General features: G+C 65.7%; 44 protein-coding genes (1 of these 44 running past the window's edge). 13 read left to right on the top strand and 31 right to left on the bottom strand.

What is annotated here, in order from left to right:
* Window positions 1-1,021, bottom strand: the 5' portion of a protein-coding gene (ffh, locus tag J2X01_RS16220) for a signal recognition particle protein (protein WP_310059635.1). It extends 566 nt beyond the left edge of the window; the window shows 1,021 of its 1,587 coding nt (coding positions 1-1,021); its start codon is at window positions 1,019-1,021; its stop codon lies beyond the left edge, outside the window.
* Between the two features lie 170 nt (window positions 1,022-1,191).
* Here ffh and J2X01_RS16215 point away from each other — a divergent pair, with 170 nt between their 5' ends.
* Window positions 1,192-2,562, top strand: a complete 1,371-nt coding sequence (locus J2X01_RS16215; protein WP_374724985.1) for a glucose-6-phosphate dehydrogenase — start codon at window positions 1,192-1,194, stop codon at window positions 2,560-2,562.
* 98 nt (window positions 2,563-2,660) lie between these two features.
* Here J2X01_RS16215 and J2X01_RS16210 read toward each other — a convergent pair whose 3' ends face one another.
* Together J2X01_RS16210 and J2X01_RS16205 are read right to left on the bottom strand one after the other, a co-directional pair.
* Window positions 2,661-2,999, bottom strand: a complete 339-nt coding sequence (locus J2X01_RS16210; protein WP_264354265.1) for a P-II family nitrogen regulator — start codon at window positions 2,997-2,999, stop codon at window positions 2,661-2,663.
* Window positions 2,996-4,360, bottom strand: a complete 1,365-nt coding sequence (locus J2X01_RS16205) for an ammonium transporter (RefSeq protein ID WP_310059630.1) — start codon at window positions 4,358-4,360, stop codon at window positions 2,996-2,998. The genes J2X01_RS16210 and J2X01_RS16205 overlap by 4 nt, the downstream gene beginning before the upstream one ends.
* Window positions 4,361-4,604: 244 nt before the next feature.
* Between J2X01_RS16205 and J2X01_RS16200 the strand changes: the two genes are divergently transcribed.
* Both J2X01_RS16200 and J2X01_RS16195 read left to right on the top strand, forming a co-directional pair.
* Window positions 4,605-5,852 carry an MFS transporter gene (locus tag J2X01_RS16200; protein WP_374724984.1) on the top strand — a complete coding sequence of 416 codons (1,248 nt, stop codon included), beginning with the start codon at window positions 4,605-4,607 and terminating at the stop codon, window positions 5,850-5,852.
* 98 nt (window positions 5,853-5,950) lie between these two features.
* Window positions 5,951-7,639 (top strand): hypothetical protein, encoded by a 1,689-nt coding sequence (locus J2X01_RS16195; protein ID WP_310059628.1) that lies wholly within the window; start codon window positions 5,951-5,953, stop codon window positions 7,637-7,639.
* A 95-nt stretch (window positions 7,640-7,734) separates the two neighbouring features.
* On the opposite strand, the gene ftsY is transcribed toward J2X01_RS16195, so the two are convergent.
* The gene (gene ftsY / locus J2X01_RS16190; RefSeq protein WP_310059626.1) at window positions 7,735-8,949 is read right to left on the bottom strand and encodes a signal recognition particle-docking protein FtsY; all 1,215 of its coding nucleotides are present in this window, start codon (window positions 8,947-8,949) and stop codon (window positions 7,735-7,737) included.
* Window positions 8,950-9,011: 62 nt separating this feature from the next.
* On the bottom strand, window positions 9,012-12,602 hold the full coding sequence (smc, locus tag J2X01_RS16185) for a chromosome segregation protein SMC (RefSeq protein ID WP_310059623.1): 3,591 nt from the start codon (window positions 12,600-12,602) through the stop codon (window positions 9,012-9,014).
* A 301-nt stretch (window positions 12,603-12,903) separates the two neighbouring features.
* On the opposite strand from smc, the gene J2X01_RS16180 reads away from it, so the two are divergent.
* Window positions 12,904-17,658, top strand: coding sequence for a DUF4082 domain-containing protein (locus J2X01_RS16180; protein ID WP_310059621.1), 4,755 nt, complete (start codon window positions 12,904-12,906; stop codon window positions 17,656-17,658).
* 241 nt (window positions 17,659-17,899) lie between these two features.
* On the opposite strand, the gene J2X01_RS16175 is transcribed toward J2X01_RS16180, so the two are convergent.
* From J2X01_RS16175 to coaD, 8 genes are all read right to left on the bottom strand, one after another.
* Window positions 17,900-18,928 (bottom strand): TolB family protein, encoded by a 1,029-nt coding sequence (locus J2X01_RS16175; protein ID WP_310059619.1) that lies wholly within the window; start codon window positions 18,926-18,928, stop codon window positions 17,900-17,902.
* Entirely contained in the window at window positions 18,925-20,217 is a 1,293-nt protein-coding gene (locus J2X01_RS16170) for an MFS transporter (RefSeq protein WP_310059617.1), read from the bottom strand. The genes J2X01_RS16175 and J2X01_RS16170 overlap by 4 nt, the downstream gene beginning before the upstream one ends.
* A 4-nt stretch (window positions 20,218-20,221) precedes the next feature.
* The gene (locus tag J2X01_RS16165) at window positions 20,222-20,914 is read right to left on the bottom strand and encodes a hypothetical protein (RefSeq protein ID WP_310059615.1); all 693 of its coding nucleotides are present in this window, start codon (window positions 20,912-20,914) and stop codon (window positions 20,222-20,224) included.
* A gap of 132 nt (window positions 20,915-21,046) precedes the next feature.
* Window positions 21,047-22,030 carry a bifunctional DNA-formamidopyrimidine glycosylase/DNA-(apurinic or apyrimidinic site) lyase gene (gene mutM, locus J2X01_RS16160; RefSeq protein ID WP_310059613.1) on the bottom strand — a complete coding sequence of 328 codons (984 nt, stop codon included), beginning with the start codon at window positions 22,028-22,030 and terminating at the stop codon, window positions 21,047-21,049.
* A gap of 9 nt (window positions 22,031-22,039) precedes the next feature.
* Complete coding sequence (gene rnc / locus J2X01_RS16155) at window positions 22,040-22,798, bottom strand: ribonuclease III (protein ID WP_310059611.1); 759 nt, start codon at window positions 22,796-22,798, stop codon at window positions 22,040-22,042.
* 21 nt (window positions 22,799-22,819) lie between these two features.
* Window positions 22,820-23,023, bottom strand: a complete 204-nt coding sequence (gene rpmF, locus J2X01_RS16150; protein WP_009356569.1) for a 50S ribosomal protein L32 — start codon at window positions 23,021-23,023, stop codon at window positions 22,820-22,822.
* Between the two features lie 36 nt (window positions 23,024-23,059).
* On the bottom strand, window positions 23,060-23,584 hold the full coding sequence (locus tag J2X01_RS16145; RefSeq protein WP_310059609.1) for a YceD family protein: 525 nt from the start codon (window positions 23,582-23,584) through the stop codon (window positions 23,060-23,062).
* Between the two features lie 174 nt (window positions 23,585-23,758).
* Window positions 23,759-24,259 carry a pantetheine-phosphate adenylyltransferase gene (coaD, locus tag J2X01_RS16140; protein ID WP_310059607.1) on the bottom strand — a complete coding sequence of 167 codons (501 nt, stop codon included), beginning with the start codon at window positions 24,257-24,259 and terminating at the stop codon, window positions 23,759-23,761.
* Window positions 24,260-24,307: 48 nt separating this feature from the next.
* Between coaD and J2X01_RS16135 the strand changes: the two genes are divergently transcribed.
* Genes J2X01_RS16135 through J2X01_RS16125 form a run of 3 tightly spaced genes read left to right on the top strand, consistent with a single transcriptional unit; the run spans window position 24,308 to window position 27,152 of the window.
* A complete protein-coding gene (locus tag J2X01_RS16135; RefSeq protein WP_310059605.1) occupies window positions 24,308-25,165 on the top strand; it encodes an SDR family NAD(P)-dependent oxidoreductase in 858 nt (285 codons plus the stop codon).
* A complete protein-coding gene (locus J2X01_RS16130) occupies window positions 25,162-26,370 on the top strand; it encodes an aminotransferase class I/II-fold pyridoxal phosphate-dependent enzyme (protein ID WP_310059602.1) in 1,209 nt (402 codons plus the stop codon). Before J2X01_RS16135 ends, J2X01_RS16130 begins: the two co-directional genes overlap by 4 nt.
* Entirely contained in the window at window positions 26,370-27,152 is a 783-nt protein-coding gene (locus tag J2X01_RS16125; protein ID WP_310059600.1) for a spermidine synthase, read from the top strand. The genes J2X01_RS16130 and J2X01_RS16125 overlap by 1 nt, the downstream gene beginning before the upstream one ends.
* Here the strand turns inward: J2X01_RS16125 and rsmD are convergent.
* The 4 genes from rsmD to thiL are packed head-to-tail and all read right to left on the bottom strand — an operon-like array spanning window position 27,149 to window position 32,139.
* Window positions 27,149-27,778, bottom strand: a complete 630-nt coding sequence (rsmD, locus tag J2X01_RS16120; protein WP_310059598.1) for a 16S rRNA (guanine(966)-N(2))-methyltransferase RsmD — start codon at window positions 27,776-27,778, stop codon at window positions 27,149-27,151. The two genes, J2X01_RS16125 and rsmD, sit on opposite strands and share 4 nt — an antisense overlap.
* 30 nt (window positions 27,779-27,808) lie before the next feature.
* A complete protein-coding gene (locus J2X01_RS16115; RefSeq protein ID WP_310059595.1) occupies window positions 27,809-30,055 on the bottom strand; it encodes an ATP-dependent DNA helicase RecG in 2,247 nt (748 codons plus the stop codon).
* Window positions 30,045-31,106, bottom strand: a complete 1,062-nt coding sequence (locus J2X01_RS16110; protein ID WP_310059716.1) for a DAK2 domain-containing protein — start codon at window positions 31,104-31,106, stop codon at window positions 30,045-30,047. The genes J2X01_RS16115 and J2X01_RS16110 overlap by 11 nt, the downstream gene beginning before the upstream one ends.
* Window positions 31,107-31,128: 22 nt before the next feature.
* Complete coding sequence (gene thiL / locus J2X01_RS16105; RefSeq protein WP_310059713.1) at window positions 31,129-32,139, bottom strand: thiamine-phosphate kinase; 1,011 nt, start codon at window positions 32,137-32,139, stop codon at window positions 31,129-31,131.
* Window positions 32,140-32,368: 229 nt separating this feature from the next.
* Here thiL and J2X01_RS16100 point away from each other — a divergent pair, with 229 nt between their 5' ends.
* The 4 genes from J2X01_RS16100 to J2X01_RS16085 all read left to right on the top strand — a co-directional run bounded on the left by J2X01_RS16100 (window position 32,369) and on the right by J2X01_RS16085 (window position 35,437).
* Window positions 32,369-32,965 (top strand): YdcF family protein, encoded by a 597-nt coding sequence (locus J2X01_RS16100; RefSeq protein ID WP_310059592.1) that lies wholly within the window; start codon window positions 32,369-32,371, stop codon window positions 32,963-32,965.
* Window positions 32,966-33,033: 68 nt separating this feature from the next.
* Window positions 33,034-33,315 (top strand): hypothetical protein, encoded by a 282-nt coding sequence (locus tag J2X01_RS16095; RefSeq protein WP_310059589.1) that lies wholly within the window; start codon window positions 33,034-33,036, stop codon window positions 33,313-33,315.
* A 57-nt stretch (window positions 33,316-33,372) separates the two neighbouring features.
* Window positions 33,373-34,563 (top strand): non-hydrolyzing UDP-N-acetylglucosamine 2-epimerase, encoded by a 1,191-nt coding sequence (gene wecB / locus J2X01_RS16090; protein WP_310059586.1) that lies wholly within the window; start codon window positions 33,373-33,375, stop codon window positions 34,561-34,563.
* Window positions 34,564-34,735: 172 nt separating this feature from the next.
* On the top strand, window positions 34,736-35,437 hold the full coding sequence (locus J2X01_RS16085; RefSeq protein ID WP_310059583.1) for a phosphocholine cytidylyltransferase family protein: 702 nt from the start codon (window positions 34,736-34,738) through the stop codon (window positions 35,435-35,437).
* 136 nt (window positions 35,438-35,573) lie between these two features.
* Here the strand turns inward: J2X01_RS16085 and J2X01_RS16080 are convergent, their stop codons facing one another.
* The 10 genes from J2X01_RS16080 to J2X01_RS16035 form a co-directional block, all read right to left on the bottom strand.
* Window positions 35,574-36,008 (bottom strand): hypothetical protein, encoded by a 435-nt coding sequence (locus tag J2X01_RS16080; RefSeq protein ID WP_310059580.1) that lies wholly within the window; start codon window positions 36,006-36,008, stop codon window positions 35,574-35,576.
* A 928-nt stretch (window positions 36,009-36,936) separates the two neighbouring features.
* Window positions 36,937-38,457, bottom strand: a complete 1,521-nt coding sequence (locus tag J2X01_RS16075) for a glycosyltransferase (protein ID WP_310059577.1) — start codon at window positions 38,455-38,457, stop codon at window positions 36,937-36,939.
* 152 nt (window positions 38,458-38,609) lie between these two features.
* The gene (locus J2X01_RS16070) at window positions 38,610-42,290 is read right to left on the bottom strand and encodes a bifunctional glycosyltransferase/CDP-glycerol:glycerophosphate glycerophosphotransferase (protein ID WP_310059574.1); all 3,681 of its coding nucleotides are present in this window, start codon (window positions 42,288-42,290) and stop codon (window positions 38,610-38,612) included.
* A 9-nt stretch (window positions 42,291-42,299) separates the two neighbouring features.
* A complete protein-coding gene (wecC, locus tag J2X01_RS16065) occupies window positions 42,300-43,589 on the bottom strand; it encodes a UDP-N-acetyl-D-mannosamine dehydrogenase (protein WP_310059571.1) in 1,290 nt (429 codons plus the stop codon).
* Window positions 43,570-45,477: a glycosyltransferase family protein gene (locus tag J2X01_RS16060; RefSeq protein WP_310059569.1), complete on the bottom strand. Its 1,908-nt coding sequence runs from the start codon at window positions 45,475-45,477 to the stop codon at window positions 43,570-43,572. The genes wecC and J2X01_RS16060 overlap by 20 nt, the downstream gene beginning before the upstream one ends.
* Window positions 45,477-46,364 carry an ABC transporter ATP-binding protein gene (locus J2X01_RS16055; protein ID WP_310059566.1) on the bottom strand — a complete coding sequence of 296 codons (888 nt, stop codon included), beginning with the start codon at window positions 46,362-46,364 and terminating at the stop codon, window positions 45,477-45,479. The genes J2X01_RS16060 and J2X01_RS16055 overlap by 1 nt, the downstream gene beginning before the upstream one ends.
* Window positions 46,351-47,238, bottom strand: a complete 888-nt coding sequence (locus tag J2X01_RS16050; protein ID WP_310059563.1) for an ABC transporter permease — start codon at window positions 47,236-47,238, stop codon at window positions 46,351-46,353. Before J2X01_RS16050 ends, J2X01_RS16055 begins: the two co-directional genes overlap by 14 nt.
* Window positions 47,217-48,920 carry a glycosyltransferase family 4 protein gene (locus tag J2X01_RS16045; protein WP_310059560.1) on the bottom strand — a complete coding sequence of 568 codons (1,704 nt, stop codon included), beginning with the start codon at window positions 48,918-48,920 and terminating at the stop codon, window positions 47,217-47,219. Before J2X01_RS16045 ends, J2X01_RS16050 begins: the two co-directional genes overlap by 22 nt.
* A gap of 65 nt (window positions 48,921-48,985) precedes the next feature.
* On the bottom strand, window positions 48,986-50,248 hold the full coding sequence (locus J2X01_RS16040) for a glycosyltransferase family 4 protein (RefSeq protein ID WP_310059558.1): 1,263 nt from the start codon (window positions 50,246-50,248) through the stop codon (window positions 48,986-48,988).
* Window positions 50,249-50,256: 8 nt separating this feature from the next.
* Window positions 50,257-50,874, bottom strand: a complete 618-nt coding sequence (locus J2X01_RS16035) for a hypothetical protein (RefSeq protein ID WP_310059555.1) — start codon at window positions 50,872-50,874, stop codon at window positions 50,257-50,259.
* A 263-nt stretch (window positions 50,875-51,137) separates the two neighbouring features.
* On the opposite strand from J2X01_RS16035, the gene J2X01_RS16030 reads away from it, so the two are divergent.
* Window positions 51,138-51,599: a DUF3515 family protein gene (locus J2X01_RS16030; RefSeq protein ID WP_374724987.1), complete on the top strand. Its 462-nt coding sequence runs from the start codon at window positions 51,138-51,140 to the stop codon at window positions 51,597-51,599.
* A gap of 3 nt (window positions 51,600-51,602) precedes the next feature.
* Here the strand turns inward: J2X01_RS16030 and J2X01_RS16025 are convergent, their stop codons facing one another.
* Genes J2X01_RS16025 through murA form a run of 4 tightly spaced genes read right to left on the bottom strand, consistent with a single transcriptional unit; the run spans window position 51,603 to window position 55,966 of the window.
* Window positions 51,603-52,733 carry a D-alanine--D-alanine ligase family protein gene (locus J2X01_RS16025; RefSeq protein ID WP_310059549.1) on the bottom strand — a complete coding sequence of 377 codons (1,131 nt, stop codon included), beginning with the start codon at window positions 52,731-52,733 and terminating at the stop codon, window positions 51,603-51,605.
* A 17-nt stretch (window positions 52,734-52,750) separates the two neighbouring features.
* Entirely contained in the window at window positions 52,751-53,803 is a 1,053-nt protein-coding gene (locus tag J2X01_RS16020) for an NAD(P)H-dependent glycerol-3-phosphate dehydrogenase (RefSeq protein ID WP_310059547.1), read from the bottom strand.
* The gene (locus J2X01_RS16015) at window positions 53,800-54,630 is read right to left on the bottom strand and encodes a lysophospholipid acyltransferase family protein (RefSeq protein WP_310059544.1); all 831 of its coding nucleotides are present in this window, start codon (window positions 54,628-54,630) and stop codon (window positions 53,800-53,802) included. The genes J2X01_RS16020 and J2X01_RS16015 overlap by 4 nt, the downstream gene beginning before the upstream one ends.
* 10 nt (window positions 54,631-54,640) lie before the next feature.
* Window positions 54,641-55,966, bottom strand: a complete 1,326-nt coding sequence (gene murA / locus J2X01_RS16010; protein WP_310059541.1) for a UDP-N-acetylglucosamine 1-carboxyvinyltransferase — start codon at window positions 55,964-55,966, stop codon at window positions 54,641-54,643.
* Window positions 55,967-56,484: 518 nt separating this feature from the next.
* Between murA and J2X01_RS16005 the strand changes: the two genes are divergently transcribed.
* The coding region (locus tag J2X01_RS16005; RefSeq protein ID WP_310059538.1) for a DUF7402 domain-containing protein at window positions 56,485-57,671 on the top strand (1,187 nt) is incomplete at its 3' end.

Genomic DNA, 57,671 nt, shown 5'->3' with positions numbered 1-57,671 from the left:
CCAGGGTGAAGTCTTCCTGGTCGGCGAATTTCTTCGCCATCCGGGCGGCCTCATCCTTGTCCCAGGATTTCTCCGCCTGCTCGATCAGGGTGAGCACGTCACCGAGGTCGAGGATCCTGGAGGCCATCCGGTCCGGGTGGAAGAGCTCGAAGTCGTCCAGGCCTTCGCCGGTGGACGCGAACATCACGGGCTTGCCGGTGACGGAGGAGACCGAGAGTGCGGCACCACCGCGGGCGTCGCCGTCGAGCTTGGAGAGCACGATTCCGGTGAAGTTGACGCCCTCGTCGAAGGCCATGGCCGTGTTGACGGCGTCCTGGCCGATCATGGCGTCGACCACAAACAGCACTTCGTTCGGAACGATGGCGCGGCGGATCTGCCGCGCCTGCTCCATCATCTCCGCGTCCACGCCGGTCCGGCCGGCGGTGTCAACGATCACGACGTCGTGCAGGGTGCGGCGGGCTTCCTCGACGCCGGCGCGGGCGACAGCGACCGGGTCGCCCGCCGGGTGGTCCAGCTCGGTGGACGTGGCGCCCGGGTGCGGGGCGAAGACGGGCACGCCGGCGCGCTGGCCGACGACCTGGAGCTGGGTGACGGCATTGGGACGCTGCAGGTCGCAGGCCACCAGCATGGGGCTGTGGCCCTGCGCCTTGAGGTACCTGGAGAGCTTGCCCGCCAGGGTGGTTTTACCGGCACCCTGGAGCCCGGCGAGCATGATGATGGTGGGACCGGTCTTGGCGAGCCGGATCCGGCGGGTCTCGCCGCCGAGGATCTCGACGAGCTCCTCGTTGACGATCTTCACGATCTGCTGGCCGGGGTTCAGGGCGGCGGAGACCTCCGCGCCCAGGGCACGCTCGCGCACCCGCCCGGTGAATTCGCGGACCACGGGAACGGCGACATCGGCGTCCAGGAGGGCGCGCCGGATTTCGCGGACCGTGGCGTCAACGTCCGCCTCGGTCAGGCGGCCCTTGCCACGGAGATTCTTGAAGGTTGCTGTCAACCGGTCAGAGAGTGAATTGAACACGCGCCGTGCACTTCTTTCAGTGGATCTACGGATGGCGGCCGGTCCGGCACGCCAGCGTCGCGACTGATGTTCGCCTGAACGAACCGCCTCGACAACGGGACTCGACTATCTAGGGTACCAAGACGCGCCTTGAAGATGGCATGCTGGCTTAGGTGACGAGCCGAATAACAGTGAAAACCCTCCTCATCCTGGGCGCGTCGGGCGACCTGACCGGCAGGCTGCTGCTGCCGGGCCTTGCCCGGCTGGTGTCCCGGGGACGCGCCGACGGGCTCAGCCTGGTGGGCGCCGGTTCGGATGCCTGGACGCCGGAACAGTGGCTGGAGCGCATCGAGGAGTCCTTCGCGGACGCCCACTCCCAGGCCGAGGCCTATGGCCGGCGGGAACTGAAGCGGATCCGCGAATCCTCCAGTTACCACCAGCTCGATGTCACGGCCGAAGGGCAGCTGGCGGGCCTGCTGGCGCAGCTGGAGGGGCCGGTGGCCATCTACTTCGCCCTTCCGCCGCGCGTCAGCCAGCTGGCCTGCGAAGCGCTGGCTCCCGGCCAGGTGCCCGCCGGGACCCGGCTGGTCATGGAGAAACCGTTTGGTTCCAGTGCGGAGTCCGCCCGTCACCTCAATAAGACCCTGGCCGCGCTGGCCCCGGAGGACCACATCCACCGGGTGGACCACTTCCTGGGCAAGGCGACAGTGCTGAACATTCTGGGCCTGCGCTTCGCCAACACCTTCCTGGAACCGGTGTGGAACCGCGAGCACATCGAAAAAATCGAGATTGTCTTTGACGAGGACCTCGCGCTGGAAGGCCGGGCCCGCTACTACGACGGCGCCGGCGCCCTCCGCGACATGATCCAGAGCCACCTTTTGCAGATCATGGCCCTGCTGGCGATCGAACCGCCCGCCTCGGTGGAGGAGAGGGACCTCCGCGACGCCGTGGCCACCGTGCTGCGCGCCGGCAGCATCAAGGCACCCTACGCGAAGAGCACCCGGCGCGCCCGGTACACCGCTGGATCCATCGGCGGCCGGAAGGTCCCCGACTACGCCAACGAAGACGGCGTCGACGCGGCCCGCGGCACCGAGACGCTCGCCGAGGTGGAAGTGCAGATCGACAACTGGCGCTGGCAGGGTGTCCCATTCATTCTGCGTTCCGGCAAGGCCCTGGGCATCAAACGCAAGGAAGCCGTGGTGACCTTCCGGCCGGTGCCGCACCTGCCCCGGGGCTTCACCGGCGTGGACTCCCCGAACCAGCTGAGGATTGGATTCGGGCCTGACACCCTGCAGTTCGACGTCGACGTGAACGGCCCCGGCGATGTCCTGAGCCTGGACCGCGCCACCCTGGAGGCCGAGCTCAGCGGCTCCGAACTGCTGCCGTACGGGGAGGTCCTGGAGGGCGTCCTGACCGGCGATCCGCTGCTCTCCGTCCGCGCCGATACCGCGGAAGACTGCTGGCGGATCATGGAGCCTGTCCTCAAGGCTTGGGCCCGGGACAGCGCACCGCTGGAGGAGTACGCCGCCGGCAGCGACGGACCGGACAGCTGGCCGGGCTGACCGGGCTGACCGCCGAGGTCCTGTCCCAACTGCCGGGCAGACAAAGGCGGGCCGGGAACCTTTCAAGGTACCCGGCCCGCCTTTGTTTCAGCTGCCGGCTAGATGGCAGCCGATCCGCGTTCTCCGGTGCGGACCCGCACCGCCTCGAACACGTCCATCGTCCAGACCTTGCCGTCCCCGGCCCGGCCGGTGTTCGAGCTGGCGATGATGACATCCAGGATGTCGTCCGCCTGTTCGTCGGTGGCCAGGACTTCCACCCGGATCTTGGGGAGCAGGTCAACGTTGTACTCGGCGCCGCGGTACACCTCGGTGTAGCCCCGCTGCCGTCCGTAGCCGCTGGCCGCGCTGACCGTGAGGCCCTGCACGCCGTAGGCTTCGAGCCCTTCCCGGATGGCGTCGAGCTTCTCCGGCCGGACGATTGCTGTGATCAGTTTCATGCCTCCACACTTTCCTTGCCTGCTGCTGCGGACTTCTTGCCATTGGACGACGCGTCCACCGTTTCGGCGGCGGGAGCCGGGGCCTGGGACTTGCCGGTGATGAGTTCGTGCAGCGGGGTGAAGCTTCCGCCGTGGCCGCCAACACCGAATTCGTAGGCGGTTTCGGCGTGCAGGCTGAGGTCCACGCCCACCACTTCCTGCTCCTGGGAAACCCGGAAGCCCATGGTCTTGTGGATGGCGAAAGCGATGATGGCGGTCATCACTGCGGAGAAAACGATGGCGGTTCCGGCCGCCGCGAGCTGGGCCCACAGCTGGGTGAAGCCGCCGCCGTAGAACAGGCCGCCGCCCACACCGTCAGCCGGGAGGGCGATGAAGCCCAGCGCCACGGTGCCGATGATGCCCGAGACGAGGTGGACACCGACGACGTCGAGCGAATCGTCAAAGCCCCAGCGGAACTTGAGGCCGACGGCGAGGGCGGAGGCCATACCGGCGACCAGGCCAAGGCACAGGGCGCCGATCGGGCTGACGTTGGCGCAGGCCGGGGTGATGGCAACGAGGCCAGCCACCACACCGGAGGCGGCACCGAGCGAGGTCGGGTGACCGTCGCGGACACGCTCCGTGATGAGCCAGCCGAGCATGGCCGCAGCCGGGGCTGCCAGGGTGTTGACCCAGATCAGGCCGCCCTGTTCCGCCGTCGTTGCCGCGCCGCCGTTGAAGCCGAACCAGCCGAACCACAGGATCGCGGCACCGAGCATCACAAACGGGATGTTGTGCGGGCGGTGGTTGGGGTCCTTGCCGAAGCCCTTGCGGTTGCCGATGATCAGCACCAGGACCAGCGCGGCAACACCGGCGTTGATGTGGACGACCGTGCCGCCGGCGAAGTCAATTGCCGGGCCGAGGGCCTGGCCGATTGCGCCTTCCGGGCCGAACAGCCCGCCGCCCCAGACCATGTAGGCCAGCGGGCAGTAAACGAGGGTTACCCAGACCGGGACGAACACGGACCAGGCGCCGAACTTGGCGCGGTCAGCGATCGCGCCGCTGATCAGGGCGACGGTGATGATGGCGAAGGTGGCTCCATAGCCGACCTTGATAAGTCCGTCAGGAGTGTCAATGCCCTCCAGCCCGAAGGTGGCGAACGGGTTTCCCACCATCTGCAGGAAGCCCTCACCGGAGCTCATCGAGGCGCCCCAGAGCACCCAGACCACACCGACCATGCCGATGGAGATGAAACTCATCATCATCATGTTCAGTGCGGCCTTGGCGCGCGTCATGCCGCCGTAGAAAAATGCGAGTCCTGGTGTCATGAACAGCACGAGTGCTGCTGCCACCATCAGCCATACGTGACCTGCGGTAAGTTCCATGGTGCACGTCCTCCCTTGCTTGGATGCAATCTTTGTTCCTGCGGAGTTCTCCGCGTGCCTCAACGCGGTTTGCGTTCTAAGAAGATTTTGTCGGCGTAGTGTTTCGCCGGCGGAGGATTTAGATTGCCGGGTTGTTACAAGAACCTCCCGGAAGTAAATGGTGCAAATCCTTCTTGTTACGGTTATGTTTCGAGAGTTCCAACATCGCCGTTGCCGCCCGCCCGTATTGCAGGAAGCCGCACCCATGAGTAAGTCCTCCCGCCCCGCGGGCTCCCCGCCGCAGGCCGGTCCCCGGACCCGCGGCAGTGCCGTGCTGCCCCGGGACATCAAGGTGATGTTGGTGGCTGCCTTCCTCATCGCCCTTGGCTTCGGCCTGGTGGCCCCGGTGCTCCCGCAGTTCGCCACCACTTTCGACGTCGGGGCGACGGCGGCTGCCGTGATCGTGAGCATCTTTGCGTTCATGCGGCTCGTGTTTGCCCCCGCAGGGGGTGCGCTGATTGTGCGGCTCGGGGAACGGCCGGTCTACGTGGCCGGTCTGCTGATCGTCGCGGCGTCGACGGCGGCCTGTGCCTTCGCCCAGGACTATTGGCAGCTGCTCATCTTTCGAGGCCTCGGCGGCGCCGGCTCGGTGATGTTCACGGTAGCGTCGATGGCCCTGGTGGTGCGCCTGGCGCCGCCCGAGAGCCGCGGCCGGGTGTCCGGGGCCTACGCCTCGGCGTTCCTGATCGGCAACGTGTGCGGGCCGGTGGTGGGCGGTCTGCTGGCCGGCTTCGGCCTGCGCGTGCCGTTCCTCGTCTACGCCGCCGCCCTGGTCCTGGCCGCGGTTGTGGTGCAGACCCAGCTGAGCCACGTGCCGGCGGCCTCCCGCCCGGACGGAAGTTCGGCGCCGGCAATGGAGCTGCGGACAGCCCTCCGCGACAGCGCGTACCGGGCGGGGCTGTTCTCCAGCTTCGCGAACGGCTGGGCAACCTTCGGCGTGCGGATGGCCACGGTGCCGCTCTTCGCGGTCGCCGCGCTGAACGCGGGACCGGAATCGGCGGGCTGGGCCCTGGCCATGTTCGCCGCAGCCAATGCCGTGGCGCTGACGTTCTCCGGCAAACTCGCAGACAGCCTGGGCCGGAAGCCCATGATGATTTCTGGTCTTCTGGTGACGGGCATCGCCACGGGAGCGATCGGCTTCACGCATGAACTGCCCTGGTTCCTGGCCGCGACCGCTCTCGCCGGCATCGGTTCAGGGCTCCTCGGTCCGGCCCAGCAGGCAGCCATGGCCGACGTGATCGGCAACGAGCGTTCCGGCGGCCGGGTGCTCGCCATCTTCCAGATGACGGCCGACAGCGGCGCGATCATCGGACCGGTACTCGCCGGGGTCCTCGCAGACCGGCTGGGCTATGGCTGGGCTTTCGGCGTCACCGGCGGCGTCCTGATTGCGGCCGCGGCCGGCTGGCTACTGGCCCGGGAGACGTTCCAGCGGCCAGCCAACCGCAGCGCCTGACGCCGCCCGGACGGGCGCGCCGGCCGCCTCCGGGTCGAACCGCACCGACGGACTTCGTTAGGCTATTGGGAGTTCCCACCCAGAAGCTGGAGAAGTTTGTGACGCCACGCCAAGATCGTTCGCCCGGACCAAACCCCGACTACAGGCCGGAGCGCAGGGCCGGGACAAGGCGCAAGCCGCTGCGTCCCGCCGTCGTGGTCACAGTGATCGCGGCAGTCCTTGCCGTGGCGGCGTCGCTGGTGTTCTTCCTCAGGCCCGGTGCCGGAGCAGACCTCAGCGCGTCCCCTTCGACGGGCACGGCGCCCACAACAGCGGCGGCACTGCCTCCGGCGCCGGAGGTCAGCTACTACAAGCAGCCGGGCCCGCCTGCCGGGTCGCCGCTGGAAGCGGTGGAGCCGCTCCAGGTGAATGTCTCGACAGACCAGGTCGGCACCTCGCTGAGCAAGGGCCTGGTCGGGATCTCGTTGGAGGCTACCGACCTCGCCGACCCCGCCCTGAGCGGCGACAATGCCTCGATTGTGAAGCTTTTCAAGGAAGCCGACCAGCCGGTGCTCCGGTTCGGAGGCAACGCCGTCGACCGCCGCTTCTTCTGGACGTCGACCAACGAGGCGGTCCCCTCCAACTACACAGGGGACAAAGCACATCCGGTCAGTGCCGTCGGTCCCGCGGACCTGGCCCGGCTGAACACGCTGCTGGAAGCTGCCGACGCGACCGTCAGCCTTACCGTCGACCTTGGACACTACAACCCGGACCGCGCCGCGGATATGGCCAAGCATGCAGCCCAGATCTTCGGACCGAGGCTGCTGAGCTTCACTGTCGGCAACGAGCCGAATGGCTTCGGACTCAACGGCGTCCGCCCGAATGGCTACGGCGTCGACAAGTATGTCGAGGAGCTCAAGGCGTACGCGAACGCGATCAACGAGGTCGCCCCCAACGTTCCCATCTCAGGCCCAGGCGCCTATGACCGGAAGTGGTGGCAGCCGTTCATTGATGCCGACATTGCGCAAAAGAAGATCCTGTCGTTCCACAACTACCCCCTCCACAGCTGCGACGGAAGCGACCCCAAGAGTTCGCCGACCATCTCGAACGTCATGAGCCAGCTCATGCACGACCGCGCCGACGACTACCAGCAGGCTGCCCTGGAAGCCGGCCAGGCGGCCGGGATCGAAACCTGGCTCCCGGAGACCGGGATCGCCGCCTGCCCCGGGTCCAACGAGACCTCGCGCACGCACGCCTCCGCCCTCTGGACCGCCGACTATGCCCTCAACGCCGCACAGCTTGGCATTACGCGCATCGGTTTCCACAGTTCAATGATCACCTGCAAGGGCGGTCCCGCCATGTCCGCGATCTGCAGCGGCGGAGCCTACCTCAAGCCCAATGGCGAGGTTTCCGGCCGGGCCAACTTCTTCGGCATCTCCATGGTCGCCGAGATGGAGGGCGGGAAGTTCCTGAAGCTGGACGCGAAAGGCGGCGGCCTGATGTTCAGCTACGCCCTGCGGAACGCCGATGGAAGCACCACCGTTGTCCTGGTCAACGAGAACAACCCCGAGAAAGCCGCCCAGACCGAGGTCACACTCAATCTGCCGGCGCGCGCGCTGACGGGAACCATGACCCAGCTGTCCGGCCCCAGCTACGCGGCCGAGGACAGCACGGTGATCGACGGTGCCAAGTCCGAACCGGTTCCGCTCGCGGCCCGTGCCACGGTGGAGGGGTTCGCCTACGGCTCCCAGACGCAGACGTTCAAGCTGACGGCCGGAACGGTCACCGTGCTGAACTTCAAGCACTAGCCGCCACACGCAGCTGGCTCCCAGTTGATGCCGCTCCGGGATTCCCGGCGGCATCAACTGGGAGCCAGCTGGCTTTAAGTCACTTCTGCGGCGGGTTAGTTCAGGATGGCGTCAACGAAGCTCTCGGCGTCGAAGGGGGCGAGGTCGTCCGCCCCCTCGCCCAGGCCGATCAGCTTGACCGGGACGCCGAGCGACTTCTGGATGGCCACCACAATGCCGCCCTTGGCCGTGCCGTCCAGCTTGGTCAGGACGATACCGGTGATGTTCACGACCTCGGCGAAAACCCTGGCCTGGTTCAGGCCGTTCTGACCCGTCGTGGCGTCGAGGACCAGGAGCACCTCATCCACTTCGGCCAGCTTCTCGATGACCCGCTTGACCTTGCCGAGCTCGTCCATCAGGCCCACTTTGTTTTGCAGGCGGCCGGCGGTGTCAATCATTACGACGTCGACCTCCTGGTCGATGCCGGCCTTGACCGCCTCATAGGCGACCGACGCCGGGTCCGCACCGTGGACGTCGGACTTCACGGTGGCGACGCCGACGCGCTGGCCCCAGGTGGCGAGCTGTTCGGCGGCGGCGGCGCGGAAGGTGTCCGCGGCGCCCAGCAGGACATCCTTGTCCTCGGCGACGAGCACGCGGGCGAGCTTGCCCACCGTGGTGGTCTTGCCGACGCCGTTGACGCCCACCACCAGCACGACGGCGGGTTTGTCGGCGTGCCGTTCGACCCGCAGGCTGCGGTCCATCGTCGGGTCCACCAGCTTGATGAGTTCCTCCCGCAACATGGCTTTGACGTGTTCCGGGGAGCGGGTGCCGAGCACCTTGACGCGTTCGCGGAGGGCGTCCACGAGTTGCAGGGTCGGCTCGGTGCCGAGGTCGGCGAGCAGCAGGGTCTCCTCCACCTCGTCCCACACGTTTTCGTCGATCTTGTCTGCGGAGAGCAGTGCCAGCAGGCCTTTGCCAAGGATGTTGTTGGACTTGATCAGGCGTTCGCGCAGCCGGATCAGGCGCCCGGCCACCGGCAGCGGGGTTTCCACCGGGACGGTTTCCAGGCCGGCGACGCTGTCCGGGACTTCAACGGTTGCCAGGGCCTCGTGGTCGCTGAAATCCGGCGCTGTGCGGTCGCGCGTCGTGGGCGCGGGGCGGTCCTCGAGCAGGGTTCCGCCGCCGGCACCGGGCTCCACAGGATCGTTCGCGTCACGCTTTCCGGGGTAGTTGGTGATGTTCTTCCGGGTTTTCATCAGGACCGGAATGAGCGCACCGAGGACCACCAGGGCGGCGAGAATGGGCAGAAGAATGGGGAGGATGTCGTTCACTCCCCTAGCTTCTCACAATCCGGAAAGCCGGCGCGGGGCCTGAAAACGCACGCGGGCGTGCCTCAGACGTCGGCGCCGAGGCGCTGGCTGATGACGGTCGAGACGCCGTCGCCGCGCATGGTGACGCCGTACAGCGCGTCGGCGACTTCCATGGTGCGTTTCTGGTGCGTGATGATGATGAGCTGGCTGGATTCGCGCAGCTCCTCGAAGATGGTGATGAGCCGGCCGAGGTTGGTGTCGTCCAGGGCCGCTTCCACCTCGTCCATCACGTAGAACGGTGACGGCCGGGCCTTGAAGATCGCGACAAGGAGGGCCACCGCGGTCAGCGAACGTTCGCCGCCGGAGAGCAGCGAGAGCCGCTTGATCTTTTTGCCGGCCGGCCGCGCCTCAACCTCAATGCCGGTCGTGAGCAGGTCCGAGGGGTCGGTGAGGACCAGTCGGCCCTCGCCGCCGGGGAACAGCCGCGCGAAGATCCGGACGAACTGCGCCGACGTGTCCTCGAACGCTTCGGCAAAGACCTTCTGGACCCGCTCGTCGACTTCCTTGATGATGTCCAGCAGGTCCTTGCGGCTGGATTTCAGGTCCGCGAGCTGGGTGCTGAGGAACTGGTGGCGTTCCTCGAGGGCAGCGAACTCCTCCAGCGCCAGGGGGTTGACCCGGCCCAGCGCGGACAGGTCCCGCTCGGCCCGTTTGAGCCGCTTCTCCTGCTCCGCCCGGACAAACGGCTTGCCGGCCACGATCTCGCACCCGTCCTCGTCCACCGGGGTGCGCAGGGCCGCCCACTTGTCTGCTGATTCCGCGGCGGGAACGGGAACAAGCTGGTTCGGGCCGAAATCGGCCACGAGCTGGTCGGCGGTCAGTCCCAGCTCCTCGACGCTTCTGAGTTCCAGGGCCTCGATCCGGAGCCGCTGCTGGGTGCGGGACAGCTCGTCGCGGTGCACGGAGTCGGTCAGTTCGGCCAGTTCGCGGGCGAGGGCATCGTTGCTGCTGCGTACCGCGGCGAGCTCGCCATCCATCCGCTCCTTGCGTTCCTCCGCCCGGTCGCGCTCCTGCCGCGCGAGTTCGACGGACACATCGATAAAGCCGACCACCTGATCGACGGCGGCGGAGACTGCCGCGGCCCGCGTGGCCTGGAGCCGGCGGCGGCGTGCCCGCTCGGCCGCTTCCTCGCGGGCGCGCCGCTCGGTGGCGGCGGCCCGTTCGAGCGACGACGCCCGGTTCCGGGTGGCCGTGAGCTGTTCCTCGGCGCTGCGCAGGGCGAGCCGGGCCTCCATTTCGGCACTGCGGGCCAGCGACGCGGCCAGCGCGAGCGCGTCACGGTGTTCCGGGGACGGCTCGTGCTCCGCGGGCGCTTCCTGCGCGGCGGCGAGCCGTGCCGCCACGGCTTCCAGCGCGTCCTGCTCCCCGGCGATGTTCGCCTCGGCCTTGGCGAGGGAGGCAGCCAGCCGCCCGCTTTCCCCGACGGCGCTGCGCAGCACGGAATTCAGGTGGCCCAGGCGTTCGGCCACGGCCGCCAGCCGGGCGTCCGAATCGTGGAGTTTGTCCAGCGCGGCATCGGCACGGTCCTGCGCCGCGGCCTGCCGGGCGCGTGCGGACGCGAGCGCGAAACGCTGGCGCTCCAGCCCCGCGGTCACCGAGGCAAGCCGGGCGGACGCGTCGTCGACCGCGGCCTGCACTTCAAGCAGCGAGGGCGCCTTCGCGGAGCCTCCGCTCACCAGCAGCGCGGTCACGACATCCCCGGCCCGGGTCACGGCCGTCAGGTCCGGACGCGCGGCGAGCAGTTTCCCCGCAGCGTCCAGACCCTCGACGACGGCGATGCCCGCCAGCAGCCCGGACAGCGGCAGCCGGGCGGCGTCCTCTGCACCCGACGCCGCGACAAGCTGGGAGGCCCACCGGGCACCCCCGGGGAGCTGCGCACCGGACGCCGGCCGGGCCGGGGACTCCCCCGGCAGCAGCAGCGCGGCCCGCCCGGCGTCGTCGTCCTTCAAACGCTGCACCGCGGTGGCCGCAGCGTCACTGTCCTGCACCACGATGGCGTCGGAGGCGGCGCCCAGGGCCGCCGCGATGGCGGCCTCGAAACCGGGCTCCACCGAGATCATCGACGCCAGGGAAGCGAGCACCCCGGGGATTCCTGCGCCGAGGACGTGGCTGGAACCGTCCTTGCGGTTGAGTCCGAGCTGGAGGGCGTCGCGGCGGGCAAACAGGGCACCGCGTTCCCGCTCGCCTTCGCGTTCGGCGGCCTGCAGCGCGTCGATCTCAGCGGCGATGGTGTCCAGGGCCGCGCAGGCGTCCTCGTAGTCGGAATCGAGGGTTTCCTCGCCGTCCTCCACGCCGGCAACCTGGGTTTCGAGGGCAGCGAACTCGGCGTGGGCCTGCCTGCGGCGTTCCTCCCCCGCCTTGAGGGACTCACGGAGCCGGCCGACTTCCGCCTGCGCCGACTCCACCCGGGAGCGTGCGGCACCCACCTGGCCTGCCAGTTTGGCCAGGCCCTCGCGGCGGTCCGCGGCCGCGCGGAGCAGGGCCGCGAGCCGTTTGTCCTCGGCTGCCGAGGCCTGTTCGGCGTCCTGTTTGGCCTCGCTGGCGCGGTCCAGGAGGCTGCGCCGCTCCACGATCTGGCGCTCCAGCCCGGCTTGTTCCTCCCGGACCCGGGCGGCCTGCCGGTCGAGTTGCTCCGGGTCGCGGCCGGCATCAGGGACGTCTTCAGAGGCCCCGAGGAGACGCCGCCGCTCCCCGGCGAGCGAGCCCAGCGAGCGCAGCCGTTCCCGCCCGGCGGAGAGCCGGTACCAGGTGTCGCGCGCCGCGTTGAGCCCGGGCGTGGCTTCGGCGGCGAGCTGTTCGAGCCGGGCCTGCCGCTGCCTGCCTAGCTCGAGTTCCTGCCCGACGACGCCGCGGCGGCCCTTGAGTGCGCTCTCGTCCGCGATTTCCTGGGCCAGTGCCTGCTGCAGCTGGACCAGGTCGTCCGCCAGAAGCCGGGAACGCGCGTCGCGGACCTCGAACTGGACGCTCTGGGCGCGGCGTGCCACTTCGGCCTGTTTGCCGAGCGGGGTGAGCTGCCGCCGGATTTCGCCGGTGAGGTCGCTGAGCCGGGCGAGGTTGGCCTGCATCGCTTCGAGTTTGCGGACCGTCTTTTCCTTGCGCCGGCGGTGCTTGAGGATGCCTGCGGCTTCTTCGATGAAGCCGCGCCGGTCCTCCGGGGTGGCGTGGAGCACCTTGTCCAGCTGGCCCTGCCCCACGATCACGTGCATTTCCCGGCCGAGGCCGGAATCGGAGAGCAGTTCCTGAATGTCCAGGAGCCGGCAGCCGGCGCCGTTGATGGCGTACTCTGATCCGCCGGCGCGGAACAGCGTGCGGGAAATCGTGACTTCGCTGTACTCGATCGGCAGGGCGCCGTCGCTGTTGTCAATGGTGAGGGAGACGTGGGCGCGGCCCAGCGGCGGGCGCCCGGACGTGCCGGCGAAGATGACGTCCTCCATCTTGCCGCCGCGGAGGGTCTTGGCGCCCTGTTCACCCATCACCCAGGCCAGGGCGTCCACCACGTTGGACTTTCCCGAGCCGTTGGGCCCGACCACCGCGGTGACCCCTGGTTCGAATTCGAAAGTCGTCGCCGAAGCGAAGGACTTGAATCCGCGGACGGTCAGGCTTTTGAGGTGCAAGGTTTTCGGATCTCCTGGCTGGCGGAAACGGCTGTTCCGGTCCTAAATCTACCGTCACGGCGTGAAAATCAGCGGATTCAGGCTTTTCCCAAGGAAATCCTTTGCTGGCTTTCCGGGGGCAACCCTAAGCTCGCGGCTAGGAGTTGCTTGATGCTGTGTCCGACCACGGGCGCAGGACTGGCAACCCCGTCTTGGGGGACAACTGAATACCGGGGGTGGGCTGCGCCGGGGGGCGGCGGCACGGGGCGGGGCACGATGCACCGACCCGACACCACCACAGCGCACTCACTCAGGAGTTCATATGTCCGATTCCCCAGCCGCCCGACCACTGACAGCACTGAAGCGAGCCGTCATCCCGCTGGCCATCGCCCTGGTCGCGGCGCTCCTGCCGGTGGCTGCGCCGGCGGCCCTGCTGCCGCTCGCCAACGCAGCGGATCCCTGCTCCCCGCTCCTGAACGCTGTGGCGTGTGAGAATTCGAAACCCGGAAGCCCGCCGTCGGAATGGGACATCTCCGGCGCCGGCGATTCAGACATCCAGGGGTTCTCGACCGAGATCAGTGTCACGGCCGGCCAGCCGATCCGCTTCAAGGTGGACACCAGCGCGGCCAGCTACACGATCGGCATCTACCGGACCGGCTGGTACCAGGGCCTCGGCGCCCGAAAGATTGCCGAGGTCACACCGTCCGCCCTGCGGCAAAATCAACCCCAGTGCCTCTCCGACGTCACCACCGAACTCTACGATTGCGGAACGTGGGCGGTGTCCGCAACCTGGCAGGTTCCCGCGACGGCCGTCTCCGGTGTGTATGTTGCCCTGCTGACACGGCCGGACAACGGCAACCGGAGCCACATCACCTTTGTGGTCCGCTCGGACGGCAGCCATTCCGACGTCGTCTTCCAGACCTCCGACACCTCGTGGCAGGCCTACAACAACTACGGCGGCTCGAATTTCTACGAGGGCGCCCAGAACGGCCGGGCCTACAAAATCAGCTACAACCGCCCGGTGAACACGCGGGGCGGCATCGGGGGACGGGACTTCTTCTTCAGCAACGAATACCCCTTGGTCCGTTTCCTGGAGAAGAACGGCTACGACGTCAGCTACATCAGCGGCGTGGACACTGACCGGAACGGTGCCCAGCTCCTCAACCACAAGGTGTTCCTCTCCGTGGGCCACGACGAATACTGGTCCGGCGCGCAGCGGGCCAATGTGGAGGCCGCCCGCGATGCAGGTGTGAACCTTCAGTTTCTCTCCGGCAATGAGGTGTACTGGCGGACCCGGATGGAGCCTTCGCCAGTCGATGGTGCGGCCGGCCGCACCATCGTGACCTATAAGGAGACCTGGGCAAACGGCAAGATCGATCCCAGCACCGAGTGGACCGGCACGTGGCGCGATCCGAGATACGCCGCCCAGGCCAACGGCGGGGGCCTCCCCGAAAACGCATTGACCGGAACGATGTACGTGTCCAACTTCACGGATCTGCCGATCACGGTCAGTGCCGCCGAGGGTAAAGCGCGTCTCTGGCGGAACACCTCGCTGGCGACGCTCGCGGCCGGAAGCTCCGCGCAACTGGCGCCGCACACAGTGGGCTACGAATCCAATGAGGACCTGGACAACGGCTTCAGGCCCGCCGGGCTGATCCGGCTGTCCACCACCACGGGGATTACGCCGCAGTATCTGCAGGACTACGGCAACACCGTGGAACCAGGTACGACGACGCACAACACCACCTTGTACCGCGCCGCCAGCGGCGCGCTGGTCTTCTCCGCGGGCACAGTCCAGTGGACGTGGGGCCTGGACGAGGAGCATGACGGCGGCGGCGCGGCCGCGGATCCGCGGATGCAGCAGGCGCAGATCAATCTCCTGGCCGACATGGGCGCCCAGCCCGCCACCCGCGACACCGCGCTGTCAGCCGCTTCGGCCAGCAGCGATACGGCCGCCCCCACCGTGGCTGTCTCCTCCCCCGCCGAGGGAGCCACCATTCCGCACGGCACCAGCGTCACGGTGTCCGGAACCGCCAGCGACACCGGCGGCATCGTGGCCGGGGTCGAAGTGTCCACCGACGGCGGAAGCAGTTGGCATCCCGCCCAGGGCAGGCAGAGCTGGTCCTACACCTACATCCAGAAAGGCCTCGCCACTGCCAGCATCAAGGTGCGGGCCGTCGATGACAGCGCCAACATTGGCGCACCCCTCACCCGCAATCTTCAGCTCACCGGCCCTTACTCGGTCTTCGGCCAGCAGGCACCGGCCGTGCCGGATTCCCAGGATGGTGGGGCCTATGAGCTGGGCCTGAACGTCACGCCCAGCGTCGACGGCTTCATCACGGGAGTGCGCTTCTACAAGAGCACCGCGAATACCGGTACCCACAACGGGTCGCTCTGGAGTTCCGCCGGACAGCGGCTTGCGACAGCCACCTTCACCTCGGAAACGGCGTCCGGCTGGCAGAGCGTACGTTTCGGCCAGCCGGTCGCGGTTTCTGCCGGGCAGCGGTACGTTGTCTCCTACACCGCTCCGAACGGCCACTATGCCGGCAAGAACTACGAATGGGCCAGTTTTGGCCTGAGCGCCCCGCCGCTGACCGTGGCCGGCGGCTTCGGGAGCCCTGCGGCGGGTGTGTACGCCGGTCCGGGTGCCTTTCCGACGAACAGTTACCAGTACGGAAACTACTTCGTCGACGCGCTGTTCGACACTGTCGACACCTCCGATCTGACGGCTTCCGGACACTGGCCGCTGGACGGCTCCTCGAGCGTCCCGCAGGCCAGCACTGTGGGGGCGGTCCTCTCCAAGGCCGTCACGGATTCCAGTGTTCAGTTAACGCTCACGGCCAACGGGACGGCCGTCGCCGGCGCCACCGTCTATAACGCCACTACGCGGAAGGTCACGTTCACCCCGGCCGCCGACCTGGACCTTGGCACCGTTTACACTGCGACGCTCAGCGCCACCGCCCAGGGCGGCGGCACCCTGACCAGCGGCAAGACGTGGTCCTTCACCACGGTGACCTCGCCGCCCGCACCGGGCAGCTGCCCCTGCAGCTTCTACGACGACTCCGTCGTGCCGGGGATCCAGGAGGTCCGTGAGGGTGTGCCGCTGACTCTCGGAGTCCGCTTCACCAGCACTACTCCCGGCACCGCAACCGGCGTCCGCTTCTACAAGTCTGCTGGCAACACCGGCACGCACACCGGGTCCTTGTTCACCGCGTCCGGACAGCAACTCGCCACCGTCACGTTCGCAAATGAGAGCACGTCCGGCTGGCAGACCGCCAATTTCAACCAGCCGGTTGCCTTGACGGCGAACAGCGAATACATCATCGCCTACAAGACCACCACCGGGACATACTCCGCGACTGCGAACGGCCTCGGGTCCGCACTGAGCGTCGGAAACCTGAGAACCGCGGCCGACGCGGGGGCCTACTCCTATACCCAAGATTTTCCGAGTGGCCGCTCCAGCACCAGTTACCTGGTTGACATCGTGGTCCAGTACCCGGATCCGCCGTTCGTGGCCGGGGCACAGTCACCCCTTCCCGACTCCTCCAGCGTCGCCCTGGACGCCACGGTGTCCGCCACCTTGTCCAAGCCTGCGGCGGGGTCGGGCCCGGCGCTGACCCTGACCGGTCCCGGCTCCGTTGGTGTCCCCGGCACGGCCAGTTATGACGCGCCGACAGGCAAGGTCACCTTGCGGCCGTCGGCCCCGCTGAGTCCCGCGACCACCTACACGGCGACATTGACGGCGACGTCGGCGACGGGGCAGACGCTCAGCGACGGTACCTGGACCTTCACGACCGTGCCGCCCCCGCGGCCCGACGGCGTCTGCCCGTGCTCGCTGTACCAGGACACTGTGACGCCGGGCGCCCCGGACTTCAATGACGGGGTGCCGCTGACGCTGGGCGTGCGCTTCGCCAGTGATTCGCCCGGCCAGGTCACGGGCATCCGCTACTACAAATCAGCAGGCAACACGGGCACGCACACCGGGGCGCTGTATACCGCTGCCGGGCAACAGCTGGCGGCAGTCACCTTCACCGGAGAAAGCTCGTCCGGGTGGCAGACCGCGGCCTTCAGCCAGCCCGTGGACATCGCCGCGAATACCGAATACTTTGCCGCCTACCGCAGTCCCACCGGGGTCTATTCGGCGACACCGGGCGGGTTTGGTCCGGGCATCACCAGCGGACCGCTCCGCACGGCATCGGACTCCGGGGCCTTCACGTACAACGGCGACTTCCCGTCATCCTCCTCAAGCGCCAGTTACCTTGTGGACGTGGACTTCGTCGTGTCGGTGCCGCCGCTCACCGTGACCTCACAGGTGCCAGCGGCCGATTCCCTCGGCTTCCCCCTGGCATCGAAACCCTCGGTGACCCTTTCGGCCCCGATCCAGAACGGTTTCACCTTCGAACTGGCAGCCAACGGTGCCGCTCTCGCCGGCGCGTCCGCGCTTTCGGCGGACGCCAGGACGGTCACGTTCTCGCCGGCACAGCCGCTGCCGCCGGCCACCGAGGTGTCAGCCAGCCTGAAGAACGTCGTCTCCACTCAAGGCGCCGTGCTCACCCCGCTCAGCTGGCGTTTCACGACCTCGAATCCGGCCGGCCCCGCACAGACTCTGTTCGGGCCCCTGCTCCCTGCCGTCCCGGCCGCGACCGGGGACACTTCATCCATCGAGCTCGGCACCGCCTTCTCAGCGTCAGCTGCGGGCATTGCCACCGGCGTGAGATTCTACAAGGGCGCCGGCAACACGGGAACGCATGTCGGCTCGCTGTGGAATGCCGCCGGGGAGAGACTCGCCCAGGTGACGTTCACGGACGAGACGGCCACCGGCTGGCAGCAGGCCTCGTTCTCTGCTCCCGTCGCCCTGCAGCCGGGTCAGAGCTATGTCGTGTCGTACCTCGCTCCCAACGGCAACTACGCCTACACGGCGGCGTTCTTCGCCGAACCCTGGATCAACGGTGTCCTGTCGGCGCCGGGCCCAAACAACGGCCGGTACCAGTACGGTGCCGGCGGCACTGTACCGACGAACTCCTGGAACGCCACCAACTACTTCGTCGATATCGTCTTTTCACCCGCGTCCCCCTGATGTTCATCCGCTGCTCCATAACTGCCGTTTTGAGGCCTGATAACGGCAGTTATGGAGCAGCGGATGGGTGGTTAGGGGGTCTGCGCGCGGGTCCCGGTGGAGCGCAGCGTGTTCCTTGCACGGCCGTATCACTTGGTCTCTTTCATCCGCTGCTCCATAACGGCCCTTTTGAGCTTGATAACGGCAGTTGCGGAGCAATCGATGGGTGGTCAGGCCTCAGGACTCAGGGCGGGGACTCCGGTCAGCGCAGCACCGACGGCGACCAGGCGTGCTCGATGTAGAGGGAGGAACTGGACGCGGGATCCGCGGTGATCCGCCAGATATCGCTGTCGCCGGCGGCACCGTCGCGCGCGAGTCCGTACAGCAGGGTCTGGTCGTCAAGCCACTCAATCTGGTCGTCCACGCTGCGCGGCTCGGACAGCACTGTTTCTTTCCCGGTGGCAAGATCCAGGAACGCCGCACGCCAGTGCGCCGCCAGCGGGCCGCCGGTGTTCTTCTTGTAGGCGATCCGGGTGCCGTCGGGCGAGAGCGACGGGCACACCACGCCGTCGTGGATTGCCGTGAGCGTGCGCGCCGAAATACTCCCCTTCACCAACCAGATCCGGCCCGACGATGCAGCCGTCGCGTAAAACGTGTCGTTTTGGCCCGGAGCGAACGTCACACCCCAGATGTTGCGGTCTGCGGCGGTGATCCGGGTGCCGTTGACCAGCAGCGCGAAATCCTCAAGGTTCCCGGATCCGCCGCCGCCCTGCGCCGCCGTGATGGACGTCGCCGTCGAGAACCCCGCACTGCCGTATGAGTGCCCGGTGACGAACACCGTAGTGGCCACCAGGGAGCCGTCCGTACTCATCCGAGTGCGGCTGGGAATGCCGGGTACGGCCCAGCTCGCCGTCGGCTGCCATTGAGGGTTCAGCACGACAGCTTCAAAATTGGTCACGAGACCACGGTTCGTCTTCAGGCAGACGATGTTTTGCGTGGTGCCGTACACCCGGTCGCAGGCTACCGCCGCCAGTGACCGCTCGCCGGCCGGATCGGACAGCGGAACGGTGCCAATGGTCCCGTAGCCCTGGCCCGGAGCGGTGTTGCGGAACAGGACGGAGCCCTTTGTCAGCACGGCGCCGCCGGACGCGACCCGCGCCGTCGATGCCGCCGTCCTGCTTTCCTGAAAACGCCCGAAGGCAATCGCCGCGTAGGTTCCGGCGCCGGCAATGACCAGCGCCGTGAGCAACAGCAGGATGCCCCACTTCGGCTTGCTCCCCGCCGCGGTCAAGCTGCGGGCCTTTGCCGCAGTCCGCCGCGCAGGATGAACCAGGACGCCACGACGGCTGCGGCAAGGCAACCCCCGGCCGCGACCATCGCAGCGGAGGGGCCCAGCGCGAACCAGAGGACTCCGAAGCCCGCGGAGGCTGCCATCCGGCTGAGCGCGACGACGGTCTGGGCGGCGCCGAGTCCGGTGGCAAGTTTGTCCGGCGGAGTCAATTGGCTGGTTAGGGCCGCCAGCACACCGTCCGTCGCCGCGTAGAACGCCCCAAGCAGAACGAGGCAGGCCAGGGTGGGGCCGAGTCCCCCGACCGGCGCCGCAGCCAGCAGGTAGCAGGCAAGGAGCGCGACGTGCCCGGCGATGAAGACCCGTCCCTTGCCCCATCGGTCCGCAAGGCGGCCGAGCGGAATGGCAAGGATGAGAAACACCACGTTGGTGCCCACGTAAAGCAGCGGAAACCACTGCACGGCAAAGGAATCCCTGTCCTGCAGCACCAGGTAGATGAAGCCGTCGCCCACCGTCAGCAGGCCGAGCATCCCCGCAGCGACCAGGAGCCGGCCCAGGCCCGGTTCACGGAGCAGCCGCCACCGGAACCGCCACGCCGGGCGGGCTTTACCGTGAGGCTGCGGGGCCCCCGCTGTCCGGGTTTTCAGGTTCGGCACCAAAAGAGCGAGCGTTGCGACGCCGATGGCGGCGAAGGCCAACGACACCACAAAGACGATGCCGTAGCCGTTGGGCATCAGCATGAGAATGAGAAAAGCCAGCAGCGGACCGGCCGCCGCGCCGATGTTGTCCAGCATCCGGTGCACGCCGAAATGCCTCGCCAGATATTCCGGCTGGGCCGACACCGCAATCAAGGCGTCGCGCGGGGCAGTCCGGATGCCCTTGCCTATGCGGTCCGCCGTCACGACGGCGGTCAGGGTCCAGAAGCCGCTGGCGAACAGGAGACCGATCCGGGCCAGCATGGCAAGGCCGTAGCCTGCGAGGGCCACGCCTTTGGGGCGCCCGAGGCGGTCCGACGCATGGCCGGCCGCGATCCGGACAATGGCGCTCGCGCCCTGGTTGATTCCATCGAGAATTCCAAACGCCACAATGGACAGGCCGAGGAATCCGGTGATGTACAGCGGCAGGATGGCGGAGACGGATTCGGACGATACGTCGGTGAGCATGCTGACGACGCCCAGGCAGACAATGACCGGGGACAGACGGAAACGCCTCCCCGGGGCTCCGGCCGGGTTTGTGTCTCCGGGCGCCAGGTCTTTCTTGCCGCCATTGCGGTCCGAAATGGAGATGTACACGGCGCTACCCGCCCGCCGCCACGGGCAGATGCCCCAACAGCATGAAGCGCGTGCCACCCGTGCCCGTGGTTGACGTCGTAAGTGTCACCGAATCATTGCCCCGGCTGAACCGCAGGGACTGCTGTCCTTCCGCGGCCGGTACGCGTTCGGACCAGAACTGCAGGGGCCCCAGGATCTGCTGGAAGTGCCCCACGACTGAATCCTGGCTCGAAGTGACGATGGCTTCCGCGGAAATCTGCAGGGATCCCTCCGCCGGGGAGACACCCGTCGAGACAACCACCGTCCCATCCGGGAACGGGATGGCGTCCGCGGGGAAGCCGTCCACGACTTTGCCCTGGGCTGATGCCGCCTCCGGCAAGGGGAGGCTGATGAGCGATGCCGGAGGCGCGGGCATCGGCAGCCCGGAGGGCGACGCGCTCACAGGCGGAAGGACTTCACGTCCACCGGGTGCCGGGGCGGAGTCGTCCGTGGTTCCGCCGGTCGGCGTGGCGGCGTCGACGCCGGCCCCCGTCTGCGCCGCTGCGTCGGCCGTGCCGGGACCAGTGCCGGGTCCGCCGGCTTTCGGACTACTGCCGGCCGCCGGCACGACGCGCGACCCAGCGGACTGTCCGGCCGTCATCTGGTCCAGCACGACGGCGGCGCCTCCAAGGACCACAGCGATGCCGACCCCCGCGATGACGAGCCGCCTGGCGATCACTGGATTTCTCCGGCCGCGGCGAAGGCGCGCACTGCGCCGATGGTCTGCACTCCCCTGACACCCATCGGCACAGTCTTTCAGCGCGATGTTGGGTTCGGAAGAGTAGCACTACCTGTCTTTTGCTGCCGGTACCTACCAGCGTCCGTTCCGTGGCCGGGGCTGGCAGACCGGGCACGAGTAGGAGGAACGGTTCATGAACTGATCCCGCTTGATCAGGCTGACCAGACTGGCGGCGGCGCAGCGTCTGCATTCCTGCCCTTCGCGGCCGTAGGCGTTCAGGGAGCGGTCGAAGTAGCCGGAGGCCCCGTTGACGTTGACGTACAGCGAGTCAAAGCTGGTGCCGCCGGCGGCGAGGGCGTCGGTCATGACTTCCCGGGCGGCATCGAGGACGCGTGCGGCTTCGGCCCGCCGGAGTGTGTCCGTTGGCCGGGCGAAGTGCAGCCGTGCCTGCCAGAGTGCCTCGTCCGCATAGATGTTGCCGATCCCCGAGACGAGCCCCTGGTCCAGCAGGGCGCGTTTGAGGCCTGTTCTGCGGGTCCGGAGACGGCGGTAGAACTCGTCAAAGGAGAAGCAGGGGTCCAGCGGGTCCCGGGCGATATGCGCGGCTTCCTCGGCGATCAGCGGAAGCGGGGTTTCGGCGAGGCCGCCGGGGCCGCCGTCGGCTGTGGGGATTAACGCCGTGAGGAAGAGCCCGCCGAAGATCCGCTGGTCCACGAACCGCAACTCGGCCGGCATGCCGTCAGCGGTGCTGAGGCGCAGGCGCACTTTCAGATGTTTTTCGTCGGGAACGGAGGAGTCCTGCATCAGCAGCTGACCGGACATGCCCAGGTGCGCCATCAGCGCCACGGCGGGCGCAGGGGTTGCGTCGGCGTCGCAGGAGGGGTCCGCGGCGCTGGCGTCCGCGGGGCTGTCGGTCAGCGGCAGCCAGAGGAATTTTCCGCGCCGGACCACGTCCAGGACCCGGGCGCCCTCAAGGTTGCCGGCGAAGTCCTCCGGACCGAGTGCATGCCGGCGCACGGAGCGCGGATCGACCACCTCGACGGCGGTGATGGTCCGGCCCCGCACCCAGCTCACCAGGCCGCGGCGGACAACTTCGACCTCGGGCAGTTCAGGCACAGGGTGTGCCTAGGTGCCGCTCTGCGACTGCAGCTGCGTGCCGGTGGCTGCGGAACCGGCTGCAGGCCCTGCCTCCGGAGAGGCGGCCGACGGCGCCGAGAGCCGGCGCCAGGCATCCGCGGCGGCTTCCTGCTCGGCTTCCTTTTTGGAGTTGCCCGAGCCGGCGCCGTAGTCCGTGCCGCCGATCCGCAGAACGGCTTCGAACGTCCGGGCGTGGTCCGGGCCGGAACCCTCCACCGCGTAGTTGATGGTCCCGAGCTGACGGCTGGCCGCGAGTTCCTGGATGCTCGTCTTCCAGTCGGTGCCGGCCCCGAGCGCCGCGGCGTCTTTGAGCAGCGGGCCGATCAGGCGCATGACCAGCTGGCGTGCCGTTTCGATGTCGTTGGACACATAGGTGGCGCCAATCAGCGCTTCCATGGTGTCCGCGAGGATGGACGCCTTGTTTTTGCCCTCGGTGAGCTTTTCGCCCTGTCCGAGGTAAATGTACTCACCAAGACCGATGCTTCGGCCGATGCCCGCAAGGGCCCGGGTGCTGACGACGGCGGAGCGGCGCTTGGCCAGGTCCCCTTCGGGCAGCGTGGGGTTGTCACGGTACAGCGCGTCGGTGACCGAGAACCCCAGGATGGAGTCGCCCAGGAACTCGAGACGTTCGTTGGTGGGGATGCCGCCGTTTTCGTAGGCGTAGGAACGATGGGTGAGCGCAAGACGAAGCGTCCCGGCGTCAATTGTGACACCGAGACGCTTCAGAAGCTCTTCAGTTGAAGACATCTTATTCAGCCAGTTGGCGGATTAGACGTCTGCGACCTTGCGGCCCTTGTATTCAAGGAACAGCGCGGTGCCAGCCGAGTCGGTAACGACCTTTGCCTGGTGCGGCAGGCTGTACGTGACCTGGCCGTTCTCGACAGTCTTCACCAGGTGGGGGGCGGTTGCCTTCCACTGGGAGCGGCGGGCGCGGGTATTCGAGCGAGACATTTTCCGCTTCGGGACAGCCACGGCTAACTCATTTCTCTCTAGTCCAACACTTACAAATCAGTTTTGCCGGTCAGGCTTAGCCAAGTCAGCTAGGGCAGCCCAGCGAGGATCTACCACCTCGTGGTGATGCCCCGGCTCGTCTTCCAGGCGAACTCCACATTCGGAGCAAAGGCCCTGGCAGTCTTCCCGGCACACCGGCTGGAACGGCAGCATGGTTACAACTGCGTCCCGCAACACCGGCTCAAGATCGATCAGATCGTGCTCGACTCGACGTTGCTCTTCTTCGTCTTCTTCGTCAGAGAACACAGCGTCCCCGTAGAAGAAAAGTTCTTGCACATTGACCTCGAGGTCATACGCAAGGGGATCCAGGCATCGGCCGCATTCGCCAGTAACTTCGACGTTCACGGTACCTGATACCAGAATTCCTTCGTGTACGGCCTCCAGCCGCAGGTCCAGCCCGACATCCGAGCCTTCCTGCACGCCAATGAGCGCCACACCAAGATCACCTGGTGCGGGTACATGTTCCGTCAGCGTCCGCATGCTTCCCGGACTGCGTCCGAGGTCCTTGACGTCGAACGCCAAGGGCGAACTAGCATCTCGTTTAATGAGAACTCCTGTTGAACATATGACCGACGTACTATCTTAGCCTGATCTTCCGGGCGGACTCAAACCGGCGGGCACCCTGCGGTTCACACCGCAAGCCGCCCCGGATTCGGGCCGCGCAACCGGCGGCAGGCCGCCGAGTACCGATCAAGCTTACCCTCTGCCCGGCCGTTCCTGGACCGGCCCGTCCGGGTGCAACCGTTTCAACACCGAGCGGGGCACGAACTCGGACACATTGCCGCCCAGGGTGAACACTTCCTTGATCAAGGTGGAGGACAGGTGGAGGTAGTGGCTCTCGGCGGGCAGGAAGACCGTCTCGACGCCGGTGAGTTGGCGGTTCATCGTCGCCATCGGCAGTTCGTAGTCAAAATCGGAGGAGGAACGGAGCCCCTTGACGATGGCGGAGACGCCCCGCTGCCGGCAGTACTCGGCCAGGAGGCCCTCCCCGACCGGCTCCACCACGATGCCGCGCAGGGAGGCAAGGGTCTCTTGGGCCATGTCGATGCGCTCCTCGAGCGTGAAGCGGTACTTTTTGGCGTAATTCGTGGAGACGCCCACAATCACCTCGTCAAAGAGGCCGGCGGCCCGGGCAATGACTTCCAGGTGGCCATTGTGGATCGGGTCGAAGGAGCCAGGGCATACGGCGCGTCTCATGCTTCGAACCTACCGTATGGCTGCCGCAGGCCGGGATAACATGGCTGAATGTCAGCATCGAGCATTCCCTTCACCGTGTCCGGGGGCGTGGTTCTCGTGACGGGCGCCGCCATGGGCATGGGCCGCCTTTACGCCCTGCGGGCGGCCCGCGAGGGCGCCGGCGTCGTGATTCTCTGGGACGTCGACGCCGCCGGCCTGGCGAAGACCGCCGCGGAAGTGACCGCCCTCGGGGCCCGGGCTGTCGTCCGCCAGGTGGACCTCGCCGACCGCACGGCGATTGCCGGGGCCGCGGCGGAGTGCCGGGCGGAGGGTCCGCTGACGCTGCTGATCAACAACGCGGGTATCGTCCGCGGCGCACTTTTCTGGGAGCACGGCCCGGAGCAGGACATCGCGCAGACCATGGGCATCAACGCGCTGGCGCCGATGTATGTCACCCACGCGTTCCTGCCGGACATGATGGGCGACGCCGGCCGGCCGCGCCGGATCCTCAACATCGCCTCCGCCGCGGGCACCGTGTCCAACCCCCGGATGAGCGTCTATGCGGTGTCCAAGTGGGCCGTGATCGGCTGGAGCGACTCCCTGCTGCTCGAGCTCGAGCAGCAGGGCTACGGCCACCTTGCCGTGACGACCTTCTGCCCCAGCTACATCGCCACCGGGATGTTCGACGGCGCCTGCGGCCCGCTGCTGACGCCGCTGATGACTCCGGAGGACGCCGTGGACCGGGCCTGGCGGGCCACCACCGCCGGACGGCCGCAACTGATCGCCCCGGCCACCGCACAGCTGGGCAAGATCCTGCGCGGCCTGCTGCCGGTGCGGGCCTGGGACTTCGTGGGCGGGAAGGTCTTCGGCATCTACGCCACCATGGACTCGTTCACCGGGCGCGGCGAGAAGGCGGGCACCCGATGAATTCCCCGATGCCGTTCCCGTGGCAGCGGGCCGCGACCGGAGCCAACCTGCTTTCCCCCGACGGCACCCTTGGCGTCACGATCTTCGAGGAAATGACCACCCTCGCGCTGCAGACCGGAGCCATCAACCTCGGCCAGGGTTTCCCTGACGAGGACGGACCGGTGGAGATCAAGGCTGCCGCGCAGGCCGCCATCGCGGCCGGCGCCAACCAGTACGCCCCCGGCAAGGGCATCCTTGAGCTGCGCGAGGCGATTTCCCTTCACCAGGAGCGGTTCTACGGGCTGGAGCCGGACCCGCAGACCGAGATCATCGTCACCACTGGCGCCACCGAGGCCATCGCCGCCTCGCTGCTCGCGCTCGTTGGGCCCGGCGATGAGGTCCTCACCTTCGAGCCGTTCTATGACTCCTACGGCGCCATCATCGGCCTTTCCGGCGCCCGCCACGTCACCGCCCCGCTGCTGGCACCCGACTTCATGCCGGACCTGGCCGCCCTCGACGCGGCGTTCAGCAGCCGCACCAGGGTGGTACTGGTCAACAACCCGCACAACCCCACCGGCGCGGTGTTTCCCCGCGAGGTGCTCGAACGCGTCGTCGAGCTCGCCATCCGGCACGACGCCGTCATCATCACCGATGAGGTCTACGAACACCTCACCTTCGGTGCCCGGCACATCCCGGTGGCCACCCTGCCGGGCGCCGCGGGACGCACGCTCACCATCTCCTCCGCCGGGAAGACCTTCTCCTTCACCGGCTGGAAGATCGGCTGGCTCAGCGGACCGGAACACCTGATCGCCGCCGCCCGCACGGTCAAGCAGTTCCTGAGCTACAGTTCCGGCACGCCGTTCCAGAGCGCCATCGCAGCCGGACTGGGCCTGCCCGACGAGTTCTATGCCGGCATCGCCGACACCCTCCAGCTCAAACGGGACATCCTCAGCGAGGGCCTGCGCGCGGCCGGACTGGACGTCTTCACCCCGCAGGGAACGTACTTCGTGAACGTGGACACCGCACCGCTCGGCATCACCGACGCCGTCGAGCTGGCCCGCCGGCTGCCCGCCCTGGTGGGCGTCGCGGCGATCCCGGTGCCTGTCTTCTGCCACCCGGAAGGCGCCGAACGCACCCGGAGCCTGCTCCGGTTCGCCTTCTGCAAACGGATCGACGTCCTGCAGGAAGCCGCCGAACGGCTCGCAACACTCCGCGACAGGCTCTGATGGCGGACACCCCCGGTGCCGCGCGCTTCCTGCGCACCGCCGGCCAGCACGCGACGATCGAACCCGACGCCTTCACCGGGGGCAGCTTTGTGCTCAGCATCGGCGGGGCGGAACAGTCACACGTCAACCTGGCGGACCCCTCGGACATCTTCTACGAATACCTGCGCAGGATCGGCCACGTGGTGGACCTCGCGGCTCCGTGGGGCGAACCCATCACCGCCCTCCATCTCGGGGCCGGGGCGCTCACGCTCGCCCGCTACATCCAGGCAACCCGGCCGGGCTCCGTGCAGTACGCGGTGGAGCTGGAACGGGAATTGTTGGACTTCGTGCTGCAGCAGCTCCCGCTGCCCACCGGCACGCAGCTGCACACGCTGATCGGCGACGCCCGGGACGCGCTGGCCGAACTGCCGCCGGAGCTGCGCTTCGACGTTGTGATCCTGGATATATTCTCCGGACCCGAGGCGCCGGAGCACATCGCCTGCACCGAGTTCTACCTCGAGGCCGGCGCGAAACTGACCCGGCGCGGCGTGCTGATCGTCAATGTGGGCGACGAGCCGGGACTCACTCTGGTCCGCAGCCAGGTGGCCGCGCTGCGCCGGGCGGTGGCCGATGTCGCCGCCTTTGCCGACGCCGGCATGTTCAGCGGCCGCTACCCGGGCAACATCATCCTGACCGGGACACAGGGACCCTGGCCGGAGGTGTGGACGGCGGCGCTGACCGCCCGCGGGCCGCACCCCGCGAAGGTGCTGTCCGGCGTCGGCCTCGACCAGTTCTCGGACTAGCTGACGCTCTCCGGTTCCGCCTGGTCCGTCGCATCCGTATCGGTGTCCGGGGCGTCTTCCACGCTTGGTTCGGCGAACCAGAGCTTCGTCTCACCGTACTTGCGTTCCGCGAAGCGCTCCATCCCGTCCGGCCAGGCCGGCTCATGGCTCCGGGAGGAGCGCTCCACGACGACAACCGCGCCTTCGGCCAGGTGCGGGAGCAGTTTGGCCAGCACCCCGGCCAAGGCCGGTTCGTCGAGGGGGTAGGGCGGGTCCAGGAAGACAAGGTCCCAGCGGACGGGAGCAAGGGTCCGTTCGAGGAACGATTCGACCTTGGAACGGTGCACGGTCACAACCTTGCGCCGTGCGGCGGTGTTGACGAGGTCCGCGTTGCGCTGGCAGACCTCACTGGCCTTGCCGTCGAATTCCACCAGGTCCACGCTCTGAGCGCCGCGGCTGGCGCTTTCCACGCCGAGGGAACCGGAGCCGGCGTAGAGATCCAGCACCCGGGCCTCCGCTATCACCTCGAAGGCGTCCAGCCGGGAGAAGAGCGCTTCCTTGACCCGGTCCGTGGTGGGCCGGGTCAGGGACCCGGGCACGCTGACCAGGGTCGTTCCGCCCGCGGCCCCCGAAATGATGCGGCTCATGGCCGGGCCGCCGGGGATGCATGGATGGTATTAGCCGCGTTCAAGGAACGCCTCCTTTTCCGGATTGAGGTATTCGTCGATCGCCGCGGCGAGGACGGGGTGGGCGCCCAGTGACGGGTCTCCGCCGACGATCTGCCAGGCGTCCTGCCGGGCCCGCGCGATCACATCCTCGTGTTCAAGGACCCGCAACAGCTTCAGCGTGGACCGGCCGCCGGACTGGGAGGCGCCCAGGATGTCGCCTTCACGGCGCAGTTTGAGGTCCTCCTGGGAGAGTTCGAAGCCGTCTGTCGTGGCCGCGACGGCGTCGAGCCGGCGGCGGCTCGGGTGGCCGGGTTCCAGCGTGGTGACCAGCAGGCAGGTGCCCGGCAGCCCGCCGCGGCCCACCCGGCCGCGGAGCTGGTGCAGCTGCGAGATGCCGAAGCGGTCCGCGTCCAGAATCACCATCAGGGTGGCGTTGTGGACGTCCACGCCCACCTCGATCACGGTGGTGGAGACCAGGAGCTTGGTCTGGTTGGCGGTGAAGGAGGCCATCGTCCCGGACTTAAGGACCGGGTCCAGCCGGCCGTGCAGCGCTGCCACGGGCACGCCGGCGAGGGCCGGTTCGTCCCGGAGCTGGTCCACGACGGCGGTGACGGAGGCCAGTTCGCGTGCCCCGCTGTCGCCGTTGAGGTCCGTTGGTTCGGCCTCGCCGGGGCTGAAGTCGCCGTCGTCGTCCGAACCGATCTTGGGACAGACGATGTAGACCTGGTGGCCGGCGTCGATTTCTTCCCGGGAGCGGGTCCAGATCCGCGGGGCCCACGCCGGATGTTCCGCGAGTCCGACGACGTGCGTGGTGATCGGCGCGCGGCCGGCCGGCAGTTCGTCGAGGACGGACGTTTCGAGGTCGCCGAAGACCGTCATGGCCACGGTCCTGGGGATGGGTGTGGCGGTCATGACCAGCAAATGCGGGGGCTTGCTGGCCTTGGAGCGGAGCACGTCGCGCTGTTCGACGCCGAAGCGGTGCTGCTCGTCCACCACAATCAGGCCCAGGTCGTAGAACGAGACGTTGTCACTGAGCAGGGCGTGCGTGCCGATCACGATTCCGGCGGTTCCGGAGGCGGCGTCCAGCATGGCCTGTTTCCGGGCCGCTGTGGGCATGGAGCCGGTGAGCAGCGTGACCTGGACCGCGTCCGGGCCGAGGCCGCCCAGGAGACCGTCCCGGGACAGCGGCCCGAGCGTGCGGCGGATCGATTCGAAGTGCTGCGCGGCCAGGACCTCGGTGGGAGCCAGCAGGGCGGCTTGTCCCCCGGCATCCACAACCTGCAGCATGGCGCGCAGGGCCACGATGGTCTTGCCCGAGCCGACTTCGCCCTGGAGCAGGCGGTTCATCGGCGAGTCCTGAGCGAGCTCCGCGGCCAGGGTCTTCCCCACGGCGGCCTGGCCGGCGGTCAGGGTGAAGGGCAGCTGCCGGTCGAAGGCGGTCAGCAGCCCCTCAGCGGCGGGCCGGCGGGCGGTGGCCTCCTCCGCGGCGAGCTGCGCGCGGCGCCGGGCCAGGGCGGCCTGCAGCACCAAGGCTTCCTGGTAGCGGAAGCGGTCCCGGGCGCGCTGCCAGTCGGCGGGGTTTTGCGGGGTGTGGATGAGCCGGTAGGCGTCGGCGACGGCCAGGAACTTTTCCCGGGCCGTGACCTCTGCCGGCAGCGGGTCGGGCAGCGCGTCCAGGTCCACGGTCTCCAGCAGCGTGGCGATGACCTTCTGGATGGCCCAGCTGGTGAGTTTGGCCGTAGCCGGGTACACCGGGATGGGCATGGCGGCGAGTTTCTCCGGATCCATGCCCGGCGTGTCCGGGTCCTCGTCCAGCAGCTGGAAGTCGGGGTTGGTCAGCCCCAGGGCACCCCCGTAGCGCGTGACCTTGCCGGAAAACATGGCGCGGCGGCCCGGCTGCAGTTCCGCCTTGGCCCGGAAGCCGTTGAAAAAGCTCACCTTCAGCGTGCCGCCGCCCATCCCGGTGCCCGGGGCCGCGGCGTCGTCGGAAATCACGACGTCGGTCAGCGAGCCGCGCCGGGCCCGCATGGCCCGGGTGCTGCTGGAGACCACCCGGGCGATCAGGGTGACCTCCTCGTCGAGCGGAACCTCGCTGATGGGGGTGAGTTCGCCGCGGTTCATATAGCGGCGGGGGAAGTGGTTCAGCAGCCCGCCGACAGTGGTGATGCCGAGGTGCTTTTCAATGGGCGCCGCGGAACGCTTGCCGATCCGGCGTTCCAGGCCCAGCCCCAGTTCGTTCCCTGCTTCAGCGTTCATGTCCGTCGGGCGCCTGTCCTGCGGGTTCGGGGGCACCGGCGTCGCCGGGTTCGGCGTCCGGTACAGCCAGTTCGGTGACGCTGATGTCCGTGGGTTCGCCAAGGGAGCGGATCAGGGCCACGGCAGGTCCGGCGGCCGGTACATGGGCGTGGACGCGCCAGCGGTAGGCCCCCGCCCGGTCCGCGGCCCCGCCGACCTGGCTCATGATGACGGAGTCGCCCAGTTCGTCGAGCCGCTGGCGCATCATGGCGGCGTCGAGCGGTGAAAGCGTGATGGTGCACATGACTTCCACGCCCTCGTTCCGGGGCATGCCGGCGTGGATGTGCGGGTCCTGGACGTCGTAGCCGTGCAGGCCGTCCAGTAACTGGTCCTGGAGTTCCTCGCCGAGGACTGCGGAGCGGAGGCAGTCCAGGATCAGCAGCGTCCCGACGCCGCCGGCATCCACGACGTGGGCGGCGTGCAGCGCCTCCAGTTGGTCCTCGGTGCGCACGACGGCGGCGACAGCAGCGTTCACGGCGGCGTCGAGGGCCAGGCCAAGGGTGTGGTTGCTGTCATCGCCATCGTGCGCCGATTCCACGGCCGCCGCGGCGCGGGCGGCGGCTTCCATCACGGAAAGCATGGTTCCGGGGACCGGGTCGCTCAAGGCGGACCAGGCCCGGAGCTGGGCGCGGTTGAGGGCGGCGGCCAGCAGCGGGGCGCTCAGCCGGTGGTGGCCGGCGAGGGGCTCGGCGGCGGCGCAGAGGAAGACGGCGAACAGCGTGCCGGAGTTCCCGCGGGCCTGTTCCATGGCGGCCTGGCCGGCGCGGGCGAGGACGGCGCCGACGTCGTTCTGGGCCGGATCCGGCGGGCCGAAGGACTGCAGCGACGTATCTGCGCTGATCCGGGGTAGCGCGGCGGTGTCCAGGCTTTGCAGCGCCCGGGCGGCGGCGCGCACCGTCAGGTAAAGGTTGGTGCCGGTGTCGCCGTCGGCGACGGGGAAAATGTTGATGGCGTTCAGGCGGTCGCTGTGGTTCCCAAGCGTGGTTTCTGCCTTGCTCAACCACCGCTTCATCGCTTGCGCGTTCGCGGCAATCTTAGTCTGCAAAGTGATCCCATCCCACAGTGGCAGCGGGCATGCCCGCTATCGTGACGCCCGTGCCGTCCGGTGGTGCAAGGGCTGCTACCGAGCCTATCGCAGTGAAACCGTGAGGAAGCTGAACGCCCGGGGGAAATGTGGCCAGCAGTCCATGGTCCTCCCCGCCGCCCAGGACCCAGGCCATCGGGTCCGCGCGGAGCACTTCGGCGGCGGGCAGCAGCGGAACCGCCAGTTCCTTCAGGACCGCCGCGTCCAGGTTCAGGACGGTGTGGCTGGCGGAGGCCATCCGGCGGCCGTCGCGGACCAGTCCGTCGGAAATGTCCATCATGGCCGTGGCCCCGGAATCCCGGGCCAGCGGACCCGCCGCGAGCGGAGGCAGGGGCCGGCACTGGGTGTCCATCAAGGCACGCTGATCCTTGCTCAGCTCCGCGACCGGGATCGCCGATTCCAGCAGCGCCAGACCCGCCGCGGCACGGCCCACGGTGCCGGCCAGCGCCAGGATGTCCCCCGGACGGGCGCCGGAGCGCAGCACGGCTGCCCGGCCCCCGAGGGTGCCGAGAATCGCCACGCTGACCGCCAGCTCGCGGCCCCGGCCAAGGTCTCCGCCGGCCACCGCGCAGTCCGGGGCGCCGAGTTCCCGGATGCCGGCGCTGAGCCCGTCAGCGAAGTCCTCGACCCAGGCGACCCTGGTTTCCGGGGGCATGGTGAGGCTGACCACGAGGGAGGTGGCCCGGGCCCCCATGGCGTTGATGTCGCTGAGGTTTTGCGCGGCGGCCTTCCAGCCGACGTCGTACCCGGTGGTCCGGTAGCCGTTGTTCCACTCGAGCCGGAAGTCCTGGTCCGCCACCTGGGTGTCGATGCTGAGGACTGTCCGGCCGTCCGGCGCGGCCACAATGGCTGCGTCGTCACCCGGACCCAGGATCAGCGACGGGTTGTGTTCCTGGCCGTAGTGAAGGCGCGGGAAGATGCGTTCCAGGAGCTGGGATTCGGAGAGTTCCGCGACCGTCAGCGGCGGGCCGGTCTGTGGCGCGGCATTCTGTGTTGAAGCGGTCAGGGGCGGTTCATTCAGTCGTTCGGGCACGGTCCTACGCTATCGCGACGGGGTGACAACGTCGGCGTTTCCGGGTCCAGCGGCTTCGGGAGGCAGCGCTGGACCCGCACCGCAGGAGCCTTGTCTCCCCGCGCCTTGTCCCCCGCACTTTTTCCGGCACCGCAGGGTGCGTGCGAGACTCTTAGGCATGCCCCCGCCCCTGCCCGCGCTCAACACCGTACCCCCGCGTGTCCGCCGGGTTATTGCCGCCGTCGCCGGCGCGGTGGTCCTGTGGCTGGTTGTCGCCGTTCAGTTGTTCGTCAACGTGGATCCGCTGAGCATGCACCGCACGGACGCGGTGATCATGCTGGGTGGGGCCGGCTCTGAACGGCTGCCGGTGGCGCTGCGTTTGCAGCGCGAGCTCAACGTACCGGTACTGGTGCTCTCCCACACGGATACCCCGGGCAACGCGGCGGCCGATGACATCTGCAACTCGGCCACATTCCCCCATCCGGGCCTGGTGTGTTTCCGCCCCACTGGAATGGATACCCGGAGTGAGGCGGACATCATCGCGGACCTTGCTCACGCCAACGGCTGGAAGTCAGTCACCGTGGTGACGTCCAGCTACCACGTCACCCGGGCTGGACGGCTGATTGAACAGTGCACGACGGCTGACGTGCAGATGGTGGCCTCCCATCCGGCGCTGGGCCCGGGGCAATGGCTGCGGCGGTTTGTCATTGAAACCGGGGGCCTGATCGATGCGTCGCTGCGGCCGGAATGCACGGATCAGCGGACAGGAATGTAAGAATTGTAGACAGCCAGGTTGAGCCCGTCAGCCTGCTGGCGGTGTATTAGGACGAGGAGGACAAGCTGATGGATGACCCTGCCTGCGATGTTCCCCGCCTTACTGCGGCCCCCCGCCACCTGAGGCGGCGCACCTTCCATGAGGAGATTCCGGACACGCTGCTGGTTCCGGGCGTGCAGCCCTTTCCTTCGGCCCAACGAAGCGCTGCCTCAGCCAAGCGCGCTGCCGAGTTGGACCCCGGCGACGAAGAAGTGGCCTACCGCCGCAAGCGCCTGGCGGCGCTGGTAACAGTCATTCTCGTCTCCGTCAGCGTGCCCGCCTTGGTCATCGCCCTCCTGCTTCTGGGCTAACCCCCATCCGATTAGTCTTGCCAAACCGCACCGCCCGCGCCTTCTGGGGGAACATCCATGCACAGCATCATGCCAATCTTCGGCACCAGGCCCGAGGCCATCAAAATGGCACCCGTGATCAACGCCCTTGAGAGCTCGCCGCATTTTCGCTGTATCGTGACTGTGACGGGCCAGCACCGCGAGATGTTGGACCAGGTCAACGAACTATTTGGGATCGTGCCCGACCACGACCTGAACATCCTCCAGCAGGGCCAGTCCTTGTCCGCCATCCTGACGCGGACCGTCGATGGGTTGGAGAAGCTGTTCACGCACACACGGCCGGACGCCGTGGTAGTCCAAGGGGACACCACGACCTCCACCGCCGCCGCCATCGCGGCCTTCTACCACGGCATCCCCGTGGTGCACGTCGAGGCAGGGCTCCGCAGCGGAGACCTCCGCTCCCCCTTCCCGGAAGAGGCGAACCGCAAGATGACAAGCCAGATCGCCAGCCTCCATCTGGCGCCGACGAGCGTCAGCAAAGCCAACCTGGTGGCGGAGGGAATTAGTCCGGAAGACGTCGTCGTTACGGGCAATTCCGTCATTGACGCCCTCCTCGCCACCGTAGGCAAGTACGTTGCCTTCACTGACCCGCAGCTCGAGGACCTGGCCACCAGCGGCAGGAAAATCCTTCTGGTCACAACCCACCGCCGAGAGAACCAGGGAGATGCGATGCGCGGCGTGGCACGGGCCCTGGCCCGGATCGCCGACGCCGAGCGCGAACTGGTGATAGTGCTGCCGGTCCACAGGAATCCCGTGGTGCGTGAGGCGTTGCTGCCGCTACTCGAAGGGATAGCCAACGTCATAGTCACCGAGCCTCTCCCCTATGGCGAGTTCACGCGGCTGCTGTCCATGGCTCACTTTGTTGTCACAGATTCGGGAGGCGTCCAGGAGGAAGCTCCCAGCCTCGGCAAGCCCGTGCTGGTGATGCGGGAAAACACCGAAAGGCCGGAAGCCGTGAAGGCGGGGACCGTGGCCCTCATCGGCACGGATGAGGCACGGATTTTTACCGAGGTAACACGCCTACTCAGGGACCCCGGGCACTTCGCGGCCATGGCGAACGCCGTCAACCCCTACGGGGACGGCGAGGCTGCCGGCCGAACCGTAGCGGCCATCGCGGAACTGCTCGGCGTCGGATCCCGCATCGGCGATTTCACCGGCGGGTCGAGCAGCAACGCACCGGCATCACCGGCAGCCCCCGCGGGAAGTTAACGCAGGGTTAACCTAAGGTTGCTGACTTTCTTGGGTCAGCAGGGCAAGCCGGTATGCTTGGTTGCGGGGGAGGCTCACCTTGGCCCGCTTTGCCGTACCGAGACGCCTGATCGAGTGATGGCTACGGCTCGCCGCTCCCCGCCCCAAGGCACACTCGTTGAAGAGGAAACTAATGGAAATTCAAGCCGTAATTCTGGCTGCCGGAATGGGCACCCGCTTGGCGCGCCCGCACCCCAAACCCATGACGGAGCTCAGTGATGGCAGGACCATCATGCACCAGCAGGTCCAGAACCTGCAGAACAAGTTTGGCAACAAGCTGCGGCTCACCATTGCTGTCGGTTTCAAGCTGGAGATGATCCTCGAACACGTACCCAACGCATCTTTTGTGTACAACGAGATCTTTGACCAGACGAACACCTCAAAGAGCCTCTTGAAGGCAGTCCGGAACTCCGCCAAGGGCGGCGTGTTGTGGATGAACGGCGACGTCGTCTTCGATCCGGAAATTCTCGGGATGCTGATGCCCTACATCCAGCGCGACGAGTCCTTCATCACCGTCGACATTTCCTCGGTTTCGGACGAGGAAGTCAAGTACACCACGGATGCAGACGGCAAGATCCTGGAGCTGTCCAAGATTGTTCCCGCCGACGTAGCCCAAGGTGAGGCTGTCGGCATCAACTTTGTCGGCTCCAAAGACAAGGAGAAGCTCCTTAATCGACTGATTGAAGTCGACGACCAGGACTACTTCGAGAAGGCCATCGAACTGACCATCAAGCAGGACGACGTCAAGTGGACCCCGGTCGACATCAGCGATTTCTATGCCGTAGAGGTTGATTTCCCGGATGACCTCGTCCGGGCCAACGCTAGTTTGGTCTAAAACCCTTCTAGCCCCAATCTGGAGGAATTCCGGACTTGAGGTACCCATAATGGTCGGTGGCCCTATATTCGGTTGGCGTTAACAACCGCGTATTCTGTTGAGAAGTTCCGTTCGGGTGGCAGCATGAGCAATCATCTCAGCAGACCATTCCCCGGGAACCTTGAAGAGCCGACAACAGCCGCCGCCAGTACCGGTTGTCGTCAATGACGGCGCCGACCCGGCGGACCACGGCCCGCCGCAGCGCCAACTGTCCCGGGGATGCCAGGACCAGGGGTGGCGGATCGAAGATCTCCCCGACGTGCGTGAGGACCCCGGAGTCGATGACGTCGGATTTGTTCTTGCCCATGATGGCTCCGCGCAGCCGTGAGGAGTGGCGGGCGCCGATCATTTCCATCTGGCCGCCGGCCCGTTCGACCGCGAGGGCCAGTGTCGGGTCGACCGTGAAACGGCTCAGGTGTTCTGTTCCGTCGTCGAAAAACTCCCGCACCGCGATATGGTGCCGTGCCGTGATGACCGCGTCGATACCTGCCACTGCCCGCACGATCCCCGCGGGTTTATCCTGATTCTGCATGATGGTTCTCCTCCTCGCATCGAATACGTGCGATGGGACAACCCGTCGTTGCCGGTCCACCAGCCGAGTCACCAGACCGGGCTTCCCACCCTTGAGAGAACCGTCATGCGCTAATTCGAGCGCCCGCGGCGACCCCCTTCACACGCCCGCAACCGCTGAGGAAGCGTCGGATACAGTTCCCGCGCTTGTCAGCAATCCGGTGCCCGCCCGGACGAAACCCCGGTGCTACGCACCGTTTTCCTCCGCCCACCAATTCCCTCAATCGGGTCTGCTTGGAAGACAGGCCGGGGGCGACGATCTCTTTCACGAGCCATGACGCCCAGCCGAAAACCGGAACCACACCGGCCCCTCCCAAGGCCACCGTAAACGACGACCACCCACCTCAGGCATGCCACTGAACTGGGAGAATGAAGCCGGCATCGGCCGGCGCCGACCGACGAAGACGGTGGCCGCGTTCGCGGGCTCCCTGGGGCTGGAGATTAGCTCCCGCCCAGGTATCCGGAGTCCAAGGCGTGGTCGAGCGGATGAACCGCTTCTTCCGACAACGCTTCATGCGTCACGGGCACCCACGACGGGGTGCTCATCGCCAACCAGGTCCAGATCTGGTCCAGGCACCTGGTGGTGAACGACCAGCCCCAGCGGCCAGGGCGGCAGTGACGCGCCGGGACGTCCGGACCCAGCAAGTGCACCGTTCGAGGAAGCCCTGCAGATCCGCGACCACCCCCCTAGGACGAGATCTTCGGCATCGACCTCAGCCAGCAGCCGGCAGGGCTGCTGGCTGCGGTGTCATGAGCTGGACACTCTCGCAGACCGAGCACTACAAAGGGGCCATGCGCGCACCCCGGATCAGCGACGCTTCCGCCGGCGCGGGGACCGGACCCGGGAACCGACATAAACGTACCTGCGTTGCAGTTGGCGGGCTGCGTCTCTACCGTAGCCCCGACCAATCCAAGTCGGAATTCTTCTGGCCGACTTTCGCTAAAAGTCCGTTCCAAGCAGTTCTGAAGTTTGAGACGCCGAAGCGCTGGACCACCTCCTTGGCATGAAACGACAAATCGTTGAATAGCGATTCGTTGCCAAACAGCAGTATCAGGCGATCAGCCAGCATCTCCCTATCGCCGAACGGAACGAGGAAACCGTCTACTCCGTCACGTATCAGTGTTTCAGGGCCATATTTGGTTCTATACGATATCACCGGGGTCCCACACTCAAGGCTTTCTGCAACCACCAGAGCAAATGCTTCATAGTTTGACGTTAATATCGATACGCTGTGACGACGAAACTCGGATGCCGGATTGCTTGAAAAATCACGAATGAAAACATTGCTTTCAAGACCTACTTCGCGGATATATCCCAGAAGTTCCTCTCGCTGCGGTCCGTAGCCGAAGATCTCATATATTGCATCCGGAAAACGATGGACGACTATTTTGAATGCCGATATTGCATCCTTCAAATTCTTTTCAGGAGAGAGGCGGGCCAGCGTTATCGCCGATCGACTGAATGGTGCGTGCTCTTCTACGGACTGGTCGGCAGAATTTACTGCGTGAGGGATAACAAAAAAATTGGCTCCCTGGCCATAGATTCGCTCTACATCTCGGCGCTGTTCATCAGTGAGGAATACGATTGCATCAAATTCAGCCCTATTTTCAAAAATTTCTTGGTAGACCGCCCTGACGCGAGGATTCTCTGAGTAAGGATCCTCCGTATGACTGCTGTGTAGAACAAGGACCTTCGCCGGACCTTGGGCTAACCTCCTAAAGATTGGAAGAAGCCCAAGGTAGTCGAGGAACACAACAGAGTCGCGCTGTGCACCAAGTTGGGAATCCAACCAAAAGAGGTGGGCGTCGTCTCGGGAACTAAATGACTCGGAACTCCGACCATGCAGGGTTGTCAGTGTGCGACGCCCGCTCTCATCCACCATCGAGGTCATGTAGCAGGAGCCTCCTCGGTCGAAGAACTTCTCCACAACTAGTCGACCACTCAACAGGTCGTAGCGCAGCTCACGCAGTCGGCGGCCGTCAGAGGAAAATTCAACCTTGTGACTACGGCGTTGACTAGCCGTGCGATAGTCAACGAATATGAGATTGCCGTCTAAATCAAAGCATTTGTATTTCAGATAATCGCCGTCACGGTCGAAACAACGAAATGCTTGGTAGCCGTCCCTGGCCGCAGGGTATGAAAAAATACCCGGCTCATCCAGCATGCACTCGTTGATGTCGGCTTCATCTCTCGAGTCGACGCCTTGTTCAAAGTAGAAATCATGGAAGTTGAGGACACGAACATCTGTGGTTATTCGCCCAGCTTTGTAAAGCTCATTGACTTTGTCTTTATGATTTCGCTGATAATCGAGAGTCAGATATGTCACCGGATCATCCGGAGAGGCGAGGATACTAGATCGTCGCTCACTAGCAATTCCCATCCCCGCTCGAAGAATATCCATGAAATCCATTAGAACAAATTTGGACATTAACTTGCTTCACTCTCTATTTACACTTAAAGTCAAAAATAATTTCTTCAAAAGACAATGCGGTAACTGAATATGCCATTCCAGTCGATGTCCAAAGTGATAGCAGGCATCAAATACCGGGTCCAGGGCAACGCTCAGTATTTTGTCCAAATGGCATCGTATACGCGCTCCGAAGCTCGCCCATCGTCTAACAGCGAGAACCTATCTCTGAACGCTTTGTAGCGTCCAGCGAAATGGACTTCTGCTGTCTTCTTCGATATCGACTCTGCGAGCTCTTCCGTCGTCCTGGCCAGCGGACCAGGGGCCGACCCCTCGAAGTCAAAGTAGAAGCCCCGTACTTTATCGCGATATTCCTCAAGATCCGGGGTCAAGAAATATATCGCTTTTCCAGTGACGCAGAAATCAAACATAACGGATGAATAGTCGGTAACGAGAATGTCTGCGGCTAAATAGAGGTCGTTAACATCCGGGTAAGCAGTGACGTCAATGGTCTTGTTGAGTCCAGTCGTGTATCTCTGTCCGGAGACGTTGTGATGGCCACGGAGCATAAAGGCATGACCATCACCCAATATCTCACCCGCTTTTTCCACGTCCAAGTAGTTAACAAGATCGTACTGATTGTCGGACGTGCGGACGTTGTCTCGCCAGGTCGGCGCGTAAAGTATGGCTTTTTGATCTTCCCGGAGTCCCAGTGCTTTTCGGACCTCCGTGCGACGTAGCTTCGCCGATTCACCCACCAGGGCGTCATTACGTGGGTATCCCAAGCCGAGTGTCATGCCGTCGAAGCCGAAAGCTCTGGGCAACACCTCCTCAGCAAAGGGATTTTGTGCCAGCAGGTAGTCCCAGCTTTGAGCCTCCTTCTTCATGAGTTTGATGTAGGGGAGGGACAACTGCGATGAGGCTACATCGTTGCCAATCCGTTTCAAGGGCGTTCCGTGCCAAGTTTGGATGTACTTCTGGCCCGGGTTCTTCCTGTAGTAGTAAGGGAAGTTATTGTTGTTCACCACGAATTCAGCTGTGTGAAGCAGACGGTACCATTCACGGGAAAACATGACGACGGCTCGGGCTCCCTCAGGAACAGCTTGCGAAAGATCCCGGACCGTCCAGTACTTGAGGCGGTGGTCGCCTCTGCGCATCATCTCGTTGAAGAGCCCGAGGCCACTGTCTCCGATGGTTTTGCCGTTGAAGGCCTCAAAAAGTACCGTGCCAGTCTCTACTGGATGTTTAATGAGATCTGGAATATTGCGCTGGAGCCGACTCTGCATCAGTTTGCCGCGCTCGTCGGCGAGCAAAGGGGGGCCGAACTGCAACGCCAACGCAGCCGCCTGAGCTGTCCGAGTAACCCTAATGTTGGTGGAGGACAACGTGAACTCGTGGGGCAGCTCTGACTCCATGACCCTGGAAACAGGTACCCAGTAGGCCCCGTTAGTCGAACCATCGTTGGCAGTCAGGCATCGGAGTGTGTAGGTACCAGACTCGGGTGCCTCGACAGCGCTCCCCCACTTTTGCTGCTTGATGGGGAACACGACCTTAAATCCGTTGCCGTCGTGGAGCCACTGCGTGCTGGAAGGCTGAATGACACTTCGGCCATTTGCAAGAACGAGCATGGGCAGCGCAATGCGGCCACCGTCACCGTCGGCATAACTGGCCTTCCCCAAGACAACAAGAGATCGTTCGTCGTCCGAGACAGTGAAACGTTCAGCAACCACCTGCCAACGACGTTCGTGTAACTCCAAATAGCCGTATCCGGTTGTGCGGAGGCGCAGCGCCTCCCCGTCGTTGGATAGATCAAGAAGAGGAGCGTCGGTGCCGCCCCACGCAAGGTTATGGAGCTTCCCGTCCTGGGTTTCCGCCCGAATCTTCCAGATGTGCTGCTTGGTTCGACCGGCTCTCGCTGGGAGGTCGGGAATGGAAACATTGAAGACTGAATTCTCGCCATCGGCCACCGGCCGGGCACTGGTATATAGCCTCAACCCGGGACACTCCACGACGAGTTGCGTGACCCGCTCGCCCGGGGCCATTCGTGGGGTAATTGTCAGCGTGCGTCCTGTAAGAGCCACCCTCTCGGCAAAGCGCCGATGCGATACCGTGAGCAAGGAAAAGCCGAACTCAGCTGAGAAACGGCACACGAAGCGACGATCACCTTGAACTGGGAGCAACGGGAACGTGGCCCCTGCGCCGGAGGTTTGACGCGAGCCAAGGCGTGCCTGCAGAAGGGTGTCTCCCAACTGGAGCGACACGCGAACGAACCACTCGGGCTGCTGAACCTCATCCGGAGTCGCTTCTCGGAGCGTCGCCAGATCAATGTTCGCGCGGAATCCCGATTCCTCGTAACTTGTCCAGGCATCATTGGCGCCAATATCAATCCGAGAATCGGTCAGTGATTCGACCTGCGCTGGAAGGACCACTCCCGACTGTGCTTCTACCAGTTCGCATCGGACTGAGGACGCCTTGTCCGCGGCGCGGACGCCCGGCAGATAAGCATGTCCCACAATGGTCAGGGTGGTCGGACCAGAAAGACCGACCTGGCTCAGCCCCGCTTGGACTTTCATCATTTCTGGCTCGACCAGGAGCAGCGCGGGGTCGATCTGTGACTCGAGTTCCTCGAGGTAGCCGGGCACCGCGTGCCAGGCCCCTTCATCAGGGAGCAGTGGAAAACTGGTCCCGGTTTCGGTGTTGCTCATGACCACGCGCTCAAAGTCAGCGCGGTTGCCGCGGACCAGAAGGTCCACGAGTATGCGGTGGTGGACACTCATCTGCGACCACACTGTTGGGCGCGCATGGGATGCCAACTTCGATCCCGACTCCTGGAGAACGCTCCAGTACTCATCGCCGACCCGTGGGACCTGAGCGTAGTAGAGTCCGAGATCCGGTCCGAGGACTTTGGCCAGCCACGAATCGAAGACAGCATCTGAGGTTTCCCCGGACATGAATTCGAGCAGCCTTGAGGCCACCAAGAGTCGATCTGCAAGATCAACTATGTTGTCCTTCTGCTGGGTGATCGAGGAGCGGTCCTGCCGGATTCGCCAGTCGTATACGACTTCGGATAACACATCGAAGCCGGAGGAACGGGCGTACGCCCGCGCAGTTGCTTCCTGGTCCTCGTAGAGGACCCCTTCAGGGAACGACCTAACGTTCTCATCCCAGAAGCTTCGTCGGAAAACCTTGTTCCAGGCGAAAACATCCTGGAGGATCTCCGGGAACTCACCCAGTGTTACGCCGATACGATCGGATTTGTGCACCTCCGCTGCCCACAGGGGTACAGCGCGCTGCTTCCCGGTCAGACGGGTCAGCGATCCGACTGCGAAGTCAGATCCGGAGCGATGGAGTGACCTCATCATGCCCTCGTAGGCCCGCAGGGGCACGATGTCGTCAGAATCGGCGAAGGTGATGAATTCACCGCGGGCTTCTCTGATTCCGGTGTTTCTGGCAGCTCCTAGACCGGCGTTAGTTTGCTGAATAATCCGTACGCGTCGATCTGCTCGGGAGAATCCACGCGCAATCCGCACGGAATCGTCAGAGGACCCGTCGTCAACAATAAGGACCTCCAGGCGCTCGTAGGTCTGGCGGATAATGCTCTGCAGGCACTCATCGAGATACGCCTCGACGTTGTAAACCGGAACCACAACGGTCAGCAGACCGTAGTCCACTGCGCTGTGCAAGGAAGGGGTCGAGCGAAATACAGTCTCCAGAAGCGCCGGATGTACAGAAGTCCGGATGCTTCGGCGCCACGTGAGCGGAAGCGTTCGCCAAATCTTCCGAAGGACATCCTGGTTCTCGGCGGCAGGTGCTGGGTTGGCTGTCGTGTCTGTCATCGGTCTCTCCTACTCGCTGTCGCGCCAGAAGCCGCGGGTATCAATAATTCTTTTGCCGCTGAGACTAGCCCGATCAATCTCACGGAATTTGTCGTGATCGACCAGAAGCACCACCACCTGGGCAGCCTCGATCGCCTTGTCCGTTTCGACAAGAAGGATGTTCGCCATCACGGCAAGCTCCTGCGGCAGATGATCCTTGTGCGGTGCCGCGACGAGAATCTCGGCATCCGGGTGCTGCTCAGCCACACGTCGGACGATCTCCACGGCCGGAGACTCCCGGACGTCGTCGATGTTTGCTTTGAAGGCCAATCCCAGGCAGGCAATAATCGGACGGCTAACGTCGCGGACGGCCTTCCGGACCTGTTCCACAATGTAGCCGGGCTTGCCGTCATTGACTTCGCGGGCGGTCCGGATCAGGGCCGAATTCTCAGGATCGGCAGCCACGATGAACCAGGGGTCCACGGCGATGCAGTGTCCGCCGACCCCGGGACCCGGCTGGAGGATGTTGACGCGGGGATGATGATTGGCCAGACGAATGAGTTCCCATACATCGATGTCGAGGTTGGCGCTGATGACAGACAGCTCGTTCGCAAACGCGATGTTGACGTCGCGGTAGGCGTTCTCGACAAGCTTGGACATCTCGGCCGTGGCGGCGTCCGTGAGATGGATTTCGCCCTGGCAGAACACCGAGTACAGCGCGGCGGCGGCCTCTGCAGCCTCAGAGGTAAGCCCGCCCACCACCCGGTCGTTGGTCACCAACTCGATCATGATCCGGCCCGGCAGCACCCTTTCGGGGCAGTGCGCCACCAGCAGTTTCGGTTTGCCGTCGTGGCCGTCCAGACTGAGGTCCGGGCGCAGTCCAAGGATCAGCTCGGCGAGCTGGCGCGTGCTGCCGGGAGGCGACGTGGATTCGAGGATCACCAGTTCACCGCCGCTGAGCATCGGAGCGATGGCGCGGGCCGCAGCGGCAATGTAGGACATGTCGGCCGACTTATCTGCCTTGAACGGGGTCGGCACCGCCACAATATAGGCATCCGCAGCCGGGGTTTCGAGCTGAGCCCGGAGCCGGCCCTGACTGACCGCGCCCGCGACGTGGACGCCCAAGTCAGGCTCCACGAAGGGCACGTCGCCCATGTTGATGGCGGTCACAGTGCTCGGATTGACGTCGACGCCGATTACCTCGAGACCGTTGGTGGCCAGGATGGCGGCCGTAGGTAGCCCAATGTAGCCGAGTCCGACGACGGCGACCGTCCTGATGGGAGCCTCGGTCTCGGCAGCCTTAGATGTCAACATGTTCATTTAACTTTCCATAGAATTTCAAGTCACCAGACGCGAGCAGTTCTGCGTCCTCCACCTGCCAGGTGTGTCCCTCACCGGTGCGGACCTGGAAGTAGTTGAAGCGGTCGGCCGAGTAAATGATCCTACCGGCGGCATGGGCGGCGCGGAGAAATCCGGTGTCCTCGCCGATGCTGACGGGCAGGAAGGGGTGGTCGGTGAAGACGTCCCTCTGGGCCATGATGGTTGGCCCCATGACGAAGTCGGTGAACCGGTGTTCCCGGGCAGCAAACCGCAGGATGGCGGCGTTGGACGTCTCAAGGTGCATGTAATGCGCCTGTTTTCCTACTACGTCAGCACCCGAGTAGGACAAGGCATGAAGCTGGTCACTCAGGTATTGCGGGCCGTAGTGGTCGTCGTCGTCCATCTTCGTCAGGACCTGCCCGCTGGCCGCGGCGACGCACCGGTTCAGGCACTCCCCCAGCGATACGTCCCGGGGTGCTTCGAGAAGCACGACATTGTGTACCCCGGACGTAGCGGACAGCTCCGCCAAGCGTTCGGCGGAGAGCTGGAATCCGTGCGTGAGCAGCACCAGCTCCGGCTCCACGCCGAGCTGTCCTGCCAGGGTCTGGAAAACATGTGCGAGGTTCTGTGGTCGGATGGTGGGCAACAGTACGGACAGGGTGGGCTGTGCCACGGTCGCTGTGATTCCCGGCACGGCGTGCTGGAGCACCGTGGTTGCCCGGTGAGAGTAGGTGTGGTGCGCCCAGATCGTCCGCTGGGCCAGATGGGCGGTCCGGTCGTTCAGCTCCGGATTGGAAACCAGCGCCCGGGTGAGGTGCTCCGCGTCTTTACGGGTGGCGGCCACGGGAACGGCGGCGGCGGTGAAGAACTGTCCCATGGCTTGGCTAGGAGCGGTGATCACCGGCGTTCCGGACGCCGAGATTTCGAAGATGCGCCGGGCACACATGCTGGGCGAGTCAACGACGGAATTGACGTTGAGGAAGACCTTGTACGCCTTGTAGGCGGACAGGGTCTGGGCATAAGTCAGCGAACCGACCACGCGCGAGTCCAGCGGCATTGGGAACTGGTACTCGGCGTTGCCGCCAAGCTGGCGCGAGAATATTTCCAGTCCAGTCCCCATCCGGGCGGACGCTTCCAGAGCACCGCCCAGGAGAAGGTCCATCTGCGCCCGGCGTTCGGGATACTTATGGGCAAAATACATTCCCGCAAAGGCAACATCCCGCTTGTGGCGGCCATGTCCGGGCCGCACGGGATTGTGAATCGCAGGCTGGGCAGCGAACGGAAGCACGGCGACGCGATCATGTCCCAGATCCACGGTGTACTGCTCAATGCGGCCGGAATCAGACGTGAAGACGTGGTCAAACAGCCGGGCAGCCGGAAGGAAGTCCTGGTAATGCGGCGGGTCTTCCTTGTTCCAGAAAACCGTGGGGATCCCTTGTTCGCGGCACCACTGGACCAGCTCGCGGAACTCGTCGCTGGGTCCGTTAGGGCCGGTCAGCTTGCCGCGCCACAGTCCGCCGTTTCCCGCCCAGGCCGACTCGACAAACAGGAGGTCGACTGCCCCTGATGCCAGGTCGCTGCGCCAGGTGTGCGGGTGCACACCGCTGGTGGTCCACTCGTAGCCGAAGGCCAGCGCGGAAAAGTCGTCCAGGATTACGGCGGCGCGGACGTCCGGACGCGTTGGCCGTTGTTGTGGAAGGATCGCCGGCATCAGCGAGAGCCGTCTTTTGCGCCCCCGTCCGGTCCAGGCCGCTTCTACGCCCTGCACGTTACGCGGCGCGGCGAAGCCCTGCTCGATCTGCTGACGGGACCGCCATGACTTGAACTGCGCCGGACCGCCCCTACGCAGGTGCCACAGTCCTGCCCGGATCTCCCGCAGACCCGCCATCAGCCTCGGCTCCGGCGTGAGGATCGACCGCGGACCTCGGTGGCCACGAGGTTCGCTTTGGCGTCGTCGAGGATCCTGGTAGCCGAAATATTGTTGCCCTTGGAAAGGTGACGGGTGAACTCCTGGTACGACTTGATGGCTACCTCTGGTTCACCGTCCATAATCAGGTCGCCCTTGTCCAGCCAGATCACCCGGGTGCACATGTCCTTGATGGTGTCCAGGCTGTGGCTGACCAGGAACACACAGCCCGCTTGTTCGCGGAGCTCATCCATCCGCAGCTTGCTGCGGTCCGCAAACTGGGCATCACCGGTGTTGAGGGCCTCATCCACCAGAAGGATCTCCGGGTCCACGCTCGCTGCGATCGCAAAACGGAGGCGGGATGCCATGCCTGAGGAGTAAGACTTCATTGGCAGGTGGATGGACTTCTCGAGTCCGGACAGTTCCACGATGCTCTGGAACTTCTCGTCCACCTCCGCCCGGCTCATGCCCATGGCGAGACACCCGAGGATCACATTCTGGTCGCCGGAAAGGTCCTGCACGAGGGCCGCATTCACGCCGAGCATGATGGGGGTGCTGGAAGCGTACACGGCACCCTTGGACGGCTTGGACTGCCCGCTGATGATCTTCATCAGCGTGCTCTTGCCCGAGCCGTTCCGGCCGATGATCCCCACCGACTCGCCGCGTTCAACAACGAGCGACAGCCTGTTCAGGGCATGCACGGTCACCAAGTTGGATTTGCGGACGGCGCGGCGGAAGAGGCGCGGTGCGGCCTCTTCGGTGTCAGCGCCGGAAGCCGCACTGGAGGCCACTCGGTACCGCATTTCCACGCTGTCCACCACCACACAGGGGTGTCCCTCAATGTAGATCGCCTGATCATCCGCGTCCATAGGATTCCTCCCCCTTCCAGAAATAAACCAGGCCCACGCCCAGCGCGCCGAGGGCCCAGACAGCGAGAACTGCCCACGACTGCCACTGTGGAACCCTGGCGTAGAGAACACAGTCCCGGACGATGTCGATGACATTGAACAAGGGATTGAGCTTGATCACGGCCAGGATTTGGGGATGTGTGACAAACCGCTCATAGGAAAAGAAGATGGCGGAACCGTACATCCACGCCCGGAGCGCGAAAGGCAGCAGGTGCGTGACGTCGTGGACCCGGGAGATGATGCGGGCCAGGATGAGTCCCACCCCCAGGTTGAAGAGGGCCTGCAACATGATGGCCGGTAGCACGAGAATCCAGAGCCAGGTGATTTCCTCCCCGGGTGGCAGCACTACCACAATCAGCAGCATGGCGAGGATGAGTGGAACCGCCCTGAGGAGCTCCCGCACGTTGGCGCCGATGGGAAGTGCCGCCCGCGGAAAGTTAAAGGCCTGGACCACGGATTTGTTGTTCCGGATCGAGCGCGCGCCGGATGTAATGGCACCGGAGCTGTACTGGAACACGAAGATGCCCACCACAAGGTAACCCACGAAGTTCTCGATGCCACGGCTGGTGTTCAGCAGCAGCCCGAAGATCAGGAAGTAGGTCAGGCCGTTGAAGACGGGGTTCAGCAGCAGCCAGGCGCTGCCCAGGCGGTCCCGGCGCGTTCCGCTTTGAATGCGGGCACGGGCGTCGTAGAACATGAACTGCCGGAAGTCCCAGAGCCGGACGAGGTAATCCAGGAATGATGGACGCGAACCGACTCGGGTCAGCCGCCGCATGTCCACGGAGAGCGGCTGAACGGCCACCGGCTCCGGGGCTATTGCACTATCTGCGGACACTGTTCGTTCTCCTCATGGTCATGGTGCAGCCCAGCGTAGCGGCTGGTCAGGACCTTGGCGTTGGCCGCCCAGGTCCTCCCGGCCAGCACCGCTGCACGGCCAGCCTGCCCCAACGCCGCCCTGTAGCTGGCGTCGGAGAGCAGTGTGGATATCGCCTGGGCAAGCTCACGGGGGTCTTCGGCGGGGGCAAGTATCCCGGTACCGCCGTCGTCTATTATCTCCCGAAGGGCGGGCAGGTCGCTCCCGACCACCGGCCGGGCACTCGCCAGGGCCTCGACCGGCTTGAGCGGAGTCACTGCCCGGGTCACGTCCAAATCCTTGCGCGGGACCACGAAGACGTCGAGCGCCTGGTGGTACAGCGGGGCCAGGTCCCGTGGCACCCGCCCCGTAAATACTGCCCGGTCGGACAGCCCCAGGGCACTGATCTGTTCCTCCAGGGCGGGCCCGGAGACGCCGTCGCCGACGATCAGGAGGCGTAGCTGTGGGTATTCCGGCGCAAGGAGCGCGAAGGCCCTCACGAGGTCATCCAGGCCTTCATAGGCCACAAGACTGCTGACCGTGCCGATGTAGAGTCCGTCCTCCGGCAGTCCCAGCTTGCGGCGTGCGCCGGCTGGATCCAGCGGAGTCTCGAGGAAGGTCCCGCCCACCGCGTTCGGGGCGATGAGGATCTTCTCCTCGGGGATTCCCGCCGCGACGATATTGGCCTTCATGGCATGGCCCAGCGTCACTACGAGATCGGCGTCGCGCATGACGGCTCTTTCCCGTTCCCGGAACAGCCGGTACTTTTCGCTGTCCCGGGCGTGGGATCCGTGCGTGGCTGCCCACGTGTCCGCCAGCTGCCCGCGGACCTCGTAGACCCAGGGAATCCCCAGGGCCTCCGCCACCGCCCGGACCACCACTCCATTAACGAAATGCGTTGTCGTGTGGAGGATGCCGGGCCTGAACTCCAGCGCCACCTTCAGCAGTTCCTCGGCCTGCTGCTGCAGGCGCGCGTCCATGGTCGGCGCCAGCCGCGAGGGGAGCAGACGTCGGTACTCGACGCCGTCCACCACGTCCCTGGTCTGGGCCAGGAGCTTTCCCACCTGCACGGGGTAGGCCAGCCGGGTGACGGCCAGCACGTCCCAGCCCGCCTCCTGTTGGGCCGCCATGACCGAGTGTGACCGCTGGGCGTAGCCACTGGCCGTGTGGGGCAGGGAATTGGTCAGCAAATGCAGCACCCGGCCGGGTACCGGGGTGAACGCCTGCCGGCTCAATGAGGGTCCGGCTCCGGTGTAGACGGCTGCCTCGCCGGCAAGCCGTGCCTGCTGCTGACGCCCGGCGCGGTTGGACCCCGCAAGGACGGCGACGGCGCCGGTGAGGTCCCCGGCATGCCAGAGCCTGCGTGCCCGTGCAGCCTTGAGGCCGGACGCATTTCCTGCACCGGCAAGCAGGAGATCTGAGAGTTCAGGCTGATTTGCGACAAGCGCGATGTCGGCCAGCTTCCTGGCCCTTTCGCCGGAAACGTTGCTGTCCGCGGCGATCCGCAGGCGTCGTAAGACGTCGTCGGTGTCGCCGCGCGTGAGGGATGCGAGCAACACGGGTACGGCAACGGAACTCCTGGGTGCCGCTGCGCAGGTGAGTCGGACCAGCGGACGGACCACCGAGGCCGGGACGCGCCTCGATACTTGCAGGAAAAGCAGCATCGGATCGTCCGTGAGGTGTTGTCCTGCCGTGTGTGCGGCGAGCCGTATGTTTCTCAGGGCCTGGATCATCGGGTATCTACGGTTACCGTGCCCAGGAGCTCAGCGATGATATCCACGTATCGGCTGGCCAGAAGCCCATATTCGGCATGGGTTTTGACCCACTGCCGGCTGTCGCCGTTACGGACGAGTCGTCCCCGATCGGCGGCCAGCTCACGCCACAGGGCCGCCAGTGCCTCCGGGTCGCTGGCGACTATATCGCCGGCTTCGGCGTCGGCGATGACACGCGCCGCCTCGCCGCGCACGATGGCTGTCACGTGGCGGCCAACGGCCAGGACCTCATAGGTTTTGGACGGAACGGTGGTTTCGAATGATTTCCAGTCGTCGCGGAGGGAAACAAGGCACGTGTCCGCTGACGCGTAGCGCTGCATCATGGCGTCGCCGTGAAGCGGGGCGTGAAAAGTCACAGGCGCTTTCAGCTCCCGGGCGAGCTTCTCGAGGGCCCGGCGCCGGGTCCCGTGCCCCACCATGTGCAGGTGCATGGAGTCGCCAACCAAGGCACTGGCCCGGATCGCCACCTCCAGCCGCTGGCTCTCGCCATGGTTCCCGAGGTACAGGGCCTCAAAAATGGGACGCTCGAGCTCCGGTGCATCGAGGACCGGGATGGCGTCCAGATGCAGGCCGTTGCTGATGGTCGCCACCCGGCGGACCCCACGGGAACGAAGGGTTTCCGCGAAGCCCTCGGTCACCGTGACCACCAGGTCTGCCCGGTGCTGGACGAAATCAACGAAGTGCTCCACGATGCTCTTGACGCTGCCCTGGACGACGCGGGCATCGCGGGCAAGGTCGGGCCACGCATCCCTCATTTCGACAATCAGCGGTACTCCACGCAGCTTCGCGAGAACGTATCCGGCCAGCAGGGACGGCAATGCCGGCGCGGTGACAATGACGACGTCGGGCTTCCGGAGGAGGAGCCCGGCGGGCACAGAGAGCGCTGCCGAAAAGCACTGGTCCACCAGGCGGGCGGCGCGGGAGTTGCCGTGGCGCAGATACGGCACACGGAGGATCTTCTCGGTGAATTGTCCGTCCTGCAGCCCGAAGGGCCTGCCTGCCAACCGCCGGGACAGCGCGCGCCGGCCGAAGGGATAGTGCGCCACGGGCGCGACAACGTCGACGTCCCAGCCTGAGCGGGAGAATTCCTTGATCATGGCTGTCCACCGGCGCTGGGGCGGACTGTGCTCGGGCCAGTATGAGTGCGTGAGAAGCGTGATGCGCACCGGGGAGGTCCCAGGGTCCGGGCGCACAGAGTTGAGCCGGGCGTGTTTTCGCATGCGGGTGCTTACTCTCCGGCCTTGGGGGCGAAGCTGGCGCTCTTCCCACCGAGGAATCTGTTGTACGCGAACCCAGCGGCGAGCAGAACCAGCACTGTGATCACCTGGACCGCCAGAGGGCTGCCGGTGGCGATGGTGACGGCGGCCTGGATCTGTGCCTGCATGACGGCTGGAGGCTCAGCCTGCGGGGCGGCGACGGCGGGTGCCGTCGACTGGCGGGGTTCGGGAGTGGGCGACGGCGTCTCCGTCGCTTCAGCTGGGGCTTCTTCGGCTGCTGCGGTCTCGGGTGCGGGTGCCCGGGTTGTCCGGGGCACGTCCCGCGGAGCGACCAGTGCGCTGGGGGCCGGAGCCGGCGGGGGCGTCTGCGCCGCCGGCGGTTCGGGGACTGCCGGTGGCTGCCCTGCCACAGGGTCAGAGGGCTGCACCGGGGCTGCCGTCTCCGAGGGGCCCACCGACGGTTCAGGCTCCGCTGTCGGCGGGGTCGAAGGCGCCACAGTGGGAAGGACTATTCCCGGCACCGGGCCGGTAGTGGGCTCGTCTTCAGCCTGCGCGGCAGGGACCGCTGCCGACAGGGCGAGGGCCACCAGCAGTGCTGTCAGTCCATTGCGTGTGATTCTAAGTTTCATGCTGCGCGACGTCATGGCCGTCCCTCCCCCAGCTGCGTGAGCTAAACAATTTTGCGTGTTCCTGGCCATAACGGACGTCATTGTCGGCAGCGCCCCAGAGGTGCACGATTTTCCCAGTCTACTCGAATGCCGAATCGGGCCGTTCATCTGTGGTTCACTTTGCGGACCCCTGAGCGCCCCGCCATGCAGGACCGCCCGGCGGTCCGGGATAGGCTTTATCAATGCATCAGTTCCGTTTCCTGGCTCCCGCACGTCCGCTCCGCATGCTGGCAGCGGCTGCTGCCGCCGGGATCGTGCTGAGCGCCTGCTCTCCGGCTGTCGATGTCGCACCCGCCAAGGACGCCGCGAACGCCGCCTGCGCCCCGATGATGGTGGCATTGCCAGATACGATCGGCGAGGCCAAGCTGCGGAAGACCAATAGCCAGGCCACGGCGGCCTGGGGTGACCCGTCCCTGGTGATTCTGCGCTGCGGGGTCAATGTTCCGGGCCCGACGACGGACCGCTGCGTCAGCGTGAACGGCGTCGACTGGGTCATCAAGGAAGGCGACCCGGTGTGGACACTGACCACCTTCGGGCGCGAACCGGCGACGGAGATCCTGCTGGACCCGGACAAGATCAGCTCCGCCACCGTGACTGCAGAGCTCGCCGCCGCCGCTGCGAAAGTGCCGGCTTCGCGGAACTGCGTGGGCCAGGCGGACCTGCAGAATCTGCCCCCGGGCCAGTAGCACTTACCGCAGCCCGGTCTTGCGGTGCAGCGCCAGGTAGATCAGTTCGTCGATCAGCTCCGCGTAGCTGAGGCCGGATGCCTTCCACATCTGCGGGTACATGCTCTTCGGCGTGAACCCGGGCATGGTGTTGATCTCATTGATGATCAGTTCGCCCTCCGGCGTGTAGAAGAAATCGACCCGGCTCAGTCCCTCGGCTCCGACGGCGTCGAACGCAATGGCGGCCAGCTCCCGGACCCGGGCGATGGCTTCGGCCGGGAGGTCGGCCGGGCAGCTCAGCGCGGCGGCGTCGTCGACGTATTTGGCGTTGAAGTCGTAGAACTCGTGCCCGCCGCCGGCCACGGAAATCTCGCCGGGCATGGACGTCCGGGGAGCACCGGTCCCCCGGCCCTCCAAAACAGCGCATTCGATCTCGCGGCCCACAATGCCGGCCTCGATGACAAGTTTCGGGTCGTGCTCACGGGCGGCCTCGATCGCGGCGTCCAGGCCCTCGAGCGAGTCCACCTTGGAGATGCCCATGGACGAGCCCGCCCGCGCGGGCTTGACGAAGACCGGGAAGCCGAGCTGGTCCACGCGCTTGCGGACGGTTTCCGGGTCGTTGCGCCACTGACGGTCCGTGACGGCAATGTACGGTCCCACCCGGATCCCTGCGGCTTCAAACACCACCTTCATGAAGTGTTTGTCCATGCCGACGGCGGAAGCCAGCACACCTGCGCCGACGTAGCGGGTATCGGACAGTTCCAGGAAGCCCTGGATGGTGCCGTCCTCACCGAACGGACCGTGCAGCAGCGGGAACACAACATCCACGGCGCCCAGTTCCTGCGGAACCTCGTTCGGGGAGGCCACGATCAGCTGGTGTTCGCCGCCGATTTCGGCCAGCGTCACGGTCCGGGCCGAAGAGGGGACCTCGGGCAGGGACGTTGCCGAGAGCGACCAGTCACCGGGGTCGCCGGCAGCCAGCACCCATTGGCCGGACTTGGCGATCCCGATCGGGACGACTTCGTACTTCGATTGGTCGATGGCACCCAGCACTCCGGCCGCCGTCACGCAGCTGACCGCGTGTTCGCTGGATCGGCCGCCGAACAGCACGGCCACGCGCGGCCGTGCCGGGGCGGTCGGGCTCTCTGTGCTCACGTTTTCTTCAGACACGCTCAGTAATCGCCTTCGGGTTTCAGGTCCCGGGACAGCAGGAGCGGCCCCAGTTCGTCTACGGACAGTTTTCCGGCAAGCACCGCCACGACGGCCGCGGTGATGGGCATTTCGACGCCCAGTTTGCCGGCAAGCTCATGAACCGCCTGGGCGGACTTGATGCCCTCAGCCGTCTGCGTCATCTCGGCTGTGACTTCATCCAGGGTCAGGCCCTTGCCCAGCAGCCGTCCGGCGGTGTGGTTCCTCGACAGCGGCGAGGAACAGGTCGCCACGAGGTCGCCCAGGCCGGCCAGTCCGGCCATCGTCCGGGCCTCCCCGCCGAGGGCGAGCGATAACCGGGAGGTCTCCGCGAGGCCCCGCGTGATAACCGACGCCTTGGTGTTGTCACCCATCTGTTTGCCTTCGCAAATGCCGACCGCCAGGGCGATGATGTTTTTGACGATCCCGCCGATTTCGACGCCGACAACGTCGCCGGTCGTGTAAGGGCGGAAGTACGGGGCGGTGCAGCTGCGGGCGATCCAGCCGGCGGCAATCGGGTCGGAGCACGCCACCACCGAGGCGGTGGGTTCTTCCCTGGCTATTTCCATGGCCAGGTTGGGTCCGGAGACGACGGCGATCCTGGTGGCTGGAACACCAAGTTCCTCGGAGATGACTTCGCTCATCCGGGAGTCGGAGTGCAGTTCAAGTCCCTTCATAAGGGAAACGACCACGGCTCCGGGTGCCAGGAGGTCCTTCCACTGGCGAAGTTGCGGCCGCAGGGTCTGGGCCGGAACGGCCAGCACCACAAGCTCAGCATCGGCCAGGACCGCTGCGACATCGGTGGAGGCGGTGATGCTGGGCGGCAGGGCAACGTCTTTGAGATACTGCTCGTTCCGGTGCTTCAGGTTGATCTGCTCGACAACCTCCTCACGCCGGCCCCACAGCCGGATCTCGCGCCCGACGCCGGAAGCAGCGGCCGCGTCAGCGAGGATCTTTGCGAAGGTGGTCCCCCAGGACCCGGCTCCGAGCACCGCCACCGTGGCGGCGGAGGATGCCCCGCCGAAGCCGCCCGTCACGCGCTGCCGTCCGCGTCGGCGGCGGTTCCGGCGTCGGAAGTCCCGGCGTCGGAAGTCCCGGCGTCGGACGCACGGCCACCGGCTTTGCCGCCGGGTTCGATAAAGCGGCCGTGCGTGGACTGGTTGTGGGCCGACGGGTCCCAGCGGACCAGCGGGGGCTGTTCCCCGCGCAGGGTGGCCAGGAGTTCGGTGATGGCATCCATGATCACATTGGTGGCCTCGGTGAGGGTGGCCTTGTCCAGCGGCCGCCCTTCGAAGGCGCGGAGGTCCACGGGATCGCCCACGATCAGGCGGGAGGTCTTGCGCGGCAGGATGTGCAGCCGTTTGGCATAGCGCGGCAGGACCTCATGGGCTCCCCAGTGCGCCATCGGCACCACGGGGATTCCGGTTTCCAGCGCCATGCGCGCGGCGCCGGTATGGCCCCGCATCGGCCACAGCCCGGGATCCCGGGTCAGCGTGCCCTCGGGGTAGATGATGATGGCTCCGCCCTGGTCCACTACTTCCCTGGCGATCTGCAGCGAACGGTTGGCTCCCGACGTCGAGCGTTCCACCGGGACCTGCTTGGTGGCGCGCAGCACAAAACCCAGAACGGGCACCTTGAAGAGTCCCGCCTTGGCCAGAAAGCGCGGCATCCGGTTCTGGTTGTAGAGCAGGTGCCCGACAACCAGCGGATCGATTTCGGTGCAGTGATTGGGTGCTGCGATGAAGCCGCCGGCCGGCAGCTTCTCCAGGCCGAGCCATTCCTTCCGCATCAGCAGGTTCATGACCGGCCGGACAATCCCGGCCACAACGACAAAAGTGATGTGGCTCTTGGCCGTTTCCTTCACTTCGTACCCGCTACTCGGTCGAGGTGATGTCGAAATCGGCGCCCAGGCCCGCGAGCTTTTCCGTAAAGCGTTCGTAGCCGCGGTTGATGATGTCGATACCGGTGACCCGCGACGTGCCGTTGGCGGCCAGCGCCGCGATGAGGTGGCTGAAGCCGCCCCGCAGGTCCGGCACGTCAATGTCAGTGCCGGTCAGCTGGGCGGGACCGGAAATCACGGCTGAATGCAGGAAGTTGCGCTGGCCGAAACGGCACGGGACGCTGCCGAGGCATTCGCGGTGGACCTGGATGTTGGCGCCCATCCGGATCAGCGCCTCGGTGAAGCCGAAGCGGTTCTCGTACACGGTTTCGTGCACGATCGACACACCCTCGGACTGCGTCAGGGCCACGATGAGCGGCTGCTGCCAGTCGGTCATGAAGCCGGGGTGCACGTCCGTCTCGAGGACCAACGGGTTGAGCTTGCCGCCCTTGTGATAGAAGCGAATGCCGTCGTCGCCGATGTCCATCCCGCCGCCGACTTTGCGGTAGGTGTTGAGGAAGGTCATCATGTCGCGCTGGGTGGCGCCCTCAACGAAGATGTCGCCACGCGTGACCAGCGCCGCGGATGCCCAGGACGCCGACTCATTGCGGTCCGAGAGGGCACGGTGGTTGTAGCCGCCCAGGTCCGGGACGCCCTCGATCCGGATAGTGCGGTCCGTCTGGACGCTGATGATCGCGCCCATTTTCTGCAGCACTGCGATGAGGTCGACAACCTCCGGCTCGGTGGCCGCACCGGAGAGCTCGGTGATGCCCTCGGCCCTCGTGGCGCTCAGCAGCACCTGCTCGGTGGCCCCGACGGACGGGTACGGCAGCGAAATCTTGGCACCCTTGAGTCCGCCGGGCGCGGAGATGTGGATGCCGCCGGGCCGCTTTTCCACGACCGCACCGAACTGCCGCAGCACGTTCAGGTGGTAATCGATGGGGCGGTCGCCGATCTTGCAGCCGCCCAGGTCCGGGATGAAGGCCTCGCCGATCGCGTGGATCAGGGGACCGCACAGCAGGATCGGGATGCGGGAATCGCCCGCGTGCGCGTCGATCGCCGTGTGTGAGGCCGTCTTCGCATTGGTGGGGTCAAGGGTCAGATCCCCGGAGATCGGGTCTTTCTCGACGGTGACCCCGTGCAGTTGGAGCAGGCTGGTGACAACCTCGACGTCCTTGATTTCAGGGACGTTGCGCAACACGGACGGCTCATTGCCCAGCAGGGCAGCCACCATGGCCTTGGGGACAAGATTCTTGGCCCCCCGCACGGTGACGCGGCCAGTAAGCGGGACGCCTCCGCGGATTGTCAGAACACTACTCATATACCGGTTTCCTCACGACTACTCGCCCCCAAATCCTTACAAAGGCTCCAGCTAAGCATAGGAGCATCCGTTACTGATCTGAAATACGGGGCAATCAGGTTGCTGTGCCGGCAAGGAATCCGAAGGCGCCCATCGGACCGCGGGCAGCAACGCGGCTGCTTCCTGCGACCGCTCCCCAGGGCCGCCAATAGGAGCCCAGGCTTCAGCCGATTAGGGGCATAGCCGAATGGCAGGTAGTTGCCGCCAAAAGACGGGTACTGAGCCCAACTAAACCGGTAGCCATCCTCGTAGCGCGACGTCCTCCAAGGCCACCATCCTCAAAAGTAGAGGCTCGTACTGGCGTCGTAGTTGTCAGCAGAGCAACCCGCAAATGACCAGTGAGGATGAGTCAGATGCCCTTTCGTCGGATTCGCAGATGGACCCGACTCTTTCTGGCTACCGCGACAATCGCCACCCTCGGGGGGAGCCTGTCAACCGCCCCCGCTTTCGCGGCACCAGAGTGCTCTGCAGGAACCGTCATGAGCATCGTCGCCCACCAAGATGACGACCTCCTTTTCCAGAGCCCCGCGCTCCCTTTGGCGATCCGCGCAGGAATGTGCGTTCGGACCGTATACGTAACCGCGGGCGATGCCAACGACTCAGCTGCCTATTGGAATTCTCGGGAGAGCGGCGTGAAAGCGGCCTACGCGCAGCTCGCAGGTGTCGCCAACGTCTGGACGACATCAGATGCCGGGATCGCAGGCCACCCGATTCCCGTGGCCACGCTCGAAGGAGCCACGAACATATCTCTGGCTTTTATGAGGTTGCCCGATGGTTTCCCCGATGGAAGTGGGGGGTCCAACGGCGGATACCAGAGTCTCCAAAAACTGTACGGCGGTGTAATCAACACGATGACCACCGTGGATGACTCCTCCTCGTACACCCTATCGACGCTCCAGGACACTCTGCTGGCATTGATGAACAGCTACCAGCCGGAACAGATCGCCACGCTGGACTTCGCAGGTAGTTACGGCGACGGCGACCATAGCGATCACCACACGGTCGCTTACCTCGTGTTTGCCGTGCAACAGCAATACAACCAACGTCACACAATCACCGGATATCAGGGATATGGCATAGCGCAAAGACCGAGCAATGTAGTTGATCCTGATCTGACCGCGAAAACGAATGCGTTCCTGGCCTATGCGCAGTACGACTCCAAGACCTGCAACACCGCCGACGCATGTTCCTCCCGTGGACCTGGCTCGTGGTTCCCTAGGTCATACACTGTCACACCGCCTAACGTGGTACCCAGTAGCAGCGGTGCCGGGACCAATGTGGCGTCGTCGGCAACAGCCACCGCCAGTTCCCAAAATATCGCCACCGGGCAGACAGCCATCAAGGCCGTCGACGGCGTCATTGCCGGGTACCCGGTCGACTCGACCCGGGAATGGGCCACCGTTGGCGGCAAAGCCGGAAGTTACCTCAACCTCGCCTTTGGCAGTGCCGTTACCCTGAACCGGGTTGTGCTCTATGACCGACCCAACACCAACGACCAGATCACCGGCGGAACCCTCACCTTCTCCGACGGAACCACCGTCGCGGTGCCGGCCCTGGACAACGCCGGCCAAGCAACCAGCATCAGCTTCCCCGACCGCGCCACCACCAGCCTGCGCCTGAGCATCACCACCGTCAGCGGCACCACACTAAACGTCGGACTCTCCGA

This window comes from Arthrobacter ginsengisoli (genome assembly GCF_031456935.1).
In the GTDB taxonomy this organism is placed as follows: domain Bacteria; phylum Actinomycetota; class Actinomycetes; order Actinomycetales; family Micrococcaceae; genus Arthrobacter; species Arthrobacter ginsengisoli.
This window is presented reverse-complemented; position numbering and strand designations above follow the sequence as displayed.

What these genes read in the sequence shown, in the direction of transcription:
- J2X01_RS16210 (WP_264354265.1), bottom strand. Translation starts at nt 2,999, where the DNA reads ATGAAACTGATCACAGCAATCGTCCGGCCGGAGAAGCTCGACGCCATC.
- J2X01_RS16205 (WP_310059630.1), bottom strand. Translation starts at nt 4,360, where the DNA reads ATGGAACTTACCGCAGGTCACGTATGGCTGATGGTGGCAGCAGCACTC.
- J2X01_RS16200 (WP_374724984.1), top strand. Translation starts at nt 4,605, where the DNA reads ATGAGTAAGTCCTCCCGCCCCGCGGGCTCCCCGCCGCAGGCCGGTCCC.
- J2X01_RS16180 (WP_310059621.1), top strand. Translation starts at nt 12,904, where the DNA reads ATGTCCGATTCCCCAGCCGCCCGACCACTGACAGCACTGAAGCGAGCC.
- rnc (WP_310059611.1), bottom strand. Translation starts at nt 22,798, where the DNA reads ATGTCTTCAACTGAAGAGCTTCTGAAGCGTCTCGGTGTCACAATTGAC.
- coaD (WP_310059607.1), bottom strand. Translation starts at nt 24,259, where the DNA reads ATGAGACGCGCCGTATGCCCTGGCTCCTTCGACCCGATCCACAATGGC.
- J2X01_RS16135 (WP_310059605.1), top strand. Translation starts at nt 24,308, where the DNA reads ATGTCAGCATCGAGCATTCCCTTCACCGTGTCCGGGGGCGTGGTTCTC.
- J2X01_RS16130 (WP_310059602.1), top strand. Translation starts at nt 25,162, where the DNA reads ATGAATTCCCCGATGCCGTTCCCGTGGCAGCGGGCCGCGACCGGAGCC.
- J2X01_RS16125 (WP_310059600.1), top strand. Translation starts at nt 26,370, where the DNA reads ATGGCGGACACCCCCGGTGCCGCGCGCTTCCTGCGCACCGCCGGCCAG.
- rsmD (WP_310059598.1), bottom strand. Translation starts at nt 27,778, where the DNA reads ATGAGCCGCATCATTTCGGGGGCCGCGGGCGGAACGACCCTGGTCAGC.
- J2X01_RS16115 (WP_310059595.1), bottom strand. Translation starts at nt 30,055, where the DNA reads ATGAACGCTGAAGCAGGGAACGAACTGGGGCTGGGCCTGGAACGCCGG.
- J2X01_RS16110 (WP_310059716.1), bottom strand. Translation starts at nt 31,106, where the DNA reads ATGAAGCGGTGGTTGAGCAAGGCAGAAACCACGCTTGGGAACCACAGC.
- J2X01_RS16100 (WP_310059592.1), top strand. Translation starts at nt 32,369, where the DNA reads ATGCCCCCGCCCCTGCCCGCGCTCAACACCGTACCCCCGCGTGTCCGC.
- J2X01_RS16095 (WP_310059589.1), top strand. Translation starts at nt 33,034, where the DNA reads ATGGATGACCCTGCCTGCGATGTTCCCCGCCTTACTGCGGCCCCCCGC.
- wecB (WP_310059586.1), top strand. Translation starts at nt 33,373, where the DNA reads ATGCACAGCATCATGCCAATCTTCGGCACCAGGCCCGAGGCCATCAAA.
- J2X01_RS16085 (WP_310059583.1), top strand. Translation starts at nt 34,736, where the DNA reads ATGGAAATTCAAGCCGTAATTCTGGCTGCCGGAATGGGCACCCGCTTG.
- J2X01_RS16080 (WP_310059580.1), bottom strand. Translation starts at nt 36,008, where the DNA reads ATGCAGAATCAGGATAAACCCGCGGGGATCGTGCGGGCAGTGGCAGGT.
- J2X01_RS16075 (WP_310059577.1), bottom strand. Translation starts at nt 38,457, where the DNA reads ATGGATTTCATGGATATTCTTCGAGCGGGGATGGGAATTGCTAGTGAG.
- J2X01_RS16070 (WP_310059574.1), bottom strand. Translation starts at nt 42,290, where the DNA reads ATGACAGACACGACAGCCAACCCAGCACCTGCCGCCGAGAACCAGGAT.
- wecC (WP_310059571.1), bottom strand. Translation starts at nt 43,589, where the DNA reads ATGAACATGTTGACATCTAAGGCTGCCGAGACCGAGGCTCCCATCAGG.
- J2X01_RS16060 (WP_310059569.1), bottom strand. Translation starts at nt 45,477, where the DNA reads ATGGCGGGTCTGCGGGAGATCCGGGCAGGACTGTGGCACCTGCGTAGG.
- J2X01_RS16055 (WP_310059566.1), bottom strand. Translation starts at nt 46,364, where the DNA reads ATGGACGCGGATGATCAGGCGATCTACATTGAGGGACACCCCTGTGTG.
- J2X01_RS16045 (WP_310059560.1), bottom strand. Translation starts at nt 48,920, where the DNA reads ATGCTGCTTTTCCTGCAAGTATCGAGGCGCGTCCCGGCCTCGGTGGTC.
- J2X01_RS16040 (WP_310059558.1), bottom strand. Translation starts at nt 50,248, where the DNA reads ATGCGAAAACACGCCCGGCTCAACTCTGTGCGCCCGGACCCTGGGACC.
- J2X01_RS16035 (WP_310059555.1), bottom strand. Translation starts at nt 50,874, where the DNA reads ATGAAACTTAGAATCACACGCAATGGACTGACAGCACTGCTGGTGGCC.
- J2X01_RS16030 (WP_374724987.1), top strand. Translation starts at nt 51,138, where the DNA reads ATGCTGGCAGCGGCTGCTGCCGCCGGGATCGTGCTGAGCGCCTGCTCT.
- murA (WP_310059541.1), bottom strand. Translation starts at nt 55,966, where the DNA reads ATGAGTAGTGTTCTGACAATCCGCGGAGGCGTCCCGCTTACTGGCCGC.